Below are 56,579 nucleotides of genomic sequence, written 5' to 3' on the forward strand. Positions count from 1 at the left end.
GTCAAAACGCTTTTTGTATAGCCGGGTTACCGCATTGAATAAGGAATCTATATTTTTTCTTTTGTATGGAATGTAAGACATAAAGCCTTCAAAATTACCTGTTTCCTTCTGCATATCTACAAAGAAGCTCAATTCATTCTATTTATTTTAATTCGCTTATAATCACTTTTCTGTACAGGTTCAGATGAGTGTCGTTGGGAACGGGGGCTGCTGTCTCGTTCCATTGAATGTGTATCCGCTCCGGACTTAGACCTTTAGTGGTAAGGTAATTGGCTACCACTTGTGCCCTATACCGGGCCAGGGTAGCATTTAAGGTGGCGTCTCCTACCTGATCCGTAAATCCTTTTATCGTTATTTTGGCGCCGGTTTTAAGATCCAGGTATTCCAAAAGACTGTCTAAAGTATTTCTCCCGTTGATTTTTAGCTCATATTTACTTTGATCAAAAAATATGGCCGGTATTCCTGAGAAGTATGCGTGGAGATCAGAAGAGTATGAATAACGATCGGCCGACAACGGCATTTTTGTTCCCTGCAGCGTATCCTCATTACGGGTGAAAGGAAGTTTTGCGATTTCGTCTGTGGATTTCTCAACGGTAGTCTCTTCTGGTGGATATGTATTGGTATCTATAAGGTTCAGACCGGGTTTTATTGTAAATTTATTTCGTGTAAGCACCTCTCCCCGAGCAGACCTGATGATGAATTCATAGGTAGATTCATCCCGGACTTCTGCGGATATGAACAAACTTTGATGGGATATGGCTTGGGGTATGTCCTGTGTGCAATGGTGCTTCCCGTTAACAAAATGCTGCACCTCCATTTTATTTCCTGAAGGTATATTTTCTGCCTGGCAATAGACCAGATAGGCCTTATCATGAACAGGTTTATTGACACTGGCCATGCGTATGCTTGCAAATGCTTTTTTTTGAAAAGGTCCGTAAAAATGTACGGGTACTGAAACAGAAGTGTAACCTGTGCTCTCTAACAGAATGGAATCAGCATTTAAGGGCATTAACAGGCTGAAGTGGTGTTCAAACACATCTGTCTGAATTGACTTTCCCAGTATTTGTCTTTTCCCGTCATGTATGCTATAGACCCTTGAAGGCACATCTCTACCCGTATTATCGTCTTCAAAAGAGCCGGTTATCTGAAGATTTTGGGCATAGCTCCAATGGCCAAAAACCAGGAAGCAGAAACCAAGTAGCTTATTTGTCATTTATTTAGCAGTAATAAGAATGATTTTTTATCCTGTTCTTTCAACGGGAATATCCATGTAATTCAAATATATTTTGAGGCTTCGTCTTCTGCAAATCTGTGCAGTGAATTGATGTTTTTTTGCAGTGAAATTGCAAAAAAAGAAGTGAATGGATTAAAACAGGCTATTTACTGCAATCTTAGCTGGTTTTCAATATAGCTCTTGACCCATTTGCATGATCGGGATATTGTAATTTTCTTATCGTTTCGCAAAGTCACCTCGTTGTTTCGTATGCTCTTGATATATTTCAATTTTACAATAGCAGAGCGGTTAAGTTTTAAAAAATGTTCTTTGGGCAACAGGTCTTCTAATTGATGCAGCCGCACCCTTAATGCCAGGTGGTCTTCGCTAAACTTGTTTCCGTATATTTTTACGTGGTAATTCTCTGCCTCTATCCAATCGATATGACTTTTTGGAATCCGGAAACGTTTCCTCCCGATATCCAGTACCAGCGTGTCTTCCCTGAAATGGTGAAGTACTTTCAGGACTTTGCTTACAGATTGCTTGAACCTTTCATACGACGGTGGCTTGGTCATATAATCAGGCACATTCAGGTTGTAGGATTCATGGGCATATTGGCTGTGGGCGGTTACAAAAATGTAATGTGCAGGCGATATATCGAGCTTTTCAATTAACTGGATACCTGTCAGGTCAGGCATTTCTATATCCAGAAAAATGATATCAGGTTTGTTTTTCTTTAGGTAGCTTAAAGCTTCCGGAGCTTCATCAAAGCTGTTTTCCAGGTGTAATGCGGGATGCCGGGCGATATATTTAGCCAGTATTTCTCTTGGTGCGGGTTCATCATCGATGATGACACAGTTGTAGGTTGCATTCATTTGTCACGGATAATTTTTGGCTAAAATTCTTCTTTTTTGAGCTTAAGTCCAAATTTTCTTACGCAAGAATAGGCTTCTTCGGAAAGCAGGACAAGCTATTTCATATCTGCCCGAAAAATAATTCCGGGGTCTTTGAATCAACCTGTCCGCTTTAAAATTATTTTCGCCTGATTTTTTTAAATTCTGTCGGCGTGAAAGCTTTTTATACCGTGGCACTCCTGGTGCTTTCCAATATTTTCATGACCGTGGCCTGGTACGGTCACCTGCGGCTGAAAGAGTATTCTTGGTTTGCCGGTATGGGCCTTTTTAAGGTGATTCTGTTCAGCTGGGGCATCGCCCTGCTCGAATACATGGCCCAGGTACCTGCCAACCGGCTCGGGTATGAAGGGAATGGCGGACCTTTTACGCTCTGGCAGCTGAAGGTGATCCAGGAGGTGATCACCCTGCTGGTGTTTACAGGCTTTGCCGTATTTGCTTTTAAAAGCGAAACGCTGCGCACCAATCACATTATTGCTTTTGTATGCCTGGTGCTGGCGGTGTATTTTATTTTTAAGAAATAGGCCTTACAGGTACCTCAGCCAGATCTTGTCTTTATGACGTGTTTTATAGCTACCGTACCATTGGCAAAGCGGGTACATAATGACCACCAGGATAGTCCACACCCCGTATACCCCCGCCAGAGGCAAACCCTTCCAGGCGGAAGGTCTTCCGAAATTGCTGCCGAAAACAAAATCCAGAGGCGTGTAGCCCGAGATTACCAGCAGAGTAAAAAGAATAAGGTGAAGTATGTACCAATGCACAATAAAATAGAAAAGCGGTACGCGGCCATACACTTCCAGGGCACGGCTTAGCCGGGTATTTATACGCTCTGTCCATCCGAGCAGAAGGAACATGGTGCCGAGAGTCAGCATCGCAAATGCTGGAGAAGGCGGATATTTGGAAACGTTGAGGAAAGACATGAGAGTGTAAGAAAGGCTTTTCTGCACTTGCCAGGGAGCTGTGTCCACATACACGTTGCCCCACCGTAACACCAAAAAGGAAACCAGTGTTACCAGGCCTGTTTTCAGAAACAGGTCTTTGCGGTTTTCCTGCACAAACAGCGGGCCTGTTCCGAAACCTGCCAGCATGATACCCAGCCACTGTACGGGCGGATAGCCCATGATAAATACTCTTTCTCCGCCAAGGGGAAGTACCACAGGGGAGAAGAAAGGGGCTATAGCCGGGTGTAAGGGTACGAGCGGACTTAAAAAAACAAGGACCAATCCCAGCCCTCCGAGAATACGGGTCCCGGCTTTCAGCAGGAGGCTCAGGCAGATAAACCCAAAGCCTATGGTGGACAGGACATTGAACAGGAGCAGGTTAAAATGAATATCAAACCACAGGCCAAAATTGATCAGGGTGAAGTCAAGCACCATCAGCCACAGTCCGCGGATGAGCAGGTGTTTTCGGAATGAAGCGGTATTCCCGGTTCTGCGGAAAGACAGCCAGGCCGACACCCCGGAAAGAAATACAAACGTCGGGGCACAGAAATGCGTAATAAAACGTGTATAAAAGAGAGCGGGATAGGTTTGAAGAAGATCAGTGGGGTTGGCGGTCAGCGAGCTCTCATGAAAGAAATCGCGGGTATGATCAAGCGCCATAATAACCATTACCAGGCCTCTTACAATGTCTACCGATGAGATACGCCTCATTGTTATACTGTTTGATGTAACAAAAATAAGAGAAAACCGAAAAAAATGATACGGAAGCTAAGCGCATTTGCAAAATGCACATTCAGAGGCTATAACGTGAGTCGCTTTCCTGTTGCTACCCGCTCCCAGAATTCGTCTGTGCTCAGGGGGAGAGGTACGGAGGGACTGGCAAGGGAGTAATAGCGGAGATCCTCCGGGGTGAAGATACGTTTAAATTCATTCCTCAGATCGGCGTTCTCGTTGGCAAAGCAAAGGTTATTGGGCCCGGGCTCTTCTTCGTAGAGAAGACCGAGTTTTTGTTCGAGGTGACGGATGAGGTGCTCGGGGGTATATTTATTCATTTCCGGATAACTATATGCCTCATATGGTTTAATCACATTTCTTCAAAAAGCTTCAGAATACGCTTATATTCATCCATCCATGACGTAGGCTGTACAAAGCCGTGGTCTTCTACCGGGTACGAGGCCACCTCCCAGTTTTCTTTCCGGAGCTCGATCAGGCGCTGGGTCAGGCGGTAAGTATCCTGGATATGTACGTTTACGTCTACCTGTCCGTGGCAGATCAGCAGCTTGCCCTTCAGTCCTTCGGCAAAGAAGATCGGTGAGCTTCTCCGGTAGGCAACGGAGTCAGACTGCGGCTCATTCAGGATATTGGCCGTATAGCCATGATTGTAGGCAGCCCAGTCGGTTACCGGCCGCAGGGCCGCACCGGCCGCAAAAACATCCGGCGTGGTAAACATGGCCATGAGGGTGATGAAGCCGCCGTAAGAGCCGCCGTAGATACCTATTTTCTTCGGATTAATGCCGTATTTGCTCACCAGTAACCCGGCGCCGTCTACCTGGTCGGTGAGGTCTTTTCCGCCCATATGACGGTAAATACCGGTTCTTACGTCGCGACCGTAGCCGGCACTGGCCCGGTAGTCGATGTCCAGCACGGTATAGCCTTTGTCGACCAGCAGGTTATGGAACATGTATTCCCGGAAGTACTGGCTCCACCATTTGTGGGCATTTTGCAGGTAACCTGCGCCGTGTACAAAGACCACGGCTTTGCCGTTCTTTTTCTTTTTAGCCGGCTCATATACCCGGGCGTATACTTCCTGGCCGTCCTGTGCTTTGAACGAGATCACTTCCGGCATTTTCCAGTTGTAAGCCTTAAAGGCATCGGTGAGCGATGAGGTGATTTTCTCTGCTTTTGCCCCGGGCTCGTTGGGCTGGATATATAGCTCCCAGGGGGTATTGGCGTTGGAATACCGGATGGCCAGCGTCTTTTCATCGGGCGAAAGGCTGACTTCATGGGCCCCTGTCATTTGAGTGATCCGGATCCGGTCGCCACCGCTTACCGCCATTTTATAGAAGTGTTTTTCGCCGGGATGAACCTCGTTTGTAACCAGGTAAAACCATTTTCCATCCCTGGAAAGATCTGCACTTTGTATTTCAAAATTACCTGAAGTCAGCTGTTTTTTAGCACCGGTTGCCAGGTTTGCGGTGTAGAGATGCGAGTATCCGGTAGCTTCCGACTGGAAATAGACGGTATTTTCATCCAGAAACCCGAGGGTACCGCCGCCATAGCCGCCTCCTATGCCGGGGCCGGCTACCCAGGCATCGTCGTGCTGGCGGTCAACCGGGCTCAGTTTCCCGGTTTCAGCGTCCAGCTTCATGATCCAGCGGTCTTTATTATCGTAGGCACGTATGCTGATCACTGCATAGCTACCGCCGGGAGACCACACCGGGCTGGAGAAAGACACGGCCCGGAGGTTTTTCTTTTTATCGCTTTTCCCGGGGTATTCTTCCAGGTATCTGGGCTGATCTTCTATGCCCGGTATGTCTTTCAGGTCTATTTTAAAGACCGTATCCCTGGCAATGTGATAAACGAAGGCTTCGGTAGAGCCGGCGGGCTGTCCTACCTTGGTTCGTCCCGGTATATCTTCTGTATAGCCCGAGGCCGTTACGTAGTTCGGAACAATGGTTCTTTTGGCGTCTCTGGCCGGTTCTGAGAGGCGGTAGAATACGTATTTCAGGTCGGGACTGGCCACGGCACCCTGCAGCATTTTCCCGTTTAAAGCTATTTTCTTCGGCCCTTTTACCTGGGTCAGCTTGTTGTATTTCTCCCGGGCTTCTTTGTCGGCTTTGGCCTGGCGAAGTACCTCAAAGAGGTCGAGCTGATCTTTCTCAAGGGTTTTATCGGCTTCGCCTAAACGGTTTTCGGGCTTTTTATTTTCGCCGGAAAAGTTAGTGATCTGGGTAGTTTGACCGTTATTCAGGTCGAGGGTATAAATATCATTTCCCGAAGAATAGATAACACGGGTTTCATCGAGATTGAAGTAGGGGCTGCCTTTCCTGTCGAGGGTATTGGTGAGCTGTTTTTCCGTTCCGCTCCGGGTATCCAAAAGGTAAATATTCCCGTTTTTAAGGTACAGCTTTTTGCTGTAATCCCTGGAATACCGCGGGCCACCGAAGCCGTTCATAGCGAGCGATTCTTTTTCAGCCAGGCTGACCTTCTGCGGAGTACGGTCTGTAAGGGTGACCTTGTACAGCGAATCGGCCCGGTTTTGCTCCGGGTTCCAATCAAAATAAATAGTTTTGGAGTCTTCTGACCAGAAAATGTTAGAGGGGGAAGTGCCGATCCATTTGGCCGGATCTTCCATGATTTTTTCTACACTGAGCTGAGCATGAGCCATGGTAGAAAAGAAAACCAGAACAGCTAATAATTTACGCATAGGAGTTGAATACATTTTAGTAAATGTATTCATTATTCCCTATACCCGTCAAGCAAAACGATAAAAAACAGGAATGAGTAGGCGAAGAATCAGATTTTCAGCCGGGCCCGGAAGCCCCTTACGGCATAGTATGACTCTGCCCCGTTATGGTAGATGAATACCCGCCCGAAACGGCGGTCGCCGAAAATAGCCCCGCCCCGTTTCCTGACGTCGGCAGGAGTAGTTAACCAGCTTGACGTTTTGAGGTCAAACTCGCCGGCCTCCTGCAATGCAAAGTATTGTTCTTCTGTAAGGATCTCCACGCCCATTCCGGTGGCCATGGCCATGGCGCTGTCCCGGGGCTTGTGCTCTTTGCGCGACTGCAGGGCTTCGTCGTCGTAGCAGAGGTTTCTGCGACCTTTGGGGGTTTCGGCAGAACAATCTGAAAAAATGTAATGACCGTCTTCGTACCCGGTAACGTCAGGTTCTCCGCCTGTTTCTTCCATTTCATTGAGCGACCATACCTTTTCAGGACTTTTTTCGAGGCGGCTTTGAATATCCGCCCAGTCTATGCCCTCGTGACGATGCCGGTTTTGGGTAAAACGGGCCTGCAGGAGGTTCTGAAGCCCGGTGCTGCGTTCTTGGGGAAGGGTGGGCATAGGCTGCTTTGCTTAATTGGCAATCAGGGTATACACATTGACGGTATTGCCGGTTTTGGGGCTGACCCTGGTAGCGGTCAGCACAAGGGTTTTGCCGTCTTCAGAAAGAGAGGTGATTTCAAAAGTGAGTGTTCCGCCAGAGCCGGTAGGCTGGGGGCTAAGCCCGCTCAGGGTAAGGAGATTGTCTGTGGCGGTAAAAGAGCCTGTAAATGTTTCACTGGTGACATCTTTTAAAGTAACTTTCCCGGCCACGCTCATATCGAGCCGGTAGGTGCTGTATTCAGGAACAATATTGCCTGATGCTCCTGATGTATAGACGGTTACGCCATCGTGGGTTACCGTTTTGGCTGTGTATACCTTCTGTATTCTTTCGGCAACGGGAGGTACTTTCTCTTCACAGGCAGAGAATAAAAAAACAAGTATGAAGCAAAATTGTAATACTTTTGTATTCATGTTTACGGGTCACCAGATTTACTTTTGCGAATATAACTCCATATACGTAAAAAGTGTCTTCTCCGTTGAAAAACTTTCATGACTGAGCAGAGAATAATCACCAAACGGCAGCTGAGCCTGCGAAACGGATCGGATAAGCCGGAGATCTGGGTGGCTTTCAGAGGGCGTGTTTACGACGTCAGCGCTTCCCGGTTGTGGAGGGCAGGAAAGCACTATGAGCACTGGGCCGGGCAGGACCTGACCCGTGAGCTGGCCGATGCACCCCATACGGAAGGGGTATTTGAAAAATTTGAAATTGTGGGTATTTATGAAGAAGATTAAGCTTTTAGACGCCATATTGCTCTTTGTGAGCCTGGGCTTGCTGGCCATGTTTGTAGACCAGATCGTTTACCTGCGTAACCCGTTTGCCGACAGCTATTTCTTTCTTATGTTCGGAATGGCGGGCCTGCTGATTTTCCTGTACCGGAGGGGCAACCGCATTTTAAAGGATAAGGAGGGGAAGAAATAAGAGGCCATCCATGATCCAGCGGTACCGGGCTGAAAACCTTTTTTCATTGTTGATGATAAAGGAATAAAATACCGATATCCCGGTGAAAATCAGGGCCAGCCGGCTGACGTATTCCGTACTTCCTGAGAAAAAGACAATAAAAAGGAAGAGGTTGAGCGCTCCCATAACGGTAACGGTCTTCCGCTTACTGGCTTTTCCCTGTTCAAAATAGGCAAAGGAGGTCAGGTTCTGGAATACCAGCAGGGCAAACATAAAAGCAATAAGCCAGGCGCTCAGGGTGACAGACGGGGCCGAAACAAAGGGTACGCCTACTACAGCCGCCAGGTAAATCAGGGGCATGCTGTAATCTTTGGCTTTGGGATACCGGGGCACGATCCACACCAGGTAAAGCAGCACCAAAGCACCGGTTATGACCCCGTAGACAATCACTTCCCGGGATTGGAAGAAAAGCAGGAAAATGTTTATGGCAGCCAGGGCAATGGCCAGGAGCTGCAGGTTGTACTGGTTTTCAAAATGAAAGCGGTGCCTTTCGGTGGATGTATTGCCCCGGACAACGTCAAGGATACGGTCGAGGATATAAATCAGCCAGCATACCAGCACGATCTGTGCCAGGGAGACCCAATGGGCGGGTATTGAGCCACGGCCGTGCTTCTCTGTGCCACCTGTAAGCTCAAAGAAGGCGGCGGCGCAGGCTCCCGTGGCCAGGGCCACATGCAGGCTGCTCAGGTAGATAAGACGGAATATATTCATTTTATTTTCAGATTAACAGCATTTCGGTTATGCCTGGTTCTCGACAGCTTTGCCGGCAAACTTCTGCACTCCCGTACTCGTTTGTGCCCGAACTGACAAGTGGCGACGGTTCCTGTCAGTTCGAGCGAAGTCGAGAACCAGCGCGAAGTCGAGAACCAGGCGCGCCTCTAATTAACACACCTCATCTTTACTCCTTCAGCGCAACCATTTTCGTGAAAAACTCATCGAAGAACGTTCTGACTTCCCGGCTTTGATCGTCGTTAAAGCCGTTTACAAAAATAGAAAACGCATATTTTTTACCCGCTGCCGAGGTAAAATACCCGGCGTAATTGCGGGTGCCCGTTATGCTGCCGCTCTTGGCCGAGATACGCCCGCCGGTGTTCTTTCCCAGGCCCGCCACGGTACCGTCGCGCCCTGCCACAGGAATGCCGGCTATGAATCCGGTATTGTTTTTCATCCTGGCCAGCAGGGCGGTCATTGAGCGGCAGGACACGGTATTGAGCGGCGATAGCCCGCTGCCGTCGAGGAAACGGTGGCTGCCCAGGTCAATCCCTTTTTCCTTCCAGAACTCTTTCAGAAATTCGTCGTAGCTTTTGTTGCCAGGCGTCCACATAAAATTGGCCAGTCCGTCGGCGAAAATGTTCACACTTTTATAATTGGTCTCCCGGGCAATCTCGCTGATGTCGGGCGAAATCACGCTTCCCAGCTCTTCGTTCTGGAGGTTTTCCGGGAAAAGCTTCTTCCCGATGGTGATGCCGTTGCGCGTCAGGAAGGTGTAGAGGCTATCGGTGAAAATTTTATTGACATTGGGGATGGCCCCCTTTACTGCAAAATTCCGGGCATTCAGCGGTACGGTACCCACCATTTGGATATCGTTGGAAAAGGGCAGGTTCAGGATGTTCACCTGGTCGCCGCTGCCGGCTTCCCCCGTTTTTACCTCGTTCCTGATCTTCCATGACTCATCGTAAGGCGATATGGAAGCAATGCCTGCCGGATCTCCTTCTTTTGCCCCGCCGTTAAAGTAAACGGTATACAGGTTTTCATTGAAATTAAAATTGGAAGAGAAGGCGCCGTAGTAGTTGCCGATATCACCGGCCAGCCAGCCGGGAGGAAAGGTGGAAGCGTCATTGTTCAGCACTTTCAGGTTGCCTTCAATGGTATGAATCTCATTGTCTTTGAGCGTTTGCAGGATCTGTTCAAAGGGATTGTTTTTAAACCGCGGAGACCCGAAAGTAGGGTCGCCGATGCCCTCCAGCAGGATGTCGCCCTGCACTTTACCGTTTACGACCCGGCCGTTGGAGTAGATCATGGTTTCAAAGCGGTATTTGCCGCTGAGGTACTCAAAGGCCGTGGCTGTGGTGATGAGCTTCAGGGTGGAGGCGGGCGGGAGGTTCATTTCTGAAAAATGATCGTATACCTGCTGTCCGCTGCCCAGGGAGCGGATGCTCACGGAGATATTCAGGGCTTCGTGACCGGGTTGTGAGCGGAAGTCCCGGATAAATTTATTGATCCCCGTAGAAAAGAGGTTCAGTTGTAAAAGTATGGCACAAATTATTTTCATAAGGTAGAAAATTTAGTTCCGGGTACTCAGTTCCGAGTTAACCCTTGTCAATTGTCCATTGTCAATTGATTCGAAATGCCCGCCAATATAGTATCTTTGCGCTTTAATCGGAAAAAAGCGCTCTTTAAACTTATGAAGCTGACATTTTACGGGGCGGCCCGGAAAGTACCGGGAAGCATGTTTCTTCTGGAGTTTGAAGATGGTTACCAGGCGTTAATTGATTGCGGGTCAGAGGTAGAAGGCGGAGCCACGGTGCGGGAGGAATTCAAATACGGCAACTTCCCGTTTGATGCCTCACGGGTGAATGTAGTGATCCTGACCCATGCCCATATTGATCATTCGGGGCAGATTCCCAACCTGTACGAAGGCGGTTTTGAAGGCCAGGTGCTGTGTACCAGTCCCACGCTGGATCTTACCGAATTGCTGCTCTACGATGCGGCATCGCTGAATGCACGGGCCGTTAAAAGTGTGGAAAGAAGCAAGCGAAAATCAAAGAAAGGAAAAATCCTGGAAACCCGCGGGCTGTACCTGAGCCGGCAGGTAGAGGTGGCCATGGAAAACTTTGTGCCCATTGCCATGCAAACCCGGTTTAAGTTTAAAGACGACGGCTTTGTTACGTTTTACCCGGCCGGTCATCTCTTAGGCGCCGCCCATGTGGTTATAGAAGTGAAGGAAGGCGGGGAATGGAAGAAGATCGGTTTTTCAGGAGACATAGGCCGGCAAAATTTCACCCTGCTGCAAGACCCCTGCCCGCTGCCGCAGGTAGATTACATGGTGATGGAATCTACTTACGGTTCACGCAATCACGAAGACGAAGGCGACCCGGTAAATATCATGGAAGAGGTTATCCGGGAGGCCTGCATTGATGTGAAGGGGCGTCTTATCATCCCGGCTTTCAGCGTAGGCCGTACGCAGTGCATGCTCTTTACGTTAAACCGCCTGTATTACGAGAAAAACATTACGCCGATTAAGGTATTTACGGATAGCCCGCTGGCGCGGGCCAGCACCAGGGTATATGAAAAATACCGGAACCGGCTGAATAAAGCTGCCCGTGATTTTTACGAAGAAACCGACTCGCTCTTTGATTTTGAGAATCTTCATTACCTGGAGTCCAACCACGAGAGCCAGCTGGCTTCTACCCATGCCGAACCCTGCATTATCATCAGCTCGTCAGGCATGATCAAGGGGGGACGGGTGGAATACCATATCGAGAAAAATATTGAAAACCCGTATGCCACCATCCTGATGATCGGTTATGCCAACGAAGACTCGGTGGGCGGGAAGCTTCTTTCGGGTGACCGCAAAGAGCTGCATATCCGGAATAAGAAGCTGGCGGTTAATGCCAAAATAAGGAAAACCGATATTTTCAGCGGGCACGGAGACCTCGACGATCTCCTGCATTTTGCCCTGAATCAAAACCCTGAACGTTTAAAAAAACTCTTTTTAGTTCATGGAGATTTGAATGCTATGCTTAATTTTAAGCAAATTTTGAATGAAAGAGGGTACTCTGATGTAGAGTTACCTGCTCGATATCAGACCTTTGAACTGTAAAAAGATTTGCATGAGAACATTATTGGAGTTCGAAAAACCCATTGCTGAATTAGAAGCCAAACTGGAAGATATGAAAAAACTGGCCGGTGAAAATAACGTAGATGTAAGTGATGCCGTACGCAACCTCGATTCAGCGATTGAGACCCTGCGCACCGAAACGTTTCAGAATCTTACCCGCTGGCAACGCGTTCAGCTTTCGCGTCACCCGGACCGTCCGTATACCCTGGATTACATTGAGCGAATCTGTGAAGATTTTCACGAGCTTCACGGTGATCGTACCGTACGCGACGATCCGGCTATTGTAGGCGGTATTGCGAAGATCGGGGAGAAGAGTGTGATGCTGATCGGGCAGCAGAAAGGACGGAAAACCAAGGAGCGCCAGCACCGCAATTTTGGTATGCCCAACCCGGAAGGATACCGGAAGGCATTGCGCCTGATGAAAATGGCCGAAAAGTTCAATATGCCTATCGTTACGCTTATTGACACACCGGGGGCTTTTCCCGGGCTGGAAGCCGAAGAAAGAGGCCAGGGCGAGGCCATTGCCCGGAACCTGAAAGAAATGATGACCCTGAAAGTGCCCGTGATCTGTATCGTGATCGGCGAAGGGGCCTCAGGTGGCGCCCTGGGAATAGGGATCGGCGACCGCGTGCTGATGCTGGAAAACTCCTGGTATTCGGTGATCTCACCGGAAAACTGCTCTACTATTTTGTGGCGTACATGGGAGTTTAAAGAGCAGGCGGCAGAGGCGCTGAAGCTGACGGCCACTGATATGAAGGCTAACGGACTGGTAGACGACATTATCCCGGAACCCCTGGGAGGTGCTCACCTGAAATGGGACGAGATGTCGGATATCCTGAAAAATACGGTCCTGAAAGAGATCAAAGACCTTGAAAAAATAGCTCCTGCCAAGCGGGTATCAAAGCGTATAGATAAGTTCTGCTCTATGGGCGTAGTGATTGAGTAGTATGGCAGCAGGTATAAAGGCCGTGGTTTTTGACTTCGGTAATGTGATCATCAATATTGATTTGGAGCGGACGTTCCGGGCCTTTGCCGATCTTACCTTTAAGTCGCCGGACCGGGTAAAGAACCTCTTTGCCGAGGCCGGGATATTTCAGAAGTACGAAACCGGCTTTTATTCTGACGATGAGTTCCGCGATGTGGTACGCCAGACCCTCAGCTACCCCCTGAACGACCAGGAAATAGACGAGGCCTGGAATGCCCTGCTGCTGGATGTTCCGGCCGAAAGGCTGACCTACCTGGAGAACCTGCGGTTTACCTACCCTATCTACCTCCTGAGCAATACCAACGCTATCCATATCGAAAAGTGCCAGCAATATTTCAGAGCCCGGCACAATGTGCAGGACTTCCGGAAGCTCTTTAACCAGGTGTTTCTTTCCTACGAAATGGGACTTTGGAAGCCGGATTACAAAATTTACCGGAAAGTGCTGGATGAAACCGGTTTTAAGCCGGCAGAGGTGCTGTTCCTGGACGATAACCCGGACAATATTGATGCAGCCAGAGACCTGGGTATCAATTGTATCAAAATTGACCCGCCGGAATCGTTTACGGATATTTTGGGGAAGATACTTTGAGGGAATTGACAATGGATAATTGACAATTGACAATTGACAATGGACAATTGACGATTGACAATTTGCGATTGACGATTGATAATTTGCGATTAAACGTGGCGGGAACTTCGCCCCGGATTTCATCCAGGGGCTATGTAGATTGGGTTCCTACGGAACCATTATGGAGAACCCGGACCTAAGTACTCGGAACTAAGTACTCGGAACTCGGAACTAATAACTTACACATGAAAAAATACTGCCTGCACCTCCTTCTCTTCCTGGCTACCGTGATCACTACCACACTGGCGGGGGCGGAGTGGATATACGGTTCGTCGTTTCTGAGCGGACAAATGAACTTTGAGCAGTTTAAGCAGGGTTTCTGGTTTTCGGTTCCTTTCCTGGGGTTCCTGACCACGCACGAGTTCGGGCATTATTTCATGGCGAAGATCCGGAAAGTAAGGGTGACCCTGCCGTATTACATTCCCGGCTGGCTGGGGATATTTATGTCGATCGGAACCTTCGGTGCCTTCATCCGCATCAAAGATTATGTTACTTCCAAAAAAGATTATTTTGATATCGGCATAGCCGGGCCGCTGGCCGGTTTTGTGGTGGCGGTGGTTACGCTGATCCTTGGGTTTATTTATATGCCAGGCGATGAGTTTGTATACCGTATTCATCCCGAATATCATCAATACAACGGCAACTACCGGGAGCTGCTGAACAGTCCCGGAGATATCGGGCTGGAAACCATTACCCTGGGGAAAAGCCTGCTCTACCGCTTCCTGGAGAGCACTTTTGGCGATCCGGCCCTGCTTCCGCATCCGTATGAGCTTTCCCACTATCCTTTGATCCTGGCGGGCTTCCTGGGTTTACTTTTTACGGCCATTAATTTATTGCCGATCGGCCAGTTAGACGGCGGGCATATCCTCTACGCGCTGATCGGGCGGAAGGCCTTTCACGTGGTTTCGCCCGTGGCCCTGGTACTGCTGGTGGCGTATTCGGGGCTGGGAATATTCAGCCCGTACGATTTCTGGCTGGCACGGGGTTCAGAGCAATGGATATGGCCCCTGCAATTTTTATTCTATGTTTATTTTGTTTATTTGTGTTTTTCAAAGATATTTACTCATCGTACCCGTAACTGGGTGCTGGCCCTCAGTGTAGTTTTCGGACAATTGCTCCTCGTGAAGTATTTCCCCGGCATTAGCGGTTATCCGGGTTTCCTGGCATTCGGGTTCCTGTTGGGGCGGGTACTGGGTGTGTACCATCCGCCTACAATAGATAACGAGCCCCTGGGCGCAGGCCGTATACTTTTGGGCTGGCTGGCGATGCTGATCTTTGTCGTATGCTTTATTCCGTACCCTATAGCATAAATGAGGTTTCTACTTAAGCTTTTCTTCTACGGATCGGGCTGGAAAATTTCAGGAAATGTGGATCCGGCTGTCCGGAAGGCCATATTTGCCGTAGCCCCGCATTGGAAGAACAGCGATTTCTTCATTGGCTTGGGGACACGTGCGGCCATGAACCGGAAAATTGCCTACCTGGGGAAAGCCGAGCTGTTCCGTCCGCCGTTCGGATTCATCTTCCGGGCCCTGGGCGGGATTCCCGTTTACCGTTCACAAAACCGTAACCTGGTAGAAAGCCAGGTAGAGGCGGTGAAGGGGGCCGAAGATGCGCTGGTGGCCCTGGCGCCTGAAGGCACACGGAAGAATGTGGCCCGATTAAGATCCGGGTTTTACTACATTGCCCTCGGAGCCGGTATACCGGTGATCATGGTGGGTTTTGATAAGGAAAAGAAGGAAGTAAAGATCGCGGAACCGTTTTACCCCTCCGGCGATTTTAAGAAGGATATGCAAACCCGTTTTGTGCCCTTCTTTGAGCAGGTAGGCGGGAAGAAGAAAGACTGGGTACAGAACTATAAGGAAGGAAAATTTGATCATTAAACAATATACTTAAAAAGATGAAAAAAGAGACACAGGTTATCAAAATTCAGTCGGAAAAAACCCATAACCGGGAAAACTCCACCCCTCTGTACCTTACCAGCAGCTTCTGCTATGAAGATGCCGCGCAGGGAAAAGATTTGTTTGACGGCACGATATCCGGGAACATCTATTCCCGTTTTTCCAATCCTACCGTACAGGAATTTATTGACAAGATCTGTGTGCTGGAAGAGCTGGAAGACGGCGTAGCTACCGCTACCGGCATGGCGGCCGTTTTTGCGTGTTTCGGTGCTCATCTTGCGGCAGGAGACCACCTGGTTTCTTCCAAGGCCCTGTTTGGTTCCAGCCACCAGATCATTACGCAGATTCTTGTAAAATGGGGGATAGAATATACGTATGTAGATGCTTCGGCGCCTAAGGAGACCTGGGAAGCGGCCATTAAGCCGAACACCAGAATGATCTACCTGGAAACCCCCTCCAACCCCGGCCTGGAGATCGTAGACCTGGAGATGATTGGTGAACTGACTCAGAAGCATAACCTGATCTATTGTATTGATAACTGTTTTGCTACTCCCATCTTACAGGTGCCCAGCCGCTATGGCGCTAACCTGGTGCTGCACTCGGCCACCAAGTTTATGGACGGCCAGGGGCGTGTGCTTGGTGGTGTGGTAGTAGGTACCAAAGAGCTGATGGAGAAAGTACGTTTCTTTACCCGCCAGACCGGCCCTGCGCTTTCGCCATTTAATGCCTGGATTCTCTCTAAGAGCCTGGAAACCCTGAGCCTGCGCATGGAAAGACATTGCAGCAGCGCACTGAAGCTGGCCACGGCGCTGGAGAAAGTAGAAGGGGTGAAACAGGTGAATTACCCGTTTCTGGATTCTTTCGGTCAGAAAGACCTGGCAAAGAAGCAGATGAGTGCGGGTGGTGCCCTGATCACTTTTGAGCTGGAAGGCGGATTTGAGCGGGTAGTACGGTTTTCAAAGCTTCTGAAGGTGCCGTCGCTGACCTCCAACCTGGGCGATAGCCGGACAACCATCACCAACCCGTTCACTACCACGCACTCCAAGGTGCCGGCAGCAGATAAATATGCTTTGGGTATTTATGAAGGCAGCATGCGGGTGTCTGTAGGCCTGGAAGATATCGATGACCTGATTGAAGATTTCACACAGGCAATTGTGGGGTCAAAATAAGGAGTGCCGGAACGCGGTAGGGATGCCGGAAGTTTTCTTTGTGCACTTTGTGAAAACGCCTTAGTGTTCTTTGTGCAAAATATAATTTTTAAATTTGCACAAAGAACACTAAGAAAAGGCACAGAGGACACGACGATCAGGTCGACTTATTGCCTGTCTGGACAGAAACTTATGATTCCCCGTAAAACAATTCGTTGAGATAATCCAGGTAGGGTTTCAACACTTTCATGTGTTGCAGCAGGGTAGCTTTGAAGCCAGGCGATTTTACTTCCTCGTTGCTGAATTTTTTCCAGAAAAACATTTCCTTGTATCGAAGCAGATCGATATCCGGGTGGTCTTCGGCATAGCCTTTCGGGGCCCTTTTCAGCTTTTCGCCGTAAATCATCGGAAAGTGCTTTTTGAAGTCGTCTGAGAGAATGATCGCTTTCAGCGTATCGGGCGCATAATCGACTTCCTGGCGGAATTTGGCCAGCTGCCCGGCGGTGGGCTGCCACATGCCGCCTCCGATGAACGACTCATCATTCTGGAGATGAAAGTAATAATCTATTCTGCCGGAGTTACGTCCACCCGGACCGAAACCGGCAGCCAGGTGGGTTTTGTACGGGCTTTTATCTTTCGAAAAGCGTACGTCACGGTTGATCCGGAAGATGCAGTCCTTAACCTGGGTATCGTAAAAAGCGGGCTCAAAGGCCTTCACTTCCTGCAATACATCGTCGCAGAATTCCACGAAATTTTCCCGTGCGGAATCGTACAAAGCCCGGTTTTCGGTGAACCATTCCCGGTTATTGTTAGCGGCCAGTTTTCTTAAAAACGCAAAAGTTGGTTCGGCTATCATCTATTTTTCCTATTTTTGTGTAAGATACATCCAGGAGCATATTTAAACTTTATCCTTTGGGTTTATTTTGTAAAAAATAGGGCAAAATAAACGCTGAGAGTAAAATTTGGATAGGCTCTGATAGCATTAACCGAAAAATATGGCAAGAATTTTAACAGGGATTCAGGCAACCGGACGGCCTCATCTGGGCAATTTACTGGGTGCCATTGAACCTGCAGTGCAGCTTTCTGCTCAACCGGGAAACGAGTCTTTTTTATTTATAGCCGATCTCCATTCGCTTACCAGCATTAAAGATCCGCAGATACTGGAAGAGAACACCCGTGCGGTGGCATCGGCCTGGCTGGCCAGCGGGCTCGATACCGAAAAGACCGTGTTTTACCGCCAGTCGCGCCTGGCGCCTTACCATACCGAGCTCACTTGGTACCTGAGCTGCCTGACGCCGTATCCTATGCTGGCCAATGCGCATTCGTTCAAGGATAAGTCGGAAAAGCTTGCCGATGTAAATGCCGGTTTGTTTACCTATCCCGTGCTGATGGCGGCCGATATCATCCTGTACCAGGCCGATTACGTGCCCGTGGGCAAAGACCAGAAGCAACACCTGGAAATGACCCGCGACATGACCGAAACCTTTAACCGGGTATACGGTGAGACATTCAAAATTCCGGAGCCGCTGATCAACGAAGAAGTAATGACCATACCGGGTATCGACGGCCAGAAGATGAGCAAGTCGTATAACAATTATATTGATATTTTCCTGCCGGAAAACGAGCTGAACAAGGTGATCAAGAAGATCGTTTCTGATACCACACCACTGGAAGAACCCAAAAATCCGGATACCGACAATACCTTCAAGATCTTCAGCCTGGTAGGTACTCCGGAGCAGGTGGCAGAGATGCGGAAGAATTACCTGGCCGGCGGTTACGGTTACGGACATGCAAAAAAAGAGCTGTACGAAACCATCCTCACGCGCTTTGCCAAACACCGTGAGATCTATAAGTATTATTTTGAAAACCCGGCGGAGCTGGAGAAACGGCTGAAAACAGGAGAAGAGAAGGCAGGGGCCGTGGCCCGGAAAACCATCGGGGAAGTACGTAAAAAGATGCGGTTTGTTTGATGGAGACCCTGCTGGAACTGGATAAGAAGGCCTTTTTATGGCTCAACAGCTTTCATTCGCCGTTCTGGGATAACTTTTTCCTGGCTTATACCAACTCCAGGTCGTGGACGCCGGTGATCCTGGTCATGGTGTTCCTGTTGTTCAAAAACTTTTCCTGGCGACAGGCGTTGATTTATCTGGTGCTTATTGGGGCAGCGGTAGGCCTGTGCGATTTCATTGCCTCCGGCATATTAAAGTCTGCTTTTGAACGCCTCAGGCCCTGCCATGATTTCCCGGGAGAAATGACACTGGTAGGCAATTGCGGCGGGATGTACGGCTTTGCCTCGTCGCATGCAGCAAACAGCTTTGGGCTTTTTTCCGGCTTTTCCCGTGCTTTTAAAGGGAACAGGTATGTGTTCTGGCTGCTGCTGGCCTGGGCTATACTGATGAGCTATTCCCGCATTTACGTGGGGGTGCACCAGCCGGGTGATGTGCTGGCGGGGGCGCTGATCGGTATGGTGGTTCCGAAGGTGTTTTTTGATGTCTATGAGAGAATTGGCCGGACCAAGAATGGACCATTAATCTGGAAGACCCGTCACCGGGAAAACTAATTTACTCCTATGAAAAATACAATGGCTCTTCTCGCCCTTTCCCTGCTTCCTTCTTTTTTAATGGCGCAGGACATCACCCAGGGCTTGTGGTTCAATGAAGAAAAGGAAGCAAAGATCCGGTTCTACGAACAGGATGGCAGGCTTTACGGCAAGATCGTGTGGCTAAAGGAACCCCAGGCTAACGGGAAAGACAAAACCGATAAGAACAATCCCAAACCGGAATTGCGGAGCAAGCCTATCGTGGGCCTCGTAATCCTGACAGGCTTCGAGAAAGACGGTAAAAACTGGAAAAACGGGGATATTTATGACCCGAAATCCGGTAAAACCTATTCTTCCAATATCAAATGGGCGGGCGACAAGCAGCTGAATATACGCGGGTACATCGGAGTTTCGCTGATCGGGAAGACTACGAGGTTTACGCGGGCCGAGTAGAAAGAGACGGGACTGCTCAAAAGTACAGCCCCGTCATTGCTTTTAATTGCCGTTATTAAGGTTTTTGTAGTACTCTTCTTTCAGGCTTTCAATTTTGTCTTTCAGGTCTTTCTGCACTCTTCCGGGCAGGGTTTTCAGCTTCCTGAGCTGGAAGGCCAGCACAATGGCATTTACCCCTACAAAGATGAAAGAAAGCGCCGTCAGCACCACCAACGATACCCCGGTTACAATCGGATTAGCAATGAGCAGGAACGAAAAAATAATGCCCAAAACACTTACCAGGGCCAGGTTTCCCCATTTCAATACGCCATAATTCCTGAGCTCAAAGGCAAAGCCCAGGCCCTGAAAAGAACGGAACAGCAGGCTGAAACCTACGAAAAGCGGCAATGTGGCAGCGGCCATCACGGGGTGTATAACCAGCAGGATACCGATCAGCAGGCTGAAAATACCGCTGGCCAGGTACCAGCCCCAGCCTTCCAGCTCTCTCCGGTTTTCTATCGAAAACCAGATCTCCAGCACGCCCGAAAACAGGAAGGAATAGCTGAACAGCACCACCAGTGAGAGGTAGGTCATCTCGGGTACAGTGAAGATATATACCCCTAATACAATAAACAATACACCAATGATAGCCGGCGCGTACCAGTGTTTCACGGTGTTACGGATGGTTTTTAAAAATGTAGCCATAGGAATTAAATTGTTATTGGTTGAATTACAATTAAACGCAGGTTTAGGTCGGGAGGAAAGCGGTGATTTGATTGATGGAATAAAGATAGGGTATTTTTTTGTGCTTAGTAGAGAGAGATGTAAAAAATGTGCATCCCATACCGATACCCTGCAGGTCATTTCGGGCAAGGAGTAAATTGCTCCCCGGTTAGAGTTTATCCGGAAAAACCCCTTCTTTTTTATACTTTTGCAACAGATTACACCGTACGTAGGAATGGAACGAAAAAAAATAACGTATCATAATTTATTTAAGCTGGGTCTGGCATCTGCTTTGGTGAGCATCTGCAGCCTGATTTTAGTATTTGCCACTCAAAAACTGACAGAACATGCAGAGCATTGGGTTTTCGAAACCATATCTGCCACCCAAAAGCTGCTCTTCCTGTTTTTACCCACTACCGGGATAACAGCTATCTATTTTTTGCGGAAATTTCTCTTCAAAGGTCGTAAGAATAAAGGGATTACGGAGATTTATAAAACCCTTGACCAACGCAAAGACCATCTTCCGGGATTTAAAGTGCCCTCTCATTTGATCAACGGCTTTCTGACCGTAGCTACCGGGGGCTCGACAGGTATCGAAGTATCGTCTGTAGTGGCTACGGCCACGGTAGGCAATAAGATACATACGCAGAACTTCGCTGCGAATGTCTATAAAAGAGAGCTGATCTGTTCAGGGGTTACCGCTGCCGTATCCTTACTGTTTGCCAGTCCGCTGGCCGGCTTCCTTTTTGCTCTGGAAGTGATTTCCCGGAAAGCGGACAAATCGCTGTTCATAAGCTGCGGCATCTCTGCTTTGCTTTCCTGGGCTTTTATTCTATTGATGGGGTGTCAGACCCTGCTTCCTTTCCGGGTAGAAACCTGGCATGGATATGCGATGCCTTTATTCCTGGTGTTAAGCCTGATGGGCGGGTTGCTATCGGTTTATTTTACCTTGTTGGTCACCCGGATGAAAAAGCTGTTTGGCAATATCAACAACAATTTTTTAAGAGTAAATCTCGGTGCCGTTTCCGTTGGTGCTTTTATCCTGGTGTTCCCGGTATTGTACGGAGACAGCTATCACGGGTTGAAAGACATGTTAAGCGCTGCTGAAAACATTACTTTAGTAAGCCTGGCCATCTTGATTTTGCTCAAACCCCTGGCGGCTTCCCTCACGCTGGGCGCAGGTGGAGATGGGGGCGTCTTTGCACCCAGCATTGTAGCCGGTGCTTTTTTAGGGCTGTTGTTTGCCCGGATCTGCAACGCCCAGTTTGATATGCACCTGGTACCGTTGAACTTTGCATTGGTAGGGGCTGCAGCTACATTATCGGCTTCTATTTATGCCCCTCTGACCGCTTTGATCCTGGGGTGTGGCCTGGTTCCCAATGGCTACCAATTATTTATCCCGGTACTGGCCGGGAGCTTCGCCGCAAAATATTTTGCCGGGATGATCCTCCCTTACAATGTGTATACGTATGATTTTTATCTTGCAAAGAGCAACCCGGCTTGATTTTAAGCAAATACTACCATTCTTAGGTTAAGCGGGTAAGTAATGTTTCTTCAGAAACCCTAATTAAACGATGCCCGGAACTCCAGTGGTGAAACCGACGTGCGGTTTTTAAACAGGCGATGGAAGGATTGCGGATGCTCAAAGCCTAATTCATACGCGATTTCGGATACCGACATCCCGGTGAGAGACAACAGCTCTTTTGCTTTTTCGATCACCCGGTTCTGAATATGCTGCTGCGTGGTTTGCCCGGTTTGCACCCGCAGCATATCGCTCAGGTAATTGGGACTCAGATGAAGCCCGTCTGCAACAAACTGAACGGTAGGAATCCCTTTTTCTGCCAATTTGCCGCTTCTGAAATAATCATCCAGCAGGGCTTCCAGCTTTGTAAGGAGGTCGTTATTCACTTTCTTCCGGGTCAGGAACTGCCGGTTGTAAAAGCGGTCGCAATATTTCAGCAACAGCTCAATGTTGGATACCAGCAGGTCCTGGGTAAAGGCATCTATATTGGCGTCTGTTTCCCGGCTTATATTTTCTATGATATGCATGACCGAATTTTCCTCTTTTTCGGAAAGATGAAGCGCCTCATTGCTGGCATACGAGAAATACCCGTAGTCTTTGATTCCGGCAGCCAGGGAATATCCCTGCAAAAAATCAGGATGCACTACCAGCACAAACCCCTTCACCCCATTCAGGAGGATATCTTCAAACTGCATCACCTGGTGCGGAGCCATAAAATACATGATCCCTTCGTCAAAATCATAATAGTGCTGACCGTACCGGCATTTTCCGCCTGCGCAGTCTTTCTTTAAGGCAATCGCATAAAAATCGGTAGTAACGGCTTGGAGAATGGTTTCCGGCTGAAGTTTTACATCGTCAAAATTAAATACACTGATCAGCGGATGGGAGGGCCTCTGCAACCCTAAAAACTGGTGCAGGGCACTGATGGAGGAGATTTTTTCCGGTGTTTTCATAGGTATAGAATTAGTTCCGAGTAGTGAGTTCCGAGTAGTAATCGTTGACGTTCGGTGAGCTGTTAATTTCTCATAGTTACTGTTTTATCTTGCTAAGTTACTGCTTTTCTGTCCGGGATGAAAGCTGTTCGTTCCAGATCTGCTCTATTCCCTGCCTGTACGGAGTAACGGTAAAATCCGGGAAACGCTTTCTGAATTTTGAGTCGTCAAAAATATTATCGTGCTTATACCGGGGCAGTAATTCCAGCAGCTCTTTTACACTCGTATTGAAGAGCGCCCCGATGCTGAAAACAAATTCAGGTACTGCAAAGTATCTCAGTTCTTTACCGTAAACCTCAGAAGCCAGTGCAATGAATTCTTTATAGGTGGGGCGACTTTCATCCACCGGCAAATGCCAGGTCTGGCCAAAAGCATCCGGCGTGTTCCCGATCAGGGCGGTAGCCCGGCTTGCGTCCGGTGTCCAGATCAGGCTTCTTTTTTTAGCGGCCGATAGCGGCACTTTTAGTCTTTTCTCTGTTTCTATATTATTAAAAAACAATGTATTAGTAATGCTCTGTGTTTTCCCGGGGCCATAAAATTCAGGTGCGCGACAAATCACGGCTTCCAGTTCACCCGCCCGCATTGCCTTCAGAACCATTTCGGCCATTTCTTTTCTTACGGCTCCTTTTCTCCCCACGGGATCGAAAACGGTGTCTTCCCTGAGCACACGGCCATCCTGCGGATACATGTAGGTATTATCAAAAAACACCAGCTTAGCTCCGTGGATCCTGCAGGCGTCAATCACATTCCGCAGAATCAGTGGAAACTGCTGCTCCCACAGGTCAGAGCTGGCCGGGAGGCCCAGCGTGAAATAGGCTATTTCACTGCCTTTTACCGCTTCGATGGCTTCTTCCCGGATGGATAAATCTGCCGGGAAAACCTGGTCTGTATCATTTATTTTGTGAGGTTTGCGGCTTACAATCCGGATATTGGAGGTGAAATTTCTTTTTAATTCCCTGGCGATCTCTTCACCGATCTGGCCGTTGGCTCCTAAAATAGTCTGCATTTTTTCTGAATTTTAAATGGAAGCTTCCAGTTTACGCACCACCCCCTTCGCCATTTCTTTAGAGCTGAAGGGATTTTGCCCGGTAATTAAATTTCCGTCGGTCACCACTTTGGAAGTCATGGGAATAAGAGCTTTGGTGTAATCTGCACCTCTTTCTTTTAAAGATGCTTCCAGGTTGAACGGCACTTCTTTTTTCCGGTTGGCCAGGCTTTCCTCAAACCAGTTAAAGCCGGTAATGGTTTTATTCTTTATGAGGTATTGGCCATCGGATAATTTCACATTCAGCAAGCCGCCTACGCCGTGACAGATAGCGGCCACCAGCTTCCCGCTTTCATAGTGGTTTCGGATGATGGTTTGTATCACGGAATCGTCCGGGAAATCGTACATCGTACCGTGTCCGCCGGCCAGGTATACCAGGTCAAACTTTACGTCAGCCACCTCACTCAGGCTCTTGCTGTTGGCCAGTAATTCTTTGAAAGCAGGGTCTGCCCAGTATTTTTTTGAGACTTTGTCGAGCGTAAAGCGTTTCAGGCTTTCCGGGTCTATCGGCACATTTCCACCCTTGGGGCTGGCGATAGTGACTTCATAGCCCTTTTGCTTTGCCTCGTGATACAAGTGCGTCAATTCACTGAGCCACAGGCCGGTTTCCAGCTTCCCGCTGTCATACAGGCCGATATTGGTGACGATGATCAGGATTTTTGTGATGTCCATATTCTAATTATTTAACAGCACAAAGTTCGGGAAGATTTACAAAGGAAAAGTAGCCCAAACCGGGGATGTTGTAACAGAATCTCTGATGGCGCCCGATACCTTGTCTATCCGTAGCCAACTTGCCCGAAAAGTACATTAAATGATATTCTGCTGCATATAATCGGCAATTAGCTTTTCATTCGTGTCATTACTTCTGGAAAGTGCATCAATGATTCTTTGTCTTTCGGCTTCCGTTTTGTTTTGACTCAGTTTTTTCTTGGCCTGTAAACCGGTCACTATAATTTCAAATGCCACAATGCCGTTCGCCATTTTTGTTTTATAATCGTCCGGAAAATTGTCCCACTTTTGCCTGTAGGAGGTTTCGTAATTATCAATAGTGGCATTAAGGATTTCCAAAACCTGTTCTTTGTCTTCAATAACTTTGCCTTGCCCGTAAGCATGAACTGAAATGTAGTTCCAGGTAGGTACGTTTAATTCTTTGTCGTAGTGGGTGGGCGAAATGTAGGCGTGAGGTTCACTGAAAATAACAAGAACCGGATGGCTTTCAATGTCCTTCCATTGGCTGTTTGCCTTTGCAAAGTGGGAGGTCAGCACTATGTTTTCGTCCCGGACGGTTACGATGAAAGGCAAATGCGTCCCCACCGGCAAACTGTCTTTTGCCGTAATGATGGTAGCAAAGCTGAATTGCTTCATAAAGGCCACTATTTTATCTCTGTCAGTGGCTTCGTTTATTTTTGGGATGTACATTCGTGATAAAATATAGTCTTTCTGCATCAAACAGATACATATCTAAAGGTAAGTCAAAAGCGTGACAATAGCTAATGCTTAAAGTAAAATACAAAACCGGGAATGGGCTTGCCTGAAACTTCCCTATATTTGACAATATGACGCTGAAGTGCTTCTAAGAAGCATTTGTGAAAGGCGGATCCCTTATCATGGAAGAACTTATTGAGAACATCCTGAAAATCGAACACGGCTTCAAACACATTATGAAAGCCGGAGATATTCTTCTGGCCAATAAAACGCAAAATCATTTTGACCTGGCTGAACAGCTTCTGGCAGACCCTGCTTATCCGATCAGAATGCTGGCTGTTTATTTGCTGGGGCAGCTCTCTGCCGGAAATCCCCGGGCGCTCGCCCTTCTTGAAACCCGGGTGGCCGAAGACCCGAACTGGCGGGTGCAGGAGATGCTGGCTAAGGCATTCGATCACTACTGCAGGGTAACCGGCTATGAAAAGAGCCTGCCGGTGATCCGGAAATGGCTGGCCGACGAAAACCCGAATGTGAAACGGGCGGTCATTGAAGGGCTTCGGATCTGGACAAGCCGGCCGTACTTTAAAGACCACCCCGCCGTGGCCATAGAACTCATCAGCCGGCATAAGGCAGATGACAGTGAATACCTGCGGAAATCAGTGGGCAATGCCCTGCGGGATATCGGTAAAAAACACCCTGATCGGGTGCTTGAGGAAATTTCAACCTGGGATCTGACCGATAAAAAGACGGAATTTACCTGTAAATTAGCGCAAGGGAAATGAAATCCTGTAAAGCTTGGTTGAAGCCTGACCTGCCTGAAAGAGCCGTTTCCCGATGTAAATAGATAATTGTATACGCAAAACCATGGATAAAGTTAGCTTAGCTGAAAAATTCTCCCTGTTTTCTAAATACTGGTCGCCCAAAATTGCCGGTGAACTCAACGGGCAACATGTAAAGCTTGCCAAATTCAAAGGGGAGTTTGTCTGGCATAAACATGACTACGAAGACGAGATGTTTTTTATAGTGGACGGAACCCTGAAAATAGAATTCCGGGATAAGACCGTCACTCTTCACAAAGATGAGTTCCTGATTGTTCCGAAAGGCACGGAGCACAGGCCCGTAGCCGAAAATGAAGTTCTGGTGATGCTTTTTGAACCGGCCACCACCCTGAACACAGGCGATACGGAAAATGAGCTGACAAAACATCAGCTGGATCGGATATAGAGACCTGTTGAAATTCAGAAGAGCGGGAGTTTTATGGAACCATACGAATACTTCAAACTTTTTCACGAAATAAGCCCGGACGATTACCGACTGCTGACCGGCGAGCTCAGAACCAAAACGTTTAAAAAGGGCGACTTCCTCACCGTTCCCGGGCAGGTTCAGAAAGAGCTTTACCTGGTGAAAAGCGGGGTGCAGATGTCGTATTTTGACACTGACCGCAAAACGCATGTTGTGGCCTTTACCTATTCGCCTAACCTGTGCGCCATACCGGAGTCATTTTCATTTCAGACACCGTCTCATTATTTTCTGGCCTGCCTCACAGATAGCGAAATGGATTGCATCAGCTATAAGGCCCTTCAAATGCTGTTCGACCGGTCGCAACCGCTGGAACGGCTTTTCAGAAAAATGACTGAATTTGTTCTGGCAGGAGTGATCAACCGGCACATTGAGCTGCATTCACTGACCATGGAAGAGAGATATATCGCATTTTGTCGGAGAAGCCCGCACCTGCTTCAGCTCGTCCCCCATAAATACATTGCATCTTACCTGGGCATAGACCCCACCAATTTCAGCAAGCTGTATAATAAAGTAAAGTTCTGATGTTGGTATACACCAGGATTTGTCTGGTGCGGGAGGGTAAACTTTGTCCCAAAAAACAGGTATGCATTGGCTGGACAGATCGGAATATCCCTTTCCTTCTAATTACTTTGACATAAACGGGCATAAGCTTCATTACCTCGATGAAGGGCAGGGAGAAACCGTTTTGTTTGTGCACGGCACGCCTTCGTGGAGCTTTGATTTCCGCAACGTGATCAAAAGGCTGAGTCCGGGGTTTCGCTGTGTGGCTATTGATCACATTGGCTTCGGGCTTTCGGATAAACCGGAGCATTATGATTACTCTACCCAAAACCACAGCCGGACCCTTGAAGGATTTGTAGACGAGAAAAAACTGGAGAATATCACCCTGGTGGTTCATGATTTCGGTGGCCCTATAGGGCTGAATTTTGCTATTCAGCATCCCGAAAAAATAAAGAACCTGGTCATTCTTAACTCCTGGCTATGGAGCAGCAAGGAGGACCCCGACTTTATCCGGCTGAGCAGAATGTTGAAAAGTCCGTTGCTCCCTTTTTTGTACCGATATCTTAATTTCTCGCCCCGGTTTATCCTGCCTCAGTCGTTTGGCGATCGCAAAATTTCAAAGCGTCTGTTAAAGCAATACGCCCGGCCGTTTGCCCATAAGACAGAACGAAACGGAGCCCTGGCCTTTGCCCGGTCCTTACTGAACGACCAAGAGTGGTTTGAAGAGCTCTGGTGCAGGAGAGAGGCTATTTCAACGAAGCCGGCCCTGTTTATCTGGGGAATGAAAGATCCCGTGATCAAATCCCGTTACCTGGATAAATTTGTTTCGGGGTTTCCGGATTCAAAGGTCTTCCGGATGGAAACCAGCGGACACTTTCCGCAGGAGGAAGAGCCGGAAAGGGTGGCAGAAGCTATTTTTGACTTTCTGACGGGCCGTTGAGTATAATTAACTCTTTTCTATTTCCTCAAAGTACAGCATCACCCGCTTCTCCGTTTCGGTTTTTAACTCCACTGAAGAGTCAAAAAGGCCGGTTCTTAAGTGACGGTAGAGCTCTACGGCGCTTCGTAAGCCGGCCAGTAGCGATGTTTTATCATAGGCGGGAATGGTAGATTGCAGGGCCCGGAAGTCTTCCGGTTGTAATTCTGTTTCCACCTTTCGTACTCCCCGGGGCAGGTTGCCGTTTTTGATGTGAAGCAGGGGCCCGAAAACCGTCATTCGTAAGAATCCTGAAAAGTCACGAGCTTCCATGTACTCGCCCCGCCCGATTTTCAGCAGGGCGTAATGCACCCAGGTCCAGAATCTGTCTTCGATCCACTGGTAACCGGGGTAGGGGAAAACAGCCGTGGTTTTGTCCATCACCGATTGAAGCCGCCGTTCCTTGTCGAGCAGGATTACCGGGTCTTCAACGCGCGACTCCAGCTCTTCCGGCGTCAGGAACTTAATATCCACATGCAGGAGAGGGCTATCATACAGGCATATCAGCAACCGCGGTTCTCCTACGTGCTCACCGGTAAAACCCGAAAGGAAATTCCCCAACTTTTCAGCATACGCCAGCATCTTGTTTTTATCATCTGAGATTCTTTCCCGGGTAACCAGGATAAGGTCAAGATCTGAAAACTCGTCCAGCTGACCGGTCTGCCAGGAGCCACCCACGGCCAGGCCAACGACATTTTCGTCGGCTTCTAAAATCCTTTTGGCCTTATTGGCAAATTCAACTTGGATCATATCTTTTAAATAGTAAGGTCTGATGGGTAATCACAAGCTTTTGCTTCTTTTTGTACAAAATGGTGAACACGATGGCCGTAAGAATGGTCAGCCCTCTGAAAATATTGGCTTTTATATCTCCCAGGGCGGAACTGTCTACCTCAAACAGGCTCCAGGCCAGGTTCATCAGCGTGTGGGTCAGTATCGGTACCCACAGATTATAGTTCCATTCCACATATAGCCACGCGAAAAATACCGCGCCTGAAAAGGTGACCATGAATATCCCGATCAGCTCACCGGTATCCCGGCTCTGGTAGAGATGTCCGGAGGCAAAAATCACTGCTCCCAACAGGACGGAAGTAATAAAGCCCAGGCGGGTTTTCTGGAACAGCTGCCCGAAAAGAAACCCTCTGAAGTATAATTCTTCCATGAAACCGGCCACCAGCGTACCCGCTATTAAATTCTGAACATCGGGCTGCGTGTCGAGCCGGAAGAAGAGAAAGCCCCCGATAAACATGGGTAGCACAAAAAGCAGGCTGACACCTGCTGCGGTCAAAATACCGGAAGAAAGCCCGAGGCTTTTGAATATCCCCTCTCCCCGGTTGATAAGCCAGGTACCGGCAAAAACAGGGATGCCTATAATGAAATAGGTCAGGATATAGCTTATCAGTCCCTGGTGCGTGATTTTATCCAGCCCCAGTTTTATGGGTTTAAAGCTCAAAAAGAGCAAATGATAAAGCGCAAAACAGATAAAGACGATAATAACGGTTCTAAGGGTTTCTTTGGATTTCATTTTGTGTTTTGGTACTTCAGGGTGTCTTAAACAGCTTTATGGTATAGTCCAGCAAGCGGCTGTCGCCATATTCTCCGTGCCCGGGAACAACAATTTTTACGTCCGGGTAGGTCTTTTTAACTTTTTCTACCGTACCTGGCCAGGCGTTCACATTAGCGTCGCCCAGAAAACCTTTACCGGCATCGAGCTCTTTGATCAGGCACCCGCCGAACATTACTTTTTCACTCGGGAAATACCCTATCACATTGTCTTTTGTATGCCCTTCGCCGAAGAATTTTGCAATGATATTTTCCCGGCCTACCTTTAAGATAAGTGAATCGCTGAAACTGTTCCGGGGAACAATGAGGTCATTTTCTTTCGCCAGCGCAATGGTTCCGGAATAGGCATAAGAAGGAACACCCTTTTCATGAAATGCACGTAGCCCGCCCAGGCAGTCATTATGAAAATGGGTGGGGATAACGGCATTTATTTTACAGTGAAGTGTTTTCCCTATCCACCTGATCAGTTCATCCGTGCTTTTGTCATTGGTGGGAGTGTCGAAAATAAGGGTTTCGCCGTCATCTCTCACGATGAGGCCGTTGCAGGGAACATTTCCGAAATCCTGTGTTTGCAGGAAGGAAGTATGTTCAAAGGTATTTTCGGAAATCCGGGTAATGACCAGCTCCTCCGAGCGGTAAACCTCTTCGGGGGCGAATGCTTCCTGTTTCAGAGCGTTGCAGCACAGGGCGGTTAAAGCTACGGCCATGAATAGTAAAACAGGCTTCATTTTTTTATGGCGTATAAACGTTTCAGTCTGCATAAGAGGTGGTACCGGTTTCGAGATCAATATATTCAAACTTTTTGTATTGGCAAAATAACCCTGTTTCTTTATCTGCGCTGACATGAAATTCAAAATACACCGGAGCGATATGGGTCAGGGGGATATAACCGGTTTGTCTTTCAGTTCATTTTGCAGTCTTCAGGGAAGAGTTTTCAGTTTCCTGAGCTGGAAGGCCAGCACAATGGCATTTATACCCACAAAGATAAAAGCGACGGATGTCAGTAGTACCAACGATATACCGGTGATGATCGGATTAACAATGAGCAGGGATGAAAAAACAATACCCCAAATGCTCACAATAGCCAGGTTTCCAGCATACCGGAAAACACGAAGGAATAGCTGAACAGTGATGCCAGTGCGAGGTAAGTTATCCTTCATTTTGATGCTGAGAGGGACGAGGTAGCGCAGGTGCAGGGGGATTACAGGGAGGTGTTCAGGAAGTGGGAGTGAACTACGCCCTTTTCCTGACAAACCCGTGGGCTAATGCTACCACATGCCTGTACCGGCCACACGGTTTCACTTCTGACTTCTCACATATTCTATGGCCTCATCTATTCCCGCGCTAAAGTTTTTTATGGAGTACTCTATTTTTACATCGGGTTTCAAGGCGCCTTCGTACCCTTTCCAAACTTCCCAGTACCGGGTAGAGTAGCCAACCGTAACCCGGGAATTAGGCAGCTGAAATCCGCGGGTTTCACCGTAGTGATTTACATTTCCGCTGGTAGCCTGGCCAACGAGAACCGACTGGAAATTTCTTTTCAGGTTAACGGCATTCATTAAGGCGGAAGAGAACGTGCTTTTGCCAATAAGCACATAGAGTCTGCCTTTTTGATTCAAATAACTGTCACGTAAATGATCCAGGAAGGGGTTCAGAATGCCGGAATTGCCGCCGCTGTTGTTTCGGAGGTCAACGATTATTTTTTTCGGTTTTTGACTATCTATAACCTGCCAAAGGTCATTGTTGAAGTCTTCAAAGGGTTTCCCTGTCTGTTCTGCGCAGTTCTGGTAATTGAAATACAAAACCTCACCGTTATCGGTTAAGCGGTACCAGTAGTTGTCGGGTTGACTGTTTTTCAGTAGCGGAGCGGAGACATCCAGTGATAAGTTTTCCTTTTTCACGGCAGATACCGCGTAAGGGGTGTCGTCCAGCAGGAAATGAGCAGATTCGTCGGCCGGGGTAACCCGGAGTCCTTTCAACACCCGCGGCTGTGCCACAAGATGCTGGAAATACGTATCAAAATAGGCAGGGTTTTCAGTATTAATCATTTTTTCAAACTGCCCGATCAATGCCTTCGTTGAGGTGTTTTCAATGCCGTCGAGCCGTTTACCCAGCAGACCTGCATAGGCAGAAGCGGTATGGGTTACAAAAATGCCTTCCCTGAAAAAGTCAAACTTCAGCGGAAAGACTTCCCTGTAGGTGGGTTCAAGCCGGGTGTGTTCATCCCCGATTCCCCGGAAGAGCTTATAAAGCTCTATTTCAAAGCTTTCGTTGGTTAAACCGGGACTTTTCAGCTCAATAGCGGCGATTTTACTATGGAATTCCTTTTCAGAAATCTTAGCAAACAGGTTAGTATGCCTTTTAGGGAGCTCGCTTTTTAAATATTCTAAATCTTCAATAAACTGCTTTGGCGACAGACCCTCCTGATTTTGGGAGAAACCGGTATGGGCAAACAAGAGGTGGACAAAAATCAGTAAGACTAGCTTTTTCATATATTGCTTTTCAGATCAGATGCGATAAAGTGTGTCGGGGTTGCATGAAGATTTTTATTTGCAAGGGTAGGTACAGTTTGTACCTATCCTTCCGGTAATGTCACTTTGCAAAATGTAAAGCAAGCAGAAGCCGGCAGAAACATAGTTTTATTGTAGGAAAAACCAGGTATTTATTTTTTAGTAATCTGCTTTTTCTGTTGCGTTTCCGGAAGGAAGTTTTGCTCAGATACTACCTTTTGCCCCGTTTTACTTTCCAGTTCTTTTCTTGCATTGCCTGCCACAGCTCCGCCTTGCCTGGCAGCTTTTGTGTTTTCGTCAAACCCTTCCGGGTTTTGCGTCTTTACGATGGCTGTGGTAGATGCTTCGCCCAGCATGGAGAATATGAGCTCCAGGTCGGTCATATGGTCACGCAGATTCTGGCTTTTGAGCCCTTTCACCTTTTTATATTCTGATGGTGTGAGTCCGAAAGTGGCTTTAGAAATTTCTGAAGTCAGAATAGCATACTCTACGTGTTCTTTTACACCGTGGCTTTTCCACTCTTCGGTCAGTTCTTCGCGGATGGCTATGCTTCGCATCCGTTTTTCGATCCAGTCATCAGGGTAACCTTTCAATTTATAAAGTTCACGGGTGCGTTGAGTAGCCAGTTCCGGGTTTTCTATTTCTTCCAGCCTTTCTGCCCCTACCTGTGCCAGCCAAAGTTTAAAGGGCTCTGCTTTGGGCGATGGGATAGACTGGATGATGCGTAAAAGGCCTTTGGTGTCAGAGGCCTGTATCTTTCGTTTTTTGCCATCGGATGCCCGCATTTCAACCAGGGTACAAATTGTACCCCAGTTGCTTTTAAGTTGTTCATCGCGGCTTAACATCCTTTTGATATACTGCTTTATATCAGTACTTTCGGTTAATGTTTCTACTACATCCTGAACGGAGAAATACCATTTCTGTTCCGTTTCATCCCAAACAGAACGGATTTGTTTGCTTTCAAAAAGTTTGATGTTGCTCATAATAGTGAATTTTTAAAAATAAGAGGATGGAAATAATCAGTGCTATAAATCAGGCTTTAGAAGCCTGCATATGTGGAAGTCAGGTCAGAATATATGCTTGAGTTTCGTTTCCTGAAGTCTTAGGATACAAATCTTATTTTGCCTTAATGAGCTGTTCAAGCCGGGCAATCATTTCATCCTTTTCTTTCAGCATCCGTTTGTAGAGTGCCATCTTTTCTTCGTGGAGCTGCTTTATTTCTGTAAGAGGGTTAATGTTAAAAGTGGAATTCGGGTTTCCCACATATGCATTATCTCCAAAAGTATTAGCAATCACATTCACGGCCTGTTCCTCATCAAAATTTTGAATTGCTTCTACAGGAATTTTCAATGCCCCCGAAATTTGTTGTAGCAGTGCCGTGTCAATGGTCTCTTTCTGTTCCAATAAAGAAATCTTTTGCTGGTTCCAGTCTTCTCCCAGTTCGAAGGCCAGGGCGTCTTGCTTGATGCCGAGCATTTCTCGAAAACGTTTCACGTTGCGTCCTTCATGGATTTTCTTAGCGGCTTGTGTCATAGCTTAAAATAGTTTTTGGTTGTTATTAGATAAGGTTTTGACCAATATGTACTTCCGATAATTGGGCTGGATAAATCGGTAGAACTGTCCGAAGACAAAAGTAGTGTTTGTTTGGGTAAAAGAACAAATATAAAGTTATGTAAAAAACGGGAGAGTAGCTAATTTTTTGGTGTAAAGTACATAGAAATTATCTCCGATTAAGTTTTCGTTTTAAATGTTTATTTGAAAGATATTAAAATTCTACTCTTCGTCTACTGTTTGGAGAGATGTCAAATATGTAGTTCGTAGGGCGGATACCAAGAATAAACCTATTGGTGCGACAATGATGGGTCTAAAGAACAGCTTAATTTATTGCAGGAAAAAATTGATGCTATGAAGAGTTTTATATCAAAAATTCCAGTCAATATCTACAGTCTGTTTTAAATTACAAATGAGTTTTAAATTACAAATGAGAGTGTAACACCAACTGTGTCACGGGATAAATCGAGAAAATAGTTTTAACTTCGAAATATCAAGTGACATGCTAATGAAAGAGAAAGAACCATTTGACTTCGCTCGCTTCAAGGACGAGGCGATGGAAGGCTTGTATTCCGGCAAGAAGGCGGTAGGCACAGATGGTGTTTTTGCCCCTTTGCTGAAACACCTACTTGAGTCTATGGTGGATAGGGAACTAAATAACCATCTATCGGAAGAAAAAGCCGGCGGCCAAAGTAACCGGCGCAACGGCAAAAGTAGAAAGACAGTCAGGAGCCTTAGTGGCGGCAGTCTCGAGTTGGAGACTGGCCGTGATCGGGAAGGCAGTTTTGAACCCAAGATTGTACCCAAACGTTAGCTAATTATCAGCGAGGAACTGGAAGGCCATGTTTTAAGCATGTATGCACGTGGAATGGGTACACGAGCCATCGGTGATTATATCCGGGAAATGTATGCCATGGAGATATCAGCGACAGAGATATCGCGGGTTACTAATGCAGTATTTCCGCAGATCACCGAATGGCGGAACCGTCCTCTGGATGCTGTGTATCCCTTTGTGTTCCTGGACTGTATGCATTACAAGATCCGGCATAATGGATCGGTGGAAACCCGGGCAGTTTACAACATTCTGGGCGTTGATATTGAGGGTCGTAAAGATCTGATCGGCCTCTACCACTAGGAGAATGAAGGAGCTAAGTTCTGGCTTTCTGTGCTGACAGATCTAAAACAGCGGGGTGTAGAGGATATCCTGATTGCCTACATTGATGGGCTGAAAGGCTTTCCTGAGGCCATGGCATCGGTCTTTCCTAATACCCGTGTGCAGCTTTGTATTGTTCACCAGATCCGCAGCAGCATGAAGTATGTTCCAGATAAGGAGAAAAAGGCCGTTATGGAAGATCTCAAGCTTGTTTACAAAGCCGTCAACGCTGAACAGGGCTATGAGCGGCTGTTGGAATTCGAGGAAAAATGGGGCGGGAAATATCCACTCGCGGCCAAATCCTGGCTTCAGAACTGGGATAATCTATCCACCTTTTTCGAGTATAGCGAGGATGTCCGTAAGGTTATTTACACGACCAATCCTATCGAGGGAATGCACCGACAGGTACGTAAAATCACGAAAACTTAAGAGTGCTTTCACTTCTGAACAGGCCCTGCTGAAACTGATGTATCTGGTCATTAGGGAGATAACCAGGAAATGGACGATGCCTCTCCAAAATTGGGGCTTGACCGTCTCGCAATTATACATTAAATTTGGTGACAGATTAAGGCTGGGATGGGATAGTATTTAGAGTAAAATCCAGATGACACAGTTCACGTTACACTACCTTACAACCAATTCTTATGCCTTTAAATCAGCAATACTTTTTTCTCCAGTCAAAAGTTTGTAAAATGCAGACTCTCCACCGCTGCCAGGCTTAAAATTTCCTGAGGTGAAATCGCTATCTGTAACCTTCAAACGGGAAAATATACCTTGAAAATCTTCAATGCTAGGAATCGTACCAATATCATCTCCTACTAAGGATAAGTAAGCTACTCTTAGGTATCTCATAAATGCTTTGAAAGCGTTAGATCTCGGTAGGATATTTCCTTCTTGATCTTTATTCGCCCATGCTATTGGCCATTGCGATTCAATACTACTAAAATAATTATAAATAATAATAGCTATATCGTTGTCTCTTTCGTTAATAAATAAGTTTCGGAACGGAAACTTTCTCAATTCTGGAAGCTCCATTTTACGTGGAGTTTTACCTTTCATATATAGTGTTCTATCTGCAAATGGATCAGGCGAAATTAACTTAATCAATGATTCAACGAAACCCGCTTGAGTGAGCGGTTCTGAGGTTTCTCTACCCTTAGTCTTAACCCCAAGTCTTTTTATCCTTTCGTAAAGAGGACTTCTTTTTTCTGCACTGTCTAGTGCTACAGCAATTTGGTGACATGTTCTGAACGGGCTTCTCGTTTTGGATAAACCCTCAAGATCATAAACCAAACTCTTATTTACCTTAGTTTGAGCTAAATTAACGGTAGCGAATATATTTGCCTGTTCATCAATATCCAATCCAACAAATACTACAATATTAAATTGAAAACTCTCACCCAAGTCATTTAAGTTTGCATCGAAGTTATGATTATTATCTAAGAAAGCGCCAATTCGGTGTTGTCCATCTAGAACTTTTGCAACTTTAGTAATTGGAATGGAATCCTCTTCGTAATCTGCATTATAGCTTTTTAATGTAAGGGTTCCATTCTGATCGTACTCAGCACAATTCTGATCTATCGCTAATACAATTCCAGTGGGGAAAGCGGCGTCAGGTGACCTCAAATATTGCTTGATTTTTTTAACCCTATCCTTATCCAATGGTCGCTGAATGCCTAAATATTTTTCAACATCTCTCTGTTCGCCTTCAATACGTCTTACATCAGAATATGAAATAGAAACTAGGTCTCTAGCATTGATGCTACCGATAAAAAATTCACCCATTGGTTGGATTAATTTTATTACAGAAAAACTAATATGATTTCTATCCATTATTATTTAAACTAGCTGAAAACTTATCGTTGAAATCTTCTTGTTGATTATTTCTATTAGCACTCCAGTTAGAATAACTTCCATGATAAATTGAATATATTCTAAAGAGCACAGTGATAGTAAGAAACACTATTGAGAGCTTGTAGTAAAGGTCAAACTCATGCTTATCTAAATTGATTTCTGGAACCCATTTATTTTTTGCAATTAAATAAAGTGCTATAGTGCATGCATAAATGAAGAATGTTGAGAAAAAGAAAATCCTTACCAAAGGTAATCTATACCCCGAGCCTTGAGTTTTTACCAGTAGATATATGGATGGGGCAATAAAACTAAGGCAATAAGAGAGTATCTCCCCAGGAATGATCTTCTCCTTGAACGCATTAGGTATATTGTTTAATCGTAATGAAGCAATTATTATGTTTAATATTAGAGGTATAAATGCAATGAATGTCATCCATAAAACTTCTTGGGAGCTTCTCCCAAGAGCCGGGTAGTTGATTTCTGTAAAATATGCACCAATGCTGCGAAAGACTTTTTTCATATCATACCCCGTTAGGTAAAGAATTTATATTTTTGGTTCAGTAATATTTAACCTTGTAACCAATCGTAAATTTCCTCAATAAAGGATAGTTCTTCGCTGGTAACGTAATATGTGTGATAATTTTCGTTACGAATTCTATTCAGTTCAACCATCCATTTTGTCTTATTTTCTTTATTGCCTATTTTTTCTTCCCCCGGCTTTGTGAAACTTGTTTCAAATAATTTTTGCCAACTCTTCAGAATGATTTCACGGTAATCGATAAGGTGTAATTGGTCCCATGGCTCCTTCTCTTCATCTTCATCTTCAATTTCACGATTTTTCTTTGCTGCAAGTAAGGTGGCCTCGGAGTATATCTTCTCTGGGACTCCTTTTTTAAACCAATTTTTGCCAAATTCCGCCTCAAGTTTTTCTCTCACTCTCATTTTGAGAAATGTATTTTCAATCTCTCTGATTAGTCTAAATGCCTTCTCATTATTTTCCTTTTCCTCTTTCTTAAGGTATTCATCTAACCCTTCATAATGAATTTCTGGATGGTTTTCTCTCATTGCCACTTGAAGCGCTCTCCAGTATTTCGCATCACCGGGAGTTCCGTATGCAGTTTTCAGTTCGGCTGTTTTAATATCTGTAAGATCTTTGTAGAAATGTATTACCGTATCTAAATAAGATTTAATCTCATCAAAAATTATTTTAACATTTGTAGTAGGCCTAATTTTTTCGGTTTTATACAAATGATTGACTAAATCATTCAACAGTAATGTAATACCATAGAAACCTTTATTTATCACAATTATATTTCCCTCTTGTTCCCAGATTTCATCCAGTTTTTCCTTTAGATATCCAAATGTACTAAAAAGAAAATCTGATATATTATTATAGGCTTTATCAAGATCACCAGTATAAAATGTTCCCAATTTCTCAATCTCATTTTTTTTTACCTTTCCTAAAAAATCGGATCTGTTTAGAGCTAAATTAATGTGTTCGGTTGTAATTGCTCTTTTATCTTCCCCAATCGAGATCTTGCCAAAAAAAGGAGACCTTCTATTCTCACCTAAATTGATGGCTATTTTAGATTTCAGTGCTTTGATCTGGTCGATGTAACTCTCAGAATCCCAAAGTAAATCGGCATCCAACGTATTTCTAAGGTCTTTTGGAACTGCTTTCTGATTTTCATTGATCTGCATAAAGAGTTTTACTTGCTCAGATCTGTCTAAATTTACTAAAGCAACTACTGGTATTGTATTGCTGGATTTATACTTTGAATTGGAATAGCCATATAGTCTATGTTGTCCGTCTATTATATATGCTGAGCGATACTTTTTTGGTAAATGCAATATACCTATTCTTGATATAGCATCTGGAACCTGATTATTACTCTGATCAAAGGTAAGTTTCTTGTTCTTGTCTGATAAAATATTTATGATGATTGAATTAGGAAAATATCCCTTATCATCATCAATGAAGTTATGTATCTCTTTTAATCGAGCTTTTTTAATTAACCTTTGGTAAGTAGGCATCATATTTTCATTTGCCTTGTTTCGGTGAAGCACGAAGCCTATTTTGAGAAGCTTCTCAGGTTCAATAGAGAATGAATAATAGGTATTCCCGCCCATTTTACCTTCAATTGCAGGTATTCTATTTTCTAAATCTGGAATTTCCTGTCCAGCGAAAAGACTTCCAAGCAATTGATACCTTGCAGCAACGCCAATTTGAGAATGTAATAGATAATAATAGTCAATTATCTCTTCTGAGAAATGGATGCCGTCAATGCTCTCTAATATAAGTTGATCGTTGTCTGAAAGACCTAGTCGACTAGTCGCTAAAATATATTTAAATTTAGGTTTAGTAAATGGAAATAAAGCAGAGATTGTATTGATAATTCCGCCCTTCTTACTTTTCATTGCCTCCAATTCTTGTCTGAAGTCCCCAATCTTATCTTTAGAACTGGATTTACATTCAACAATCAATACTGTTTCATCATCTTTTGCAAAAACATCAACCACATGGGTTAGGTTAGTGTCTTTTTTATCATAGGGGATATTAAAATGACGATTTTTATTTAACAGTTTGAAGCCAAGGTTTGCAAATAGAGACCACACCTTGTCTTCAAAAGCAATATCCAAAGGCTTTTTTTTGAATAATTTTGTTTTGGTTTTAAGTTCAGCCTTTATTTCCCATCCTTCTGAAAGTTTTTCCTTTAATGCGACAGAGCCATTCGTGAAACTCTCAAAGTAAGAATCTGCTTTTCTAACTCTTAGTTCCCTAGATACATCGTTATCTGTAATTAAATTACCGATAAGTTTGATTTTTAATTCTTCGGTCATAAATCGGCGTTTGTGAAAACGAACTCGCTGGTCTGGCTTCTTTCGGCATTAATCCCTCCAATAAGGTTAGCTCTTTTAAACTCGAATTGCTTGTCACCCTTATCAAAGATGGTCTCTATCGTTTTATGAGCAGCGTTTGTTAAAATGTAGTAAGCACCTACATTTTTCAGTTCGTCAATTAATTTACTGAGTCTAATTTGATCTTCTAAGGAAAAGATCTTCTCGTTATATTTTATAAACCCATTTAGATTATGGGAAACCGTGTAGGGAGGATCTAGGAACACTAAATCACCTTCTTTAACATTATCTAATACACCATAGAAATCCCCTTGTTTTAGAGTAGTGTTCTTTAGTGCTTTCTGAGCTGAAATCAGATTTTCCCTATCTAAAAAATCCTTTGTTCTAAAGCCGAAAGGTACATTATACATACCTTTAAGGTTTACTCTATATATTCCATTAAAAGATGTTTGATTCAGGTATATGAATCTCGCCGCTCTTTCAGATGGAGTTTCGAAAATGCTTGACCTTATCCGATAGTAATCAGTTTCAGTGTTTTGAAAGGTTTCAAGCTTTTTTATAACTTGTTTTGCATTTTGTTTAATCGCCTGATATGTCTCAATAAGGTCTCCATTCAAGTCCGATAAATAAGCATGGCCAGTGGGTTGTAAATAGAAATACGTGGATGCTCCACCTAAAAAAGCTTCATGGTAATTATTGAATTTTCCTTTCTTGATGTTACTTAAATGTTTAATAAGCCAAGTTTTACCACCTGCCCATCGTAAAAATGGCTTTATATATTGGTTGTCAGTTTGGTTTATTATTTTCATCCTTGAATTTCCTTTTCAGAATATCAGAAATTTAACTAAATGTTAAACATAATCAAATTTCTGATATTTTAATAATCTGAAGAAATTATATTTTTTGTAATCTTCTCAAAGATGCAACAAAGAACATGGTGAAAATGAAATAAACGAAAAATGTAACATTTCATCGAAACAAGCGGTAGAAATTTTTTAAAAGAATGGCGTTGAAATATCAGAAGAAAAGGCCATAAAGATTTTTACGGGAGATAACTAGGAAATGAACAATGCCCTTGCCAAATTACGTTTGGTCTGAGTCTCTTTGAAAAGGATTCTGTTTGGATATTGCGGATTTTATTGTCCCCTTATTTCGGAAGGAATTAATCCTTATTGTATTGATGGTGTATTCTGGCAAATGATGACCATTGATTTCGGTTTTCGTTGACCCCTCTTAAGTTTTTATTGAACTTTTTGAAATCCGGAGCAGATTTAAAGATATATGGAAAGTGAACGAATAAAGATGGGTGCAATAGACGAGATTTGCTGTCTGTTGTAGGACGGATACATTAGGCCTGCTTTAATTAATGCGTTTTAATTTTTAGCTCACATTTTGTTCCACTATTAGTCAACTTCCCAAAATAAAATCCATACGAGAAGTGATATTTTACCAATAGTATTTTGACGCTTTTTATCTGAAAAAGGTAAGAGGCAAGATATTTGGAGTCCCGTTGTATTTACGATTGTCACACGGATTTCAGTAAAATTTTTAAATAAAGCTGTAATGAACAAAAAGGCAATGGAAAATAAGAATATTAAAACCTTCTCTGAACACCTTGACCAGAGATATGGAAAAATTGGCACGGAAAAGAGAACCGAATTTGAGAACAAAGCAACGTCATTTGCTATTGGTGAACTAATCAAAGAGGAGCGTAAGCAAGCGCAATTGACACAGGAACAACTTGCGGAGAAAATCGGTGCCAAGAAGAGTTTTATATCAAGAATTGAAAACGGGCATAGCGATATTCAGCTTTCTACCCTCTATAGACTCATTGAGTACGGGCTGGGTCGGAAAATACATCTGACCATTGAGTAAGCAGAAGGTAAATTATATAGATGTTGAAATTTTATCCGCTTTATGGGTAGCATTAAACAAACATTTTCGAATAAATATTTCGACTGGATTTTGATCGGAATTTCTCTGGTTTTTTCAGTTCTTGAAATTATAAATCTTGTTAACGGATTTGAATATTTCGGTACTTACTTATTCAGCGTTGCATTATTTATAGCTTCTGCCGCCGCTTTTTTCTCTTTGCTTCTTGGAAAAATTAATGGAGAACGTTTTTCGCGGATTTTTATAATTACGGTTCTGATAGTTCCAGGATTTTTGATTCTGAATCAATACTTAACGGACTTGGTTTTTTATGGCATTAACCAACAGCACTTATTGCAAAACCCGATGTTGTTTCTTAAGATAACAGGCGGTATCGTATTGCTTTATTTTGCCATACAATTCTCAAAGCAACCCCAAACCGAACGAATAAAAGATTACGGAATTTTGATAATCGGAACGGGAGTCTTTGTGATTTGTTATACACTGATCCGGACTGTTGAACCCGTTTCTAATTCAGAGCTAACCGCTTATCCGATTTGGAAAACAGGGCTTAAATCAATACTCGGAATTATGGTTTTAATTATAGGGATTCGAATAAAGGACCAAAAATTGAAGTTCAGCAAGGGAGTAATTTCGGTATTAATTACAATGTTTATATTCGGAGTGATATGAATGCTACAAGTAAAAAACCAAGGAAAATGGATACCAAAAGCTGGGCAGATATAAAAGATCGCATTTACGGAGCAAAGGGAACCGAAAGAAGAGAGAAGCTTGAAAGAGACGTTGAGGTGTTTAGAATACATTTACATCTTTCAAAAAGAGAAAGACTATAATACCATTTCTTAAATATATGAACAAACGTATTTTTTACCTGTTATGCTGTATTTCCTTTGCAGCTTCCGCCCAAAACGCAAAAGACTCGCTGTCAGTGGTGAGTAAAGACTGGAAAACGGAGAAGATAGCTAAGGGTGTGGTATGGAAACAGGGGCATTTTACCGATCTGTTTGATAGTGAACAGGAAATCAACTATGTGGAAGTGGATCTGAAAAAACAGGCCAAACGCGTACATCTGGCGGCGGATCCTAAAGTGCTTAAAACTACGAGCGCCTTTGCCGAAGAAAACCGGGTTTTGGTAGCCATCAACGGCGGTTTTTTTGATGTGAAAAACGGCGGTGCGGTAGACTACATCAAAGTAGACGGGAAGGTGGTCAACCTCACGCGTACCCCATCAGCCCGGGCGAATGCCGTATTGACTCTCCATAAGAAAAAGATAACTATACAAGCCGCTACCCCGGAAAATACAGAGCAGTCAACGGCAGAAAATGTAATGCTTTCCGGGCCGCTGCTGGTTTTGAACGGAAGCAGTATTGCTCTTGACGGCAATCCCTTTAATTCCAACCGGCACCCCAGAACGGCCATGGCTGTCCAGAAGAACCACAAGCTGATTTTAATAGTGGTGGATGGGAGAAACAGTAAGGCTTACGGCATGTCGCTGATGGAATTAGCCCGGGTAATGAAGTGGCTGGGCGCAAAAGATGCTATGAATTTAGACGGGGGAGGAAGCAGTACGCTGTATATCAAAGGGAAGGGTATTGTGAATTACCCTTCTGATAACAAGCAGTTTGATCATGAAGGGCAGCGGAAGGTAGCGAATATTGTTTATTTAAGGTGATGATTCATTTGATAATTGCTCCTGTTAAAGTTAAATATCCTTTATGAACGTTATGGGTAATCTCTGATAAGTATGTATTTCATGGTTGGAGATATAGTGAAGTTTCGTTTTTGATCTTAATAATTAGCTCAGGGAAGCGCTTAAGATTTTGGATAAAAACAGCACTTTTCATGGCTTTGATTTTTCGCTCAATTCTGAGGGCGTGAGGGTAGTCGACGGCATCAATTCTAAGAAACAGGACCCAGTCGCTGGTTCTGGCTGAAAAGTGCTTCATTCCGTAGAATGCAGTGTTATGCTTCTGGATTCTTAAAGGGAGCGATTGTTGACAGGCTCCAATATAAAAGCGGGATAGCTTTTCAGAATGTAAAATGTAGCAGCAGACGTCTTTCATGTGTATGGATTTTAAGATAAAAAGCCCCTCCATTCGGAGAGGCTTTGTGGTCCCACCTGGGCTCGAACCAGGGACCACCTGATTATGAGTCAGGTGCTCTAACCAACTGAGCTATAGGACCGCTCAAATATTTTATTTTCAATCAATCACCTATTCTTATAACTATCAGAAGAGTCAGGTGCTCTAACCAACTGTAGTTCCGATAGTTATCGGAAGACCAGCTCAAATATTTTATTTTCAATCCACCACCTGTTCCGATAGCTATCGGAAGAGTCAGGTGCTCTAACCAACTGTAGTTCCGATAGTTATCGGAAGACCTATTGAAATCAGCAGGTGCTGCTTTTCTCAAAAGTGATGCAAAGGTAGAAAAATGATTTAATCGGGGCAATAGGGTGCTCTATATTTTTATGAAATCTGAGCCGGCTGCTGCTTTAAGGCCTGATAATTGAAGCTGTTCCCGAAATTTTTTTTCAGACGACTCATATTGTCTCAGTTGTTTTGGCCTCTGGTCACCAGACTGCAATTTTCCGGGAAAATCTTGTTCAAATAAATATTTTCCCTTTAATTCAAAATGGATTTAAAGATACACAGGTTTATAAACAGCTGTCCATGCGAAAAATATATCAGAAAAAAAATGTTTTTGAGGCGTCGCTGGAGCGGCTGGACCTGGTTTATTCCAGGTTTACCAAGGTGTATACTACCTTCAGCGGGGGTAAAGACAGTGGTGTAATGCTACATCTTGCCATAGAAGCAGCCCGGAAACATAACAAGCTGCCGGTGAATGTGCTGATCGTTGACCTGGAAGCACAATATTCTCATACCATTGACTATATCACGCGCATGGTCTCCCGGCCTGAAGTGAATGCGTACTGGGTATGTCTTCCGATCCATTTACGTAATGCGGTCAGCCAGTATCAGCCCCATTGGGTATGCTGGGATCAGGACAAGCAGGATGCCTGGGTCAGGTCTTATCCTGATCATCCTTCGGTTATCAAAGACCCGGATTATTTCTCCTTTTTCAGGAAGGGAATGGAGTTTGAAGAGTTTGTGATTGAGTTTGGAACATGGTTTTCCGAAGGGAAAGATACCGCCTGCCTGGTGGGCATCCGTACGGATGAAAGCTATAACCGTTTCCGGACTATCGGTAATTTTGATAAGAAGCGCTATAAAAGAAAGCAGTGGAGCACGTGTATTGCCCCTGATCTGTATAATTTTTACCCCATTTATGACTGGAAAACGAGAGATATCTGGATAGCTAACGGCAGGTATAAATTTGACTATAATAAAATTTATGATCTCATGTACCTGGCCGGTGTGCCGCTGTCGCAGATGAGGCTGTGCCAGCCCTACGGAGATGACCAGCGAAAGGGGCTGTACCTGTATAAAATACTGGAGCCGGAAACCTGGAATAAGGTAGTGAACCGGGTAGAGGGGGCGAATTTTGGCAACCGGTATTCAGAGAACAGCCGTACGATTTTCGGAAATTTTAAAATGACCCTGCCGGAAAACCATACCTATAAAAGCTATTCCTATTTTTTACTGAGCACCATGCCGCCCTATCTCCGGGAACATTATCTTTCCAAGATCAATAAATTCCTGGAGTACTGGAAGACGCATGGCTATAAGGAGGGTATCCCGGAGGTGGCAGATTCCAGGATGGAATCCATGCGTAAAGCCCCCTCGTGGCGAAGAATCTGCAGGGTGCTCCTGAAAAATGATTATTGGTGCAAAGGGCTCTCCTTTGCCCAAACCAAACGGGAAATGGAAAAACAGTTAAATATATTTTTAAAGATTCCTCACTATACGACCTATGTTAACCAAGATCATTGAACAGTATAAGAATGCTTCTTTCGAAGAGAAAGTGGAGGTGTACAACCGTATCACGCAGCAGCTCTACGATTTTCTGGGCCTGGAGCATCCTGCCCTGAATATTCACCTTGTGCCTATTGAGCAGGTAGAAGGCAATGACTATAACCCGAATAAAGTGGCTCCACCCGAAATGAGGCTCCTGGAGCTTTCCATACGAAAAGACGGACTGACCATGCCTGTGGTAGTGGCATCCGAGAAAAAAGGAGAAAAATGGGTGGTGGTAGACGGGTTTCACCGTACGGCCGTATGCAGGGAAACAGAAGATATCCGGAGAGGTTTGAAGGGATACCTGCCCGTATCGACACTGAGCAAAAACCTGGAAAGCCGGGTAGCTTCCACTGTCCGCCACAATATGGCCCGCGGAACTCACCAGGTAGAGCTGTCGGCTAAGCTGGTGGCCTTTCTGAAACGTAACGACTGGTCGAATTACCGAATCGGGGAAGAGCTGGGCATGGATCCGGATGAGGTGCTCCGGTTAAGGCAGATCACGGGACTGGCCGAGGCTTTCCAGGACCAGGAGTTTTCCAGATCCTGGGATCTATAATCCTACCCGTGAAGATACTTCCGTTATGCATTCCGAAGCACAGGATTCCAGGCCTGTGAAGAAACAATATTTTTACATTCAGCCATCTGTTTTTGTAGTGCTTTTGCCGGTATTTTCTTAAATTGAATCGGTTTTAATTTCTTGGGCATGAATAAACAGCATTACAGCAGGCGCTTCTTCCTGAAGTCGTCGGCTGCTTTTACGGCCCTGGCGGCGCTTCCGGCAGGAGTAAAAGCTTTTTATGTAGATGTGGAAAATGTGGTTCTGCCGCCCCGGCAGATGCTTCCGCTGAAAGTAAAGGTAAATAAGCAGGAGTATGAGGTGCTGGCCGACAGCCGGACCACCCTGCTCGATCTCCTTCGTGAAAACCTGGGCCTTACCGGATCCAAAAAAGGATGTGACCACGGGCAGTGCGGCGCGTGTACCGTGCATATCAACGGTGAGCGGGCGCTTTCCTGCCTTACCCTGGCCGCTATGGTGCCCGGGCAGGAGGTAACCACCATTGAAGGGCTGGCCGACGGGGATCATCTTCACCCCATGCAGCAGGCGTTTATCGAATGCGACGGCTTCCAGTGCGGGTATTGCACGCCCGGACAGATCATGTCGGCCGTAGCCTGTGTGAAAGAGGGGCACACCGGCTCGGTGGAGGAGATCAAGGAGTTTATGAGCGGAAATCTTTGCCGCTGTGGTGCGTATAACGGTATAGTTCAGTCCATCCAAAAAGTTGCTGCCCGATGAGACCCTTTGCATTTCATAAAGTGAATAACGCGGCGGAAGCCCTGAAAGATAAGAAACCGGAGGTGCAATTTATTGCCGGCGGTACTAACCTGGTAGACCTGATGAAGAAGCATATTGTCCAGCCGGAGGCGCTGCTGGACGTGTCTGCTGCTTTACCCAAAGACATTGCCGTATCAGGCAAAGGCCTTCTGATAGGAGCCATGGCCCGGAATACCGACCTGACCCTGAACAAGGATATCCTGGCGCGCTATCCGCTGGTGGCCCGGGCCGTGCTGGCCGGGGCTTCCCCCCAAATCAGGAATATGGCCAGTGTGGGCGGGAACCTGCTGCAACGCACGCGGTGTCCGTATTTTTACGATGTGAGCAGCCCCTGCAATAAACGCAGGCCTGACAGCGGCTGCGGTGCCCTGAACGGAGCCGAGCGGATGAGCGCCATTGTGGGCTATAACGAGCAGTGCGTGGCGGTGCATCCGTCTGACCTGTGCGTGGCCCTGGCGGCGCTGGATGCAGAGGTGAGAATAATGACCCCGGATAAGAAGGAGAAAAGCGTGCCTTTTCGTGATTTTCATAAGCTGCCGGAAGCCACGCCCTGGAAAGATAACACCCTCCCGGAAAATGCGCTGATTACGCAGGTGTATATCCCTGAGAATCCTTTTAACAGGCATTTTGCCTACCTGAAACTGCGCGACCGGACGTCCTATGCCTTTGCCCTGGTTTCAGTGGCGGCGGCATTGCACCTGGAGAACGGGAAGATCACGGCGGCTCGGCTGGCTTCGGGCGGGGTGGCGCATAAACCCTGGCGCTGGTATGAGGCGGAGGAGTTTCTGAAAGGGAAAGCGCCCTCGACAGAGGTGTTTGCCGGCGCGGCAGAACGGGTAGTGAAAGGGATAAAGCCCCTGGCCGGAAATGCCTTTAAGGTACCGATGCTGAAAGGAGCCGTGGAAACGGCCTTACAAAATTGTATAACCCCTCTTTAATAGCTATGAGTTTCTTTGATAATGATGGAATGCCCGCAGACGGGCGGGTGGAAGCCCGGGAGAAAGTAACCGGCAGAGGGAAATATGCAGCCGAGTACCCGGTGGAGGAAGTATGCTACGGCGTGTTTGCCGTAAGCACGGTAGCGGCCGGGAAGCTGAAATCGGTAAAAGTGGAGAAAGCAAAAGAGGCGGAGGGGGTGATAGAAATCCTTACCCATCTGAACAAACCGGTGGTTCCGGGGCTTTCCGATGAAACGAAAATACGGGAATCCCGGCTGGGACTGGCCGTTTTTCATACCGACAAGATTTTCTTCAAAGGTCAGCCGATAGCCCTGGTGGTGGCCCGCACGTTGGAAGAAGCCACCTATGCCGCCTCGCTGATAGAAGGGGAGTATGTACAGGAACCGTTTGAGGTAGACTTTGACCAGGTACGGAAAAAGACGGCGCTCACCCCTGCCGGAAAGGAAAGAGGAAGTATGGAGGCCTGGACTCACGCTGCCGCTACCGTGGAAGCCGAGTATACCATAGCGGCGGAAATCCATAACCCTATGGAGATGCATGCGACCATTGCCCACTGGGTGGCTGCCGATCGCCTGAGGCTATACGATAAAAACCAGGGGGTGAATAATGTACAACGGACCGTCGGGCGGGTTTTTGACCTCCCGGCTGAAAATATTGAAGTGTTCAGCGAGTTTGTGGGCGGGGGCTTCGGTTCGGGGCTGCGGGTATGGTCTAACACCCTGGCGGCGGCGATGGCCGCAAAAATGGTGAAGCGCCCGGTGAAGTTGATGCTTACCCGGCCACAAATGTTTATGCTGACGGGCTACCGGCCGGCGTCGTGGCAGAAAGTAAAGCTGGGGGCTGACCGGGAGGGTCGTTTCCTGGGCGGCTGGCACCAGGCCATGAACGGCACATCCACTTACGAGGATTTTAACGAATGGATCACCGGGGTGACCCGCCTCATCTATCATATTCCTAACCTGAGGACCGAAGGGGCACTGGTGCCGCTGAACCTCAGCACCCCTACCTGGATGCGGGGGCCGGGCGATTGCACCGGGGATTTTGCCATAGAAAGCGCCATCGATGAACTGAGCTATGCGCTGAACATGGATCCCGTGGCGCTGCGCCTGAAGAACACGGCCATTGATAAGCATCCTAACAGCGGCCTGCCCTGGTCTACCAATTACATGAACGAGTGTATTGAAACCGGGGCGCGGATGATAGGCTGGGAAAAACGTCCATCGAAGCCTTTGCAGCTTATGGAGGACGACTGGGCCACGGGCTACGGCATGGCCGTAGGGGCGTGGAATGCCGGAAGAGGCAATGCCAGCGCGGGTATTGTGATGCAGAAAGACGGCAGCGTGTCGGTGCGTATCGCCATGACCGATATCGGTACGGGTACGGGCACCGGCATGCGGAATATCGCGCATGAAGTAACGGGCATTCCTAAAAATAAAATTACGGTAGAGTTGGGACATTCCAGCCTGCCTGCGGCGCCCAGCCAGGGAGGCAGTACGGGGCTCTCTTCGGTGAGCGGCGCGGTGGTGGCGGTCAGCAATGACCTGAAAACCCGCCTGGCAGAATATGCGGCGGGCATTAACCCGGCATTTCAGGGCCTTAAAGCCGATGAGGTGCAGTTGACTGATAAGGGTATAGCTTTAAAAACCAATCCCGGTACTGTAGTGAGCTACCTGCAGATATGGGAAAAGAACGATCTGAAAACCCTGGAGCTGGAGGCCAGCTCCGGACCGGGCGAAGAGCGGCAGAAATTTGCTTTCTGCTCTACGTCGGCCCATTTTGCGAAGCTCCGTGTAAACCGCCGTACCGGCCGGGTGAAGATTGAAAAATACGTTTGTGTGGCGGATGGGGGCAAGATCATTAATGCCCAGGCGGCAGCTAACCAGATGTCGGGCGCAGTAACGGGCGGCATAGGCATGGCCCTGATGGAGGAGATGCAGATCGATACCCGTGTGGGCGGGTTAATTGCCAATGACCTGGCCGGGTATCATTTTGCGGTAAATGCCGATACCCCGGTCATTGAAGTGGCGTTTATCAACAAGCCCGATGTGAATATTAATCCTTCGGGTGCCAAAGGACTGGGCGAGGTGGGGATCATCGGTGTGGCAGCGGCCATCACCAATGCCATTTATAACGCCACCGGGAAACGGCTGCGCGATCTGCCGGTTACGCCGGATAAAATATTAACATAAAATTTCCTATTTTTGGGCTACCGAAAACCGTAAAACAATGGTATTAAGAAAAGCCCTGGAAAGTGAGCTGCCCGCTATCTGGGAAATTATTCAATATGCAATAGAACGCCGCAGGCAGGATGGCAGCCGGCAGTGGCAGGATGGCTACCCTAACCCGGATTCTATCCGTGCCGATTTTGAAAAAGGCTATTCGTATGTGGTAGATGATGAAGGCACTTTGCTGGCTTACGGTGCCATCATTTTTGATGTGGAACCGGCCTATAACGATATCGAAGGCAAATGGCTGACCGATGACGAATACGTGGGCGTTCACCGCGTAGCGGCCTCGCCGCTGGCTAAAGGCAAGGGTGTGGCCCAATTTTTCTTCACGGAACTGGAAGAAATAGCAAAAGCAAATAAGGTTTACAGCGTCAAGGTGGATACCAATTTTGATAACGGCCCCATGCTGCACATTCTGGATAAGCTGGGCTACACCTACTGCGGTGAAGTGTATTTCAGGGGCAGTGCCCGGAGAGCTTTTGAGAAGGTGATCCGTGCCTGAAGCCTCTTTCCCGTTCAGTAGTTTTAGCACTCGTGCAGCATGCAGGAAGCATGCTCACGGCCTGATCAGCTTTTCACCGTCTTCTCCTTTCTGGTAAATCCGGATGTAATCTATGTACATATCCGTTCTGTTATCTTCTTCCTTTGCCGGGGGATTAGTTCCAGGGCTGTCTGGCCGGTTTTCCTGCGGTGACGGATCAGAACAGGCCAGGCCGGGAAGAATGCTCAACAGAGCCAGGATATTTTTCAGATTTTTCATGATGATGCGATTTCAGGGTTTGGTCGTATACCGGGTCAGGGCCTCCGCATATCTCCGGCCCAGCTCTCTCAGGGAGGCCGTATCAAAATGGGTGTAGTCGCCCACATGATTTAACCCGGCCGAAGAAACACAGGTAATGTAGCTGTGGCGGCAGGCCAGCTCATGCAGCACTTCATTAATTTTTCTTCTTCCTTCGTGATGATTTCCCTCGTGCGGAAAGATACCCAGCTCACCCACTATGACCGGGATGCTCCCCGGCGTTATTCCGAGGTCATGATGCAGGTTTTCCATCAGCTTTTCGAAGTCGGTCCGGTAGGTGGTGGTGCGCTGAGGCTGGGTGTCTGACTCTCCCTGATGCCAGAGAATGGCTTTTATTTTACCCGACCGGAGGGCTTCGGTAGCATGGGCTATGGCTTCATCGTAAGGCCGTTTCCCGGTGGCGGGGTCTATCGCTCCGGCTTTCCAGGCACTGATGGAAGTTCCGCCAATGGCACAGGGAATCAGGCCGATGCGGTTCCGGGAAGAAGGGAGAAGGGTCATGGCAAATGAAGCTGCAAGCCCGGTTCCGGCCGCAGGTTTATCAAAATGAATGGGCTCCCGGGCCGGTTGCCATTGCCGCCCGGCATTCAGTACGAGGATGCTGTCGCCGTTTAGGACGTAATCGTCCGGCACTCCCCTGCCTGCCATGTTGGATTGCCCGATAAGAAGGTAGAGGTCGAAGTTATCTGGTTTTTCCTGGGAGTAAGTAAGTGTACCTCCAGACAAGACAACTAAAAATAGCAGAACAATGTTTTTCATAAGCGTATATAATTAGTTGTTAGTGATTAGTTGTGAGGTTTACTCTTTGAGGTCATTTAAGTTACCAATCTGTATTCTATAACTCAGGTTTCAATACTTTTTGTTATTTCATTTGTGTTCGGTTCTCGAGAACCGCGACCTTACTCTATCTTATTTCTGTACGTATCTTTTTCCCGCTGGTACACCCGCACGTAATCCACTTCAAAGGTTTGCGGGAAAAGGGAGTCGTCCACCCCTTTTTTGCCGCCCAGGTTTCCGCCGATGGCCAGGTTCAGGATGAGGTGAAAAGGACGGTTGTACGGCCAGGATTCCCATCCGTCGCCGTCGTTTTTGTAGGTAAACATCAGTTGGTCATCATAAAATACCTTGTACTGTTCCCTGTCCCATTCCAGGGTATAGGTATGGAAGGCGGTGGTCAGTGTGGAGTCTCTGATGATGCCCTTTTTCTGCGTTTTTTTGGTATGGTTATACCAGGAGGTGTGCGTGGTGCTGAACACCGTGTCCGGCGATGAGCCTATGTGCTCCATGATATCTATTTCGCCGCTTTTAGGCCAGTTACCGTATTCATTTTCGGTAGAGAGCATCCAGATGGCCGGCCAGGTGCCGCTTCCTTTGGGGACTTTGGCGCGCACCTCGATCCGGCCGTAAAGCCAGTCGCCCTTGTACTTGGTCATTAACCTTCCTGACGAGTAGTTTTTGCCGGAGGTGGGCTCTTTCCAGGCTGTGATTTTCAGGGTGCCGTTACTCACATAGGTGTTTTTCTCGTTCGCAATGGTGTACCACTGGAGTTCGTTATTGCCCCAGCCGTAGCTGTTTCCGCGGGTGTCATAGGTCCATTTGGCGCTATTGGGCAGGCCGGTATAGTCAAACTCATCGCTCCACACCAGCTTCCAGTCGTTTCCGGGCTTGAGCCGGTCAAAGTGTTCGATGATCCGGTAACGGTTATCGTGCAGCTCTTTCATGCCTTTCATGAGGGCCGGGTAGTAGTCGTACTCGTTGTTCACGATGCCCTTGTTGGAGTCGATATTCGAAGGGTCTACCCCTTTGGCGGTAGGGTCGTTATCCTGGTACTTGAAGAAGTGCCAGCCCACGCAGGAGCGCGATTCCAGCAGCTCCAGGCAAAAGTGCTGGTAGGCGGCGGCTTTGTCGGCCTGGGTTTTTACTGTGAAGCCCGCGCCGGTAGTATTGGCCAGGCCGGCATCCATGGCTTTGGTGTAGAATTCGGTGATCATGAAGGGCTTGCCGGCGTACATGGCCCACTGCTGCATCCTGTTTTTTTCGGGCGTCCATACGCCGTAATAATTCAGGGAAACGATGTCGCAATACTTCCCGGCCGCTTTAATCACCGGGATGATGTTCTTGGCTCCGCCGTGCAGCCGGCTTCCCAGGAACAGGTGATTGGGCAGGTATTTTTTGATGGCCGAGGAAACGATGCGGTAATAGGTTTCGGTGACGTAGCCGGCAAAGTCGGCCCGGTCGGCATCGGTGATCTCGCTTTCAGTCTTCCGGCGGGCTTTCAGCCATGCGGCGGCGGCCAGGTAACCGGGATCCTGTTTGTTTTCCAGGCTGAGGTAGCCTTCCAGGTTTTTGAGGCCAATGGGCAGCTCGTTATCGGAAAACACCCCGAACAGGTTGGGATCGTTTTTATAGGGGATCAGCTGCCGGGCGTGCTCATCGCAGAATTTTTCAAATTCAGGGTCAAAGGCAAAGATGGTCTGGTTCGGGTAGCCGATGTTGCCCGGAAGCTGGTAGGTTCCGCCTCTTTTTTTACCGTAGCTGCTCATGAAGTTCAGGTTAGGCGTGTAGGAGAAGCGGTGACCGGTTTTTTCATTGTTTTTAATGATCATCTCATTTTCGCTCCAGGAGCCGGCTCCGTTAAAGCCGAACTTCTGGAGGGAATCCACCGTGGCGCTCAGCCAGCTTTCCTTAGTTTTATATTTCTCTTTCAGATAATGGACATTTCTTTCGGATCCGCCGGGTCTGAGGGAGTTGATGGTGACCTGGATATTCCGGTTTCCTTCCGGGTCAATGACCCACCAGCGGCCGTTGATATAGGCCGTGCGGAAATACCCCGTGGCCTTTTCTGGGGCATCGGTTATGCTCCCGTAGCCGTTCAGTTTAACGGAACCTGCCGGAGTAAAGCCGGTCAGGTTCTTCACAATCCGTGTTTCGTACATCCGCCATTCGGTGTTCGGATTCCCCGAGACCCAGGGTTTGGCTTCCACCTGTATGGGAACGTAGTTCCGGTTTTCCTGGGCGGTGGCGGTCAAGGCGCCTAATACCAGTAGTAAAGTCAGACTTGTAGTTTTCATATTTTTTAAAATAGTTCCGAGTAATGAGTATTGAGTTCCAGGTGAGCCGGCTATTGTCACCCTGACTAGGTGTCCCCGAGCTTGTTGAAGGATATATCAATTGTCCATTCTTTCTCTTTGCTCATATTAATTAATCTTTAGGATCTTTATCGCATTCAGAATCGTATTTCCTTTCCGGCTTTTAAAATCAATCGTCAGGCCTTCGCCGGAAACATCGGTTATAAACTTCTTGATCACGGCGCGGTGTAAGCCGGCCTCTGCTGCCGGAGAATAGCCGTCAAGTACTTTCACCCGGTTAACAGAAACGTCCATTACCCCCTCCTCTGTTTTCTCCCGGAGGGTATCGTTCCCCAGGTTGTAGGGCAGGGCATCTTCGTTTTCCGGGGTGGAGAGGTCGGCCCAATAGAGGTAGACGGCATATTTTCCGGGAGGCACGTCGGCCTTGAACGTTTCAATGCCTACCCGCTGGGTCTGGAAAATGGGATCGAGCGAGGTGCCCAGTACATTGACTTCCGCTGCCGGGAGCGTGCCGAAGCGGGTTTTAGGCCGCAGCGCTTCTCCGCCGGTGAATCCCCAGCTACCGGTTTCGTAGGGCTTCTCCGGTATCCAGAGGGTGGCGGTTTCTTTTTCTTCAACGTATCGCCGGGTGCCCATCAGCACATGGATCTCCCGGAAGTCCGAAGATAAAACGGCGGGATAGAGTGTAAAATTGACCCGGAGGATGTCGCTTATATTTTCCTTTTCCAGCCGGGCTTCCAAATGATTATTCCCGTTGGTAAAAGGAATTTCCACGGTGCCTGTACCGTCTGTAATTTCCACGTCCGCTATTTTTTTGCCGTTATGAAATACCGTTACCGGGCTGCGGTTGGAATAGATTTTTACGGGCTGGAGGCATACGCCGGAAGAAGTGGCGGTTCCGGCCCGGTTCAGCCAGTCGGCCGAAGCGATTTTCACCAGGGGCTCCTTCAGCAGGCGGACCTGGTAGAGGTAATAGGTGTTTTTCGGCGTGCGATCTGTTTCCGTAATCCCTTTGCTGTTGATATGCGGTACGGCATTTTTGCGCAGCTCGGAATGGAAATCGTTCAGGTTCCATAGCGCCGCCGCGGCGATGAAATCCGATTTCAGGATGGACTTCAGGTAATGTTCATGGTACAGGTCGCCGTATTCCACGCTGAAATCAAACCTTTCCGGGTGAAAGCTGTGGATGCGCGAATCCACATCGGCCCCGTATTCCGAAAGGATGGTAGGTTTGTGCGGATATTTCTCCCGGTAATTCAGAAGATACCGGTCAAAGTCTTCCACCCGGTCGCTGTACCAGCCCTGGTATAAGTTCCAGCCGATGATCATGGGAACCTCAAAGAGCCCGGCATCTTCGTACGCTTTCATGGAGCCGTGGAAGGCTACCATGGTGTAGCGGGAAGGATCCAGCTCCCGGATTTTGTTTTCAATAGCGCGGGCCTGCCGGTTCACTTCCCTGCAGTAGGGGAGGTAGGCTTCTTCGGTGGCCTTGTAAGGCGGACGGAGCATGACCTCGTTCATGTACGACCACATGACCAGCGAAGGATGATTAAAGTTCTGCCGGACCATCTCTTCGGCCATGAACACGGAATTATCCAGGAAGGCCTGTGTTTCGGTGACGGCGTTCACAATCGGGATTTCCACCGAAGCCACGATACCCAGCTGATCACACATTTCCAGGATAAGGGGATCCTGGGGATAGTGGGATATTCTCAGGAAATTGCCGCCCATGGCTTTCAGCAGGCGGATGTCGCGGATATGGAAGGCGTCATCCAGGGCGTTGCCTTTTTCTTTGTAGTCCTGGTGGCGGTTGGTGCCGATCAGCTTCACGGGCTGATCGTTCAGGAAGAAGCCTTTAGCGGCATCAAAACGGAACCATCGTAAGCCGAAGGTATGGGTGGCTTCTTCCCAGGTTCGGCCGTTTTTTTTATCTTTTACGGTGGTTTTTACACGGTATAGCTGCGGAGTTTCTATAGACCACAACTGCGGATCGCGCAGGGTCTGGGCAGAGGTGACCCGCCTGCCGGTTTGGTGGGGCTCCAGCAGAACGGTGATTTCTCTGCGGCCGGCTTCTTTCCCGTCCGGACTTTGAATACAGTGTTCGATAATTACCTCCTGGCGTGCGGAGGTTTTATTGTTCAGTACGGTTTCGATCTCTGTATCGGCGCTTGTCCGGCTTACTTTGGGTGTACGGATATACACGCCGGAAGAGGCCATGTCTTGCGGTGAAATATGTACTTTTTCCCTTACGTCAAGGTATACATCGCGGTAGATGCCGCCAAAAAAGGTGAAATCTGCGCTCAGGGGCGGGATGGAGACGTCGTGCGCATTGTTCACCCGGATGCTGATCTCGTTGCTTTCCCCGAATTTCAGGAAGGGCGTGATATCAAAGCTGAAGCGGGTGTAGCCGCCTTTGTGCTGCCCTGCATGCTGCCGGTTGATGTAGACGTCGGTGACCTGGTTGGCTCCTTCAAAATACATATAAACCGATTTGTTTTTATAGGCTGCCGGGATGTGGGTGGTTTTGGTGTAAACGCCGGTACCGCGGAAAAAACCGGGCTGGTCGTCCAGTACATCGCGGTCGTTCCATGTATGCGGAAAGGAGATGATTTCAGAGTCGCCGTTTTCTCCCTTATGAAATGCCCAGGCCTCATTGATGGTGAATTTCTGGGCTTGGATACGGCCGGCAAGCAGCATGGACAGGAGGAGGATGTATTTTACTCTTAAAGAGGCTTTCATGTTTTACTCGTTGAGAAAGAAGGGTAAGGTTTTGAAATATTT

General features: G+C 46.9%; 56 protein-coding genes, 1 tRNA gene and 1 pseudogene. 28 read left to right on the forward strand and 30 right to left on the reverse strand.

Annotated features, from left to right (window positions below; all coding sequences use genetic code 11):
- Positions 1-142 precede the first annotated feature (142 nt).
- The gene (locus tag AB2U10_RS11410) at positions 143-1,213 is read right to left on the reverse strand and encodes an OmpA family protein (protein WP_367914859.1); all 1,071 of its coding nucleotides are present in this window, start codon (positions 1,211-1,213) and stop codon (positions 143-145) included.
- 167 nt (positions 1,214-1,380) lie between these two features.
- A complete protein-coding gene (locus AB2U10_RS11415) occupies positions 1,381-2,088 on the reverse strand; it encodes a LytR/AlgR family response regulator transcription factor (RefSeq protein ID WP_367914858.1) in 708 nt (235 codons plus the stop codon).
- 191 nt (positions 2,089-2,279) lie between these two features.
- Between AB2U10_RS11415 and AB2U10_RS11420 the strand changes: the two genes are divergently transcribed.
- On the forward strand, positions 2,280-2,648 hold the full coding sequence (locus AB2U10_RS11420) for a DMT family protein (protein ID WP_367914857.1): 369 nt from the start codon (positions 2,280-2,282) through the stop codon (positions 2,646-2,648).
- Between the two features lie 3 nt (positions 2,649-2,651).
- Here the strand turns inward: AB2U10_RS11420 and AB2U10_RS11425 are convergent, their stop codons facing one another.
- The 5 genes from AB2U10_RS11425 to AB2U10_RS11445 form a co-directional block, all read right to left on the reverse strand.
- On the reverse strand, positions 2,652-3,779 hold the full coding sequence (locus AB2U10_RS11425; RefSeq protein ID WP_367914856.1) for an acetyltransferase domain-containing protein: 1,128 nt from the start codon (positions 3,777-3,779) through the stop codon (positions 2,652-2,654).
- Positions 3,780-3,868: 89 nt separating this feature from the next.
- Entirely contained in the window at positions 3,869-4,120 is a 252-nt protein-coding gene (locus tag AB2U10_RS11430) for a hypothetical protein (protein WP_367914855.1), read from the reverse strand.
- 32 nt (positions 4,121-4,152) lie between these two features.
- Positions 4,153-6,495, reverse strand: a complete 2,343-nt coding sequence (locus AB2U10_RS11435) for a prolyl oligopeptidase family serine peptidase (RefSeq protein ID WP_367914854.1) — start codon at positions 6,493-6,495, stop codon at positions 4,153-4,155.
- 89 nt (positions 6,496-6,584) lie between these two features.
- Complete coding sequence (locus tag AB2U10_RS11440) at positions 6,585-7,133, reverse strand: DUF4256 domain-containing protein (RefSeq protein WP_367914853.1); 549 nt, start codon at positions 7,131-7,133, stop codon at positions 6,585-6,587.
- Between the two features lie 12 nt (positions 7,134-7,145).
- Entirely contained in the window at positions 7,146-7,586 is a 441-nt protein-coding gene (locus tag AB2U10_RS11445) for a hypothetical protein (RefSeq protein WP_367914852.1), read from the reverse strand.
- A 78-nt stretch (positions 7,587-7,664) separates the two neighbouring features.
- Here AB2U10_RS11445 and AB2U10_RS11450 point away from each other — a divergent pair, with 78 nt between their 5' ends.
- Both AB2U10_RS11450 and AB2U10_RS11455 read left to right on the forward strand, forming a co-directional pair.
- Complete coding sequence (locus AB2U10_RS11450) at positions 7,665-7,907, forward strand: cytochrome b5 domain-containing protein (RefSeq protein WP_367914851.1); 243 nt, start codon at positions 7,665-7,667, stop codon at positions 7,905-7,907.
- Positions 7,894-8,094 (forward strand): hypothetical protein, encoded by a 201-nt coding sequence (locus AB2U10_RS11455; RefSeq protein ID WP_367914850.1) that lies wholly within the window; start codon positions 7,894-7,896, stop codon positions 8,092-8,094. The genes AB2U10_RS11450 and AB2U10_RS11455 overlap by 14 nt, the downstream gene beginning before the upstream one ends.
- On the opposite strand, the gene AB2U10_RS11460 is transcribed toward AB2U10_RS11455, so the two are convergent.
- Positions 8,068-8,844, reverse strand: a complete 777-nt coding sequence (locus AB2U10_RS11460; RefSeq protein ID WP_367914849.1) for a hypothetical protein — start codon at positions 8,842-8,844, stop codon at positions 8,068-8,070. The genes AB2U10_RS11455 and AB2U10_RS11460 overlap by 27 nt on opposite strands.
- A gap of 187 nt (positions 8,845-9,031) precedes the next feature.
- Positions 9,032-10,405: a D-alanyl-D-alanine carboxypeptidase/D-alanyl-D-alanine endopeptidase gene (gene dacB / locus AB2U10_RS11465; protein ID WP_367914848.1), complete on the reverse strand. Its 1,374-nt coding sequence runs from the start codon at positions 10,403-10,405 to the stop codon at positions 9,032-9,034.
- A gap of 132 nt (positions 10,406-10,537) precedes the next feature.
- Between dacB and AB2U10_RS11470 the strand changes: the two genes are divergently transcribed.
- The 6 genes from AB2U10_RS11470 to AB2U10_RS11495 all read left to right on the forward strand — a co-directional run bounded on the left by AB2U10_RS11470 (position 10,538) and on the right by AB2U10_RS11495 (position 16,654).
- On the forward strand, positions 10,538-11,956 hold the full coding sequence (locus tag AB2U10_RS11470; protein ID WP_367914847.1) for an MBL fold metallo-hydrolase: 1,419 nt from the start codon (positions 10,538-10,540) through the stop codon (positions 11,954-11,956).
- Between the two features lie 10 nt (positions 11,957-11,966).
- Positions 11,967-12,920, forward strand: coding sequence for an acetyl-CoA carboxylase carboxyltransferase subunit alpha (locus AB2U10_RS11475; protein WP_367914846.1), 954 nt, complete (start codon positions 11,967-11,969; stop codon positions 12,918-12,920).
- Between the two features lies 1 nt (position 12,921).
- On the forward strand, positions 12,922-13,548 hold the full coding sequence (locus AB2U10_RS11480; protein ID WP_367914845.1) for an HAD family hydrolase: 627 nt from the start codon (positions 12,922-12,924) through the stop codon (positions 13,546-13,548).
- A gap of 224 nt (positions 13,549-13,772) precedes the next feature.
- On the forward strand, positions 13,773-14,897 hold the full coding sequence (locus tag AB2U10_RS11485) for a site-2 protease family protein (protein ID WP_367914844.1): 1,125 nt from the start codon (positions 13,773-13,775) through the stop codon (positions 14,895-14,897).
- Positions 14,898-15,467 (forward strand): 1-acyl-sn-glycerol-3-phosphate acyltransferase, encoded by a 570-nt coding sequence (locus AB2U10_RS11490; RefSeq protein WP_367914843.1) that lies wholly within the window; start codon positions 14,898-14,900, stop codon positions 15,465-15,467. It abuts the gene before it with no gap.
- 17 nt (positions 15,468-15,484) lie between these two features.
- Positions 15,485-16,654 (forward strand): trans-sulfuration enzyme family protein, encoded by a 1,170-nt coding sequence (locus tag AB2U10_RS11495; protein ID WP_367914842.1) that lies wholly within the window; start codon positions 15,485-15,487, stop codon positions 16,652-16,654.
- A gap of 169 nt (positions 16,655-16,823) precedes the next feature.
- Here the strand turns inward: AB2U10_RS11495 and AB2U10_RS11500 are convergent, their stop codons facing one another.
- The gene (locus AB2U10_RS11500; protein ID WP_367914841.1) at positions 16,824-17,489 is read right to left on the reverse strand and encodes a DUF2461 domain-containing protein; all 666 of its coding nucleotides are present in this window, start codon (positions 17,487-17,489) and stop codon (positions 16,824-16,826) included.
- 139 nt (positions 17,490-17,628) lie between these two features.
- Here AB2U10_RS11500 and trpS point away from each other — a divergent pair, with 139 nt between their 5' ends.
- Genes trpS through AB2U10_RS11515 form a run of 3 tightly spaced genes read left to right on the forward strand, consistent with a single transcriptional unit; the run spans position 17,629 to position 19,625 of the window.
- Positions 17,629-18,603 (forward strand): tryptophan--tRNA ligase, encoded by a 975-nt coding sequence (gene trpS, locus AB2U10_RS11505; protein ID WP_367914840.1) that lies wholly within the window; start codon positions 17,629-17,631, stop codon positions 18,601-18,603.
- Entirely contained in the window at positions 18,603-19,193 is a 591-nt protein-coding gene (locus AB2U10_RS11510; protein ID WP_367914861.1) for a phosphatase PAP2 family protein, read from the forward strand. Before trpS ends, AB2U10_RS11510 begins: the two co-directional genes overlap by 1 nt.
- A gap of 9 nt (positions 19,194-19,202) precedes the next feature.
- Positions 19,203-19,625, forward strand: a complete 423-nt coding sequence (locus AB2U10_RS11515) for a DUF2147 domain-containing protein (RefSeq protein ID WP_367914839.1) — start codon at positions 19,203-19,205, stop codon at positions 19,623-19,625.
- Positions 19,626-19,667: 42 nt separating this feature from the next.
- On the opposite strand, the gene AB2U10_RS11520 is transcribed toward AB2U10_RS11515, so the two are convergent.
- On the reverse strand, positions 19,668-20,309 hold the full coding sequence (locus tag AB2U10_RS11520) for an HdeD family acid-resistance protein (protein ID WP_367914838.1): 642 nt from the start codon (positions 20,307-20,309) through the stop codon (positions 19,668-19,670).
- 253 nt (positions 20,310-20,562) lie between these two features.
- Here AB2U10_RS11520 and AB2U10_RS11525 point away from each other — a divergent pair, with 253 nt between their 5' ends.
- Positions 20,563-21,831 (forward strand): chloride channel protein, encoded by a 1,269-nt coding sequence (locus AB2U10_RS11525; RefSeq protein WP_367914837.1) that lies wholly within the window; start codon positions 20,563-20,565, stop codon positions 21,829-21,831.
- A gap of 59 nt (positions 21,832-21,890) precedes the next feature.
- Here the strand turns inward: AB2U10_RS11525 and AB2U10_RS11530 are convergent, their stop codons facing one another.
- From AB2U10_RS11530 to AB2U10_RS11545, 4 genes are all read right to left on the reverse strand, one after another.
- Positions 21,891-22,802 carry a helix-turn-helix domain-containing protein gene (locus tag AB2U10_RS11530; RefSeq protein WP_367914836.1) on the reverse strand — a complete coding sequence of 304 codons (912 nt, stop codon included), beginning with the start codon at positions 22,800-22,802 and terminating at the stop codon, positions 21,891-21,893.
- 97 nt (positions 22,803-22,899) lie between these two features.
- Positions 22,900-23,847: an NAD-dependent epimerase/dehydratase family protein gene (locus tag AB2U10_RS11535; RefSeq protein WP_367914835.1), complete on the reverse strand. Its 948-nt coding sequence runs from the start codon at positions 23,845-23,847 to the stop codon at positions 22,900-22,902.
- Between the two features lie 12 nt (positions 23,848-23,859).
- A complete protein-coding gene (locus AB2U10_RS11540) occupies positions 23,860-24,558 on the reverse strand; it encodes a type 1 glutamine amidotransferase domain-containing protein (protein ID WP_367914834.1) in 699 nt (232 codons plus the stop codon).
- Positions 24,559-24,693: 135 nt separating this feature from the next.
- Positions 24,694-25,332 (reverse strand): FMN-binding negative transcriptional regulator, encoded by a 639-nt coding sequence (locus tag AB2U10_RS11545; protein WP_493820537.1) that lies wholly within the window; start codon positions 25,330-25,332, stop codon positions 24,694-24,696.
- A gap of 161 nt (positions 25,333-25,493) precedes the next feature.
- Between AB2U10_RS11545 and AB2U10_RS11550 the strand changes: the two genes are divergently transcribed.
- The 4 genes from AB2U10_RS11550 (at position 25,494) to AB2U10_RS11565 (ending at position 28,054) form a co-directional block, all read left to right on the forward strand.
- Positions 25,494-26,093: a HEAT repeat domain-containing protein gene (locus AB2U10_RS11550; protein ID WP_367914833.1), complete on the forward strand. Its 600-nt coding sequence runs from the start codon at positions 25,494-25,496 to the stop codon at positions 26,091-26,093.
- A gap of 82 nt (positions 26,094-26,175) precedes the next feature.
- Positions 26,176-26,535 carry a cupin domain-containing protein gene (locus AB2U10_RS11555; protein ID WP_367914832.1) on the forward strand — a complete coding sequence of 120 codons (360 nt, stop codon included), beginning with the start codon at positions 26,176-26,178 and terminating at the stop codon, positions 26,533-26,535.
- Positions 26,536-26,568: 33 nt separating this feature from the next.
- Positions 26,569-27,135 (forward strand): Crp/Fnr family transcriptional regulator, encoded by a 567-nt coding sequence (locus AB2U10_RS11560; protein ID WP_367914831.1) that lies wholly within the window; start codon positions 26,569-26,571, stop codon positions 27,133-27,135.
- Positions 27,136-27,196: 61 nt separating this feature from the next.
- Complete coding sequence (locus tag AB2U10_RS11565; RefSeq protein ID WP_367914830.1) at positions 27,197-28,054, forward strand: alpha/beta fold hydrolase; 858 nt, start codon at positions 27,197-27,199, stop codon at positions 28,052-28,054.
- A 6-nt stretch (positions 28,055-28,060) separates the two neighbouring features.
- Here AB2U10_RS11565 and AB2U10_RS11570 read toward each other — a convergent pair whose 3' ends face one another.
- The 6 genes from AB2U10_RS11570 to AB2U10_RS11595 all read right to left on the reverse strand — a co-directional run bounded on the left by AB2U10_RS11570 (position 28,061) and on the right by AB2U10_RS11595 (position 33,693).
- A complete protein-coding gene (locus AB2U10_RS11570; RefSeq protein ID WP_367914829.1) occupies positions 28,061-28,840 on the reverse strand; it encodes a nucleotidyltransferase domain-containing protein in 780 nt (259 codons plus the stop codon).
- Positions 28,827-29,612: a CPBP family intramembrane glutamic endopeptidase gene (locus AB2U10_RS11575; protein WP_367914828.1), complete on the reverse strand. Its 786-nt coding sequence runs from the start codon at positions 29,610-29,612 to the stop codon at positions 28,827-28,829. Before AB2U10_RS11575 ends, AB2U10_RS11570 begins: the two co-directional genes overlap by 14 nt.
- Before the next feature lie 16 nt (positions 29,613-29,628).
- Positions 29,629-30,378, reverse strand: a complete 750-nt coding sequence (gene bla, locus AB2U10_RS11580; RefSeq protein ID WP_367914827.1) for a subclass B1 metallo-beta-lactamase — start codon at positions 30,376-30,378, stop codon at positions 29,629-29,631.
- Between the two features lie 570 nt (positions 30,379-30,948).
- Positions 30,949-32,142, reverse strand: coding sequence for a S41 family peptidase (locus tag AB2U10_RS11585; RefSeq protein ID WP_367914826.1), 1,194 nt, complete (start codon positions 32,140-32,142; stop codon positions 30,949-30,951).
- Between the two features lie 170 nt (positions 32,143-32,312).
- Entirely contained in the window at positions 32,313-33,143 is an 831-nt protein-coding gene (locus tag AB2U10_RS11590) for a BRO-N domain-containing protein (RefSeq protein WP_367914825.1), read from the reverse strand.
- A 133-nt stretch (positions 33,144-33,276) separates the two neighbouring features.
- The gene (locus AB2U10_RS11595; protein WP_367914824.1) at positions 33,277-33,693 is read right to left on the reverse strand and encodes a helix-turn-helix domain-containing protein; all 417 of its coding nucleotides are present in this window, start codon (positions 33,691-33,693) and stop codon (positions 33,277-33,279) included.
- Positions 33,694-34,219: 526 nt separating this feature from the next.
- On the opposite strand from AB2U10_RS11595, the pseudogene AB2U10_RS11600 reads away from it, so the two are divergent.
- A pseudogene (locus tag AB2U10_RS11600) lies at positions 34,220-35,456 on the forward strand (IS256 family transposase).
- A gap of 50 nt (positions 35,457-35,506) precedes the next feature.
- Here the strand turns inward: AB2U10_RS11600 and AB2U10_RS11605 are convergent.
- The 4 genes from AB2U10_RS11605 to AB2U10_RS11620 are packed head-to-tail and all read right to left on the reverse strand — an operon-like array spanning position 35,507 to position 40,386.
- Positions 35,507-36,697 carry a DGQHR domain-containing protein gene (locus tag AB2U10_RS11605; RefSeq protein WP_367914823.1) on the reverse strand — a complete coding sequence of 397 codons (1,191 nt, stop codon included), beginning with the start codon at positions 36,695-36,697 and terminating at the stop codon, positions 35,507-35,509.
- On the reverse strand, positions 36,690-37,238 hold the full coding sequence (locus AB2U10_RS11610) for a hypothetical protein (protein WP_367914822.1): 549 nt from the start codon (positions 37,236-37,238) through the stop codon (positions 36,690-36,692). The genes AB2U10_RS11605 and AB2U10_RS11610 overlap by 8 nt, the downstream gene beginning before the upstream one ends.
- Positions 37,239-37,285: 47 nt before the next feature.
- The gene (locus AB2U10_RS11615) at positions 37,286-39,559 is read right to left on the reverse strand and encodes a DGQHR domain-containing protein (RefSeq protein WP_367914821.1); all 2,274 of its coding nucleotides are present in this window, start codon (positions 39,557-39,559) and stop codon (positions 37,286-37,288) included.
- Complete coding sequence (locus AB2U10_RS11620; protein ID WP_367914820.1) at positions 39,556-40,386, reverse strand: DNA adenine methylase; 831 nt, start codon at positions 40,384-40,386, stop codon at positions 39,556-39,558. Before AB2U10_RS11620 ends, AB2U10_RS11615 begins: the two co-directional genes overlap by 4 nt.
- Positions 40,387-41,140: 754 nt before the next feature.
- Here AB2U10_RS11620 and AB2U10_RS11625 point away from each other — a divergent pair.
- The 4 genes from AB2U10_RS11625 to AB2U10_RS11640 are packed head-to-tail and all read left to right on the forward strand — an operon-like array spanning position 41,141 to position 43,142.
- Positions 41,141-41,452, forward strand: coding sequence for a helix-turn-helix domain-containing protein (locus AB2U10_RS11625; RefSeq protein WP_367914819.1), 312 nt, complete (start codon positions 41,141-41,143; stop codon positions 41,450-41,452).
- 42 nt (positions 41,453-41,494) lie between these two features.
- Positions 41,495-42,142 (forward strand): hypothetical protein, encoded by a 648-nt coding sequence (locus tag AB2U10_RS11630; protein WP_367914818.1) that lies wholly within the window; start codon positions 41,495-41,497, stop codon positions 42,140-42,142.
- A 26-nt stretch (positions 42,143-42,168) separates the two neighbouring features.
- Positions 42,169-42,303 (forward strand): hypothetical protein, encoded by a 135-nt coding sequence (locus AB2U10_RS11635; protein WP_367914817.1) that lies wholly within the window; start codon positions 42,169-42,171, stop codon positions 42,301-42,303.
- A gap of 17 nt (positions 42,304-42,320) precedes the next feature.
- Entirely contained in the window at positions 42,321-43,142 is an 822-nt protein-coding gene (locus AB2U10_RS11640; RefSeq protein WP_367914816.1) for a phosphodiester glycosidase family protein, read from the forward strand.
- Between the two features lie 438 nt (positions 43,143-43,580).
- Here the strand turns inward: AB2U10_RS11640 and AB2U10_RS11645 are convergent.
- Positions 43,581-43,654, reverse strand: a tRNA-Ile gene (locus AB2U10_RS11645).
- Positions 43,655-44,142: 488 nt separating this feature from the next.
- On the opposite strand from AB2U10_RS11645, the gene AB2U10_RS11650 reads away from it, so the two are divergent.
- From AB2U10_RS11650 to AB2U10_RS11675, 6 genes are all read left to right on the forward strand, one after another.
- Positions 44,143-45,363, forward strand: a complete 1,221-nt coding sequence (locus tag AB2U10_RS11650; protein ID WP_367914815.1) for a phosphoadenosine phosphosulfate reductase — start codon at positions 44,143-44,145, stop codon at positions 45,361-45,363.
- Complete coding sequence (locus tag AB2U10_RS11655; protein WP_367914814.1) at positions 45,344-45,946, forward strand: IbrB-like domain-containing protein; 603 nt, start codon at positions 45,344-45,346, stop codon at positions 45,944-45,946. The genes AB2U10_RS11650 and AB2U10_RS11655 overlap by 20 nt, the downstream gene beginning before the upstream one ends.
- Before the next feature lie 147 nt (positions 45,947-46,093).
- On the forward strand, positions 46,094-46,684 hold the full coding sequence (locus AB2U10_RS11660; RefSeq protein ID WP_367914813.1) for a (2Fe-2S)-binding protein: 591 nt from the start codon (positions 46,094-46,096) through the stop codon (positions 46,682-46,684).
- A complete protein-coding gene (locus AB2U10_RS11665) occupies positions 46,681-47,661 on the forward strand; it encodes an FAD binding domain-containing protein (protein ID WP_367914812.1) in 981 nt (326 codons plus the stop codon). Before AB2U10_RS11660 ends, AB2U10_RS11665 begins: the two co-directional genes overlap by 4 nt.
- Before the next feature lie 5 nt (positions 47,662-47,666).
- On the forward strand, positions 47,667-49,871 hold the full coding sequence (locus AB2U10_RS11670; protein ID WP_367914811.1) for a xanthine dehydrogenase family protein molybdopterin-binding subunit: 2,205 nt from the start codon (positions 47,667-47,669) through the stop codon (positions 49,869-49,871).
- A 37-nt stretch (positions 49,872-49,908) separates the two neighbouring features.
- Positions 49,909-50,412, forward strand: coding sequence for a GNAT family N-acetyltransferase (locus AB2U10_RS11675; protein ID WP_367914810.1), 504 nt, complete (start codon positions 49,909-49,911; stop codon positions 50,410-50,412).
- Positions 50,413-50,466: 54 nt separating this feature from the next.
- Here AB2U10_RS11675 and AB2U10_RS11680 read toward each other — a convergent pair whose 3' ends face one another.
- From AB2U10_RS11680 to AB2U10_RS11695, 4 genes are all read right to left on the reverse strand, one after another.
- A complete protein-coding gene (locus AB2U10_RS11680; RefSeq protein WP_367914809.1) occupies positions 50,467-50,670 on the reverse strand; it encodes a hypothetical protein in 204 nt (67 codons plus the stop codon).
- A gap of 12 nt (positions 50,671-50,682) precedes the next feature.
- Positions 50,683-51,468 carry a sialate O-acetylesterase gene (locus tag AB2U10_RS11685; protein WP_367914808.1) on the reverse strand — a complete coding sequence of 262 codons (786 nt, stop codon included), beginning with the start codon at positions 51,466-51,468 and terminating at the stop codon, positions 50,683-50,685.
- Positions 51,469-51,608: 140 nt separating this feature from the next.
- Positions 51,609-53,780, reverse strand: a complete 2,172-nt coding sequence (locus AB2U10_RS11690) for a family 16 glycosylhydrolase (RefSeq protein WP_367914807.1) — start codon at positions 53,778-53,780, stop codon at positions 51,609-51,611.
- Positions 53,781-53,906: 126 nt separating this feature from the next.
- The gene (locus AB2U10_RS11695; RefSeq protein ID WP_367914806.1) at positions 53,907-56,537 is read right to left on the reverse strand and encodes a glycoside hydrolase family 2 TIM barrel-domain containing protein; all 2,631 of its coding nucleotides are present in this window, start codon (positions 56,535-56,537) and stop codon (positions 53,907-53,909) included.
- Positions 56,538-56,579 lie beyond the last annotated feature (42 nt).

It is taken from the genome of Leadbetterella sp. DM7, assembly GCF_040829825.2.
In the GTDB taxonomy this organism is placed as follows: domain Bacteria; phylum Bacteroidota; class Bacteroidia; order Cytophagales; family Spirosomataceae; genus Leadbetterella.

Coding starts and splice junctions, on each gene's coding strand:
- AB2U10_RS11450 (WP_367914851.1), top strand. CDS start 7,665: ATGACTGAGCAGAGAATAATCACCAAACGGCAGCTGAGCCTGCGAAAC.
- AB2U10_RS11615 (WP_367914821.1), bottom strand. CDS start 39,559: ATGACCGAAGAATTAAAAATCAAACTTATCGGTAATTTAATTACAGAT.
- AB2U10_RS11555 (WP_367914832.1), top strand. CDS start 26,176: ATGGATAAAGTTAGCTTAGCTGAAAAATTCTCCCTGTTTTCTAAATAC.
- AB2U10_RS11660 (WP_367914813.1), top strand. CDS start 46,094: ATGAATAAACAGCATTACAGCAGGCGCTTCTTCCTGAAGTCGTCGGCT.
- AB2U10_RS11500 (WP_367914841.1), bottom strand. CDS start 17,489: ATGATAGCCGAACCAACTTTTGCGTTTTTAAGAAAACTGGCCGCTAAC.
- AB2U10_RS11525 (WP_367914837.1), top strand. CDS start 20,563: ATGGAACGAAAAAAAATAACGTATCATAATTTATTTAAGCTGGGTCTG.
- AB2U10_RS11520 (WP_367914838.1), bottom strand. CDS start 20,309: ATGGCTACATTTTTAAAAACCATCCGTAACACCGTGAAACACTGGTAC.
- AB2U10_RS11635 (WP_367914817.1), top strand. CDS start 42,169: ATGGATACCAAAAGCTGGGCAGATATAAAAGATCGCATTTACGGAGCA.
- AB2U10_RS11445 (WP_367914852.1), bottom strand. CDS start 7,586: ATGAATACAAAAGTATTACAATTTTGCTTCATACTTGTTTTTTTATTC.
- AB2U10_RS11545 (WP_493820537.1), bottom strand. CDS start 25,332: ATGCAGAAAGACTATATTTTATCACGAATGTACATCCCAAAAATAAAC.
- AB2U10_RS11640 (WP_367914816.1), top strand. CDS start 42,321: ATGAACAAACGTATTTTTTACCTGTTATGCTGTATTTCCTTTGCAGCT.
- AB2U10_RS11535 (WP_367914835.1), bottom strand. CDS start 23,847: ATGCAGACTATTTTAGGAGCCAACGGCCAGATCGGTGAAGAGATCGCC.
- AB2U10_RS11680 (WP_367914809.1), bottom strand. CDS start 50,670: ATGAAAAATCTGAAAAATATCCTGGCTCTGTTGAGCATTCTTCCCGGC.
- dacB (WP_367914848.1), bottom strand. CDS start 10,405: ATGAAAATAATTTGTGCCATACTTTTACAACTGAACCTCTTTTCTACG.
- AB2U10_RS11655 (WP_367914814.1), top strand. CDS start 45,344: ATGTTAACCAAGATCATTGAACAGTATAAGAATGCTTCTTTCGAAGAG.
- AB2U10_RS11460 (WP_367914849.1), bottom strand. CDS start 8,844: ATGAATATATTCCGTCTTATCTACCTGAGCAGCCTGCATGTGGCCCTG.
- AB2U10_RS11620 (WP_367914820.1), bottom strand. CDS start 40,386: ATGAAAATAATAAACCAAACTGACAACCAATATATAAAGCCATTTTTA.
- bla (WP_367914827.1), bottom strand. CDS start 30,378: ATGAAGCCTGTTTTACTATTCATGGCCGTAGCTTTAACCGCCCTGTGC.
- AB2U10_RS11565 (WP_367914830.1), top strand. CDS start 27,197: ATGCATTGGCTGGACAGATCGGAATATCCCTTTCCTTCTAATTACTTT.
- AB2U10_RS11590 (WP_367914825.1), bottom strand. CDS start 33,143: ATGAGCAACATCAAACTTTTTGAAAGCAAACAAATCCGTTCTGTTTGG.
- AB2U10_RS11585 (WP_367914826.1), bottom strand. CDS start 32,142: ATGAAAAAGCTAGTCTTACTGATTTTTGTCCACCTCTTGTTTGCCCAT.
- AB2U10_RS11625 (WP_367914819.1), top strand. CDS start 41,141: ATGAACAAAAAGGCAATGGAAAATAAGAATATTAAAACCTTCTCTGAA.
- AB2U10_RS11540 (WP_367914834.1), bottom strand. CDS start 24,558: ATGGACATCACAAAAATCCTGATCATCGTCACCAATATCGGCCTGTAT.
- AB2U10_RS11425 (WP_367914856.1), bottom strand. CDS start 3,779: ATGAGGCGTATCTCATCGGTAGACATTGTAAGAGGCCTGGTAATGGTT.
- AB2U10_RS11510 (WP_367914861.1), top strand. CDS start 18,603: ATGGAGACCCTGCTGGAACTGGATAAGAAGGCCTTTTTATGGCTCAAC.
- AB2U10_RS11675 (WP_367914810.1), top strand. CDS start 49,909: ATGGTATTAAGAAAAGCCCTGGAAAGTGAGCTGCCCGCTATCTGGGAA.
- AB2U10_RS11550 (WP_367914833.1), top strand. CDS start 25,494: ATGGAAGAACTTATTGAGAACATCCTGAAAATCGAACACGGCTTCAAA.
- AB2U10_RS11435 (WP_367914854.1), bottom strand. CDS start 6,495: ATGCGTAAATTATTAGCTGTTCTGGTTTTCTTTTCTACCATGGCTCAT.
- AB2U10_RS11595 (WP_367914824.1), bottom strand. CDS start 33,693: ATGACACAAGCCGCTAAGAAAATCCATGAAGGACGCAACGTGAAACGT.
- AB2U10_RS11650 (WP_367914815.1), top strand. CDS start 44,143: ATGCGAAAAATATATCAGAAAAAAAATGTTTTTGAGGCGTCGCTGGAG.
- AB2U10_RS11480 (WP_367914845.1), top strand. CDS start 12,922: ATGGCAGCAGGTATAAAGGCCGTGGTTTTTGACTTCGGTAATGTGATC.
- AB2U10_RS11430 (WP_367914855.1), bottom strand. CDS start 4,120: ATGAATAAATATACCCCCGAGCACCTCATCCGTCACCTCGAACAAAAA.
- AB2U10_RS11695 (WP_367914806.1), bottom strand. CDS start 56,537: ATGAAAGCCTCTTTAAGAGTAAAATACATCCTCCTCCTGTCCATGCTG.
- AB2U10_RS11485 (WP_367914844.1), top strand. CDS start 13,773: ATGAAAAAATACTGCCTGCACCTCCTTCTCTTCCTGGCTACCGTGATC.
- AB2U10_RS11415 (WP_367914858.1), bottom strand. CDS start 2,088: ATGAATGCAACCTACAACTGTGTCATCATCGATGATGAACCCGCACCA.
- AB2U10_RS11685 (WP_367914808.1), bottom strand. CDS start 51,468: ATGAAAAACATTGTTCTGCTATTTTTAGTTGTCTTGTCTGGAGGTACA.
- AB2U10_RS11690 (WP_367914807.1), bottom strand. CDS start 53,780: ATGAAAACTACAAGTCTGACTTTACTACTGGTATTAGGCGCCTTGACC.
- AB2U10_RS11515 (WP_367914839.1), top strand. CDS start 19,203: ATGAAAAATACAATGGCTCTTCTCGCCCTTTCCCTGCTTCCTTCTTTT.
- trpS (WP_367914840.1), top strand. CDS start 17,629: ATGGCAAGAATTTTAACAGGGATTCAGGCAACCGGACGGCCTCATCTG.
- AB2U10_RS11470 (WP_367914847.1), top strand. CDS start 10,538: ATGAAGCTGACATTTTACGGGGCGGCCCGGAAAGTACCGGGAAGCATG.
- AB2U10_RS11570 (WP_367914829.1), bottom strand. CDS start 28,840: ATGATCCAAGTTGAATTTGCCAATAAGGCCAAAAGGATTTTAGAAGCC.
- AB2U10_RS11490 (WP_367914843.1), top strand. CDS start 14,898: ATGAGGTTTCTACTTAAGCTTTTCTTCTACGGATCGGGCTGGAAAATT.
- AB2U10_RS11665 (WP_367914812.1), top strand. CDS start 46,681: ATGAGACCCTTTGCATTTCATAAAGTGAATAACGCGGCGGAAGCCCTG.
- AB2U10_RS11455 (WP_367914850.1), top strand. CDS start 7,894: ATGAAGAAGATTAAGCTTTTAGACGCCATATTGCTCTTTGTGAGCCTG.
- AB2U10_RS11475 (WP_367914846.1), top strand. CDS start 11,967: ATGAGAACATTATTGGAGTTCGAAAAACCCATTGCTGAATTAGAAGCC.
- AB2U10_RS11530 (WP_367914836.1), bottom strand. CDS start 22,802: ATGAAAACACCGGAAAAAATCTCCTCCATCAGTGCCCTGCACCAGTTT.
- AB2U10_RS11440 (WP_367914853.1), bottom strand. CDS start 7,133: ATGCCCACCCTTCCCCAAGAACGCAGCACCGGGCTTCAGAACCTCCTG.
- AB2U10_RS11575 (WP_367914828.1), bottom strand. CDS start 29,612: ATGAAATCCAAAGAAACCCTTAGAACCGTTATTATCGTCTTTATCTGT.
- AB2U10_RS11560 (WP_367914831.1), top strand. CDS start 26,569: ATGGAACCATACGAATACTTCAAACTTTTTCACGAAATAAGCCCGGAC.
- AB2U10_RS11495 (WP_367914842.1), top strand. CDS start 15,485: ATGAAAAAAGAGACACAGGTTATCAAAATTCAGTCGGAAAAAACCCAT.
- AB2U10_RS11610 (WP_367914822.1), bottom strand. CDS start 37,238: ATGAAAAAAGTCTTTCGCAGCATTGGTGCATATTTTACAGAAATCAAC.
- AB2U10_RS11630 (WP_367914818.1), top strand. CDS start 41,495: ATGGGTAGCATTAAACAAACATTTTCGAATAAATATTTCGACTGGATT.
- AB2U10_RS11605 (WP_367914823.1), bottom strand. CDS start 36,697: ATGGATAGAAATCATATTAGTTTTTCTGTAATAAAATTAATCCAACCA.
- AB2U10_RS11670 (WP_367914811.1), top strand. CDS start 47,667: ATGAGTTTCTTTGATAATGATGGAATGCCCGCAGACGGGCGGGTGGAA.
- AB2U10_RS11410 (WP_367914859.1), bottom strand. CDS start 1,213: ATGACAAATAAGCTACTTGGTTTCTGCTTCCTGGTTTTTGGCCATTGG.